The 57,671-nt window shown below is 46.8% G+C and carries 27 protein-coding genes, 1 tRNA gene and 1 pseudogene (2 of these 29 running past the window's edge); 20 read left to right on the top strand and 9 right to left on the bottom strand.

Annotation, left to right across the window (positions count from 1 at the left end; translation table 11 throughout):
- The 4 genes in view from KUA49_RS03225 to KUA49_RS03210 are tightly spaced (at most 57 nt apart) and all read left to right on the top strand, a layout consistent with a single transcriptional unit that may run on beyond the window.
- Positions 1 to 896, top strand: the 3' end of a protein-coding gene (locus KUA49_RS03225; RefSeq protein ID WP_218412048.1) for a fasciclin domain-containing protein. The gene continues 1,255 nt to the left of window position 1, outside the view; only the last 896 of its 2,151 coding nucleotides appear in the window; its start codon lies off the left edge, out of view; its stop codon occupies positions 894 to 896.
- Between the two features lie 57 nt (positions 897 to 953).
- Positions 954 to 2,816 carry a fasciclin domain-containing protein gene (locus tag KUA49_RS03220; protein WP_218412049.1) on the top strand — a complete coding sequence of 621 codons (1,863 nt, stop codon included), beginning with the start codon at positions 954 to 956 and terminating at the stop codon, positions 2,814 to 2,816.
- 28 nt (positions 2,817 to 2,844) lie between these two features.
- Entirely contained in the window at positions 2,845 to 6,135 is a 3,291-nt protein-coding gene (locus KUA49_RS03215; protein WP_218412050.1) for a SusC/RagA family TonB-linked outer membrane protein, read from the top strand.
- A gap of 31 nt (positions 6,136 to 6,166) precedes the next feature.
- Complete coding sequence (locus tag KUA49_RS03210) at positions 6,167 to 7,978, top strand: RagB/SusD family nutrient uptake outer membrane protein (protein WP_218412051.1); 1,812 nt, start codon at positions 6,167 to 6,169, stop codon at positions 7,976 to 7,978.
- Between the two features lie 206 nt (positions 7,979 to 8,184).
- On the opposite strand, the gene KUA49_RS03205 is transcribed toward KUA49_RS03210, so the two are convergent.
- The 5 genes from KUA49_RS03205 to KUA49_RS03185 all read right to left on the bottom strand — a co-directional run bounded on the left by KUA49_RS03205 (position 8,185) and on the right by KUA49_RS03185 (position 16,850).
- Positions 8,185 to 9,042 (bottom strand): DUF4923 family protein, encoded by an 858-nt coding sequence (locus KUA49_RS03205; RefSeq protein WP_218412052.1) that lies wholly within the window; start codon positions 9,040 to 9,042, stop codon positions 8,185 to 8,187.
- A gap of 708 nt (positions 9,043 to 9,750) precedes the next feature.
- On the bottom strand, positions 9,751 to 12,567 hold the full coding sequence (locus KUA49_RS03200; protein ID WP_218412053.1) for a M16 family metallopeptidase: 2,817 nt from the start codon (positions 12,565 to 12,567) through the stop codon (positions 9,751 to 9,753).
- 132 nt (positions 12,568 to 12,699) lie between these two features.
- On the bottom strand, positions 12,700 to 14,088 hold the full coding sequence (locus KUA49_RS03195; protein ID WP_218412054.1) for an MATE family efflux transporter: 1,389 nt from the start codon (positions 14,086 to 14,088) through the stop codon (positions 12,700 to 12,702).
- Between the two features lie 577 nt (positions 14,089 to 14,665).
- Positions 14,666 to 15,307: an FKBP-type peptidyl-prolyl cis-trans isomerase gene (locus tag KUA49_RS03190; protein ID WP_218412055.1), complete on the bottom strand. Its 642-nt coding sequence runs from the start codon at positions 15,305 to 15,307 to the stop codon at positions 14,666 to 14,668.
- Positions 15,288 to 16,850: a glycine--tRNA ligase gene (locus KUA49_RS03185; protein ID WP_089544934.1), complete on the bottom strand. Its 1,563-nt coding sequence runs from the start codon at positions 16,848 to 16,850 to the stop codon at positions 15,288 to 15,290. The genes KUA49_RS03190 and KUA49_RS03185 overlap by 20 nt, the downstream gene beginning before the upstream one ends.
- A gap of 155 nt (positions 16,851 to 17,005) precedes the next feature.
- On the opposite strand from KUA49_RS03185, the gene KUA49_RS03180 reads away from it, so the two are divergent.
- Together KUA49_RS03180 and KUA49_RS03175 are read left to right on the top strand one after the other, a co-directional pair.
- The gene (locus tag KUA49_RS03180; protein WP_218412056.1) at positions 17,006 to 17,233 is read left to right on the top strand and encodes a hypothetical protein; all 228 of its coding nucleotides are present in this window, start codon (positions 17,006 to 17,008) and stop codon (positions 17,231 to 17,233) included.
- A 122-nt stretch (positions 17,234 to 17,355) separates the two neighbouring features.
- A complete protein-coding gene (locus KUA49_RS03175) occupies positions 17,356 to 20,175 on the top strand; it encodes a DNA gyrase/topoisomerase IV subunit A (protein ID WP_218412057.1) in 2,820 nt (939 codons plus the stop codon).
- A 65-nt stretch (positions 20,176 to 20,240) separates the two neighbouring features.
- Here KUA49_RS03175 and KUA49_RS03170 read toward each other — a convergent pair whose 3' ends face one another.
- Complete coding sequence (locus KUA49_RS03170; RefSeq protein WP_218412058.1) at positions 20,241 to 21,527, bottom strand: histidine-type phosphatase; 1,287 nt, start codon at positions 21,525 to 21,527, stop codon at positions 20,241 to 20,243.
- A gap of 226 nt (positions 21,528 to 21,753) precedes the next feature.
- Here KUA49_RS03170 and KUA49_RS03165 point away from each other — a divergent pair.
- From KUA49_RS03165 to KUA49_RS03115, 11 genes and pseudogenes are all read left to right on the top strand, one after another.
- A tRNA-Leu gene (locus tag KUA49_RS03165) sits at positions 21,754 to 21,835 on the top strand.
- 586 nt (positions 21,836 to 22,421) lie between these two features.
- Complete coding sequence (locus KUA49_RS03160) at positions 22,422 to 22,973, top strand: REP-associated tyrosine transposase (RefSeq protein ID WP_256624779.1); 552 nt, start codon at positions 22,422 to 22,424, stop codon at positions 22,971 to 22,973.
- Between the two features lie 266 nt (positions 22,974 to 23,239).
- Positions 23,240 to 23,461, top strand: a pseudogene (locus KUA49_RS03155) (IS66 family transposase); the annotation flags it as partial.
- A 662-nt stretch (positions 23,462 to 24,123) separates the two neighbouring features.
- Complete coding sequence (locus KUA49_RS03150; protein WP_256624780.1) at positions 24,124 to 24,657, top strand: outer membrane beta-barrel protein; 534 nt, start codon at positions 24,124 to 24,126, stop codon at positions 24,655 to 24,657.
- A 443-nt stretch (positions 24,658 to 25,100) separates the two neighbouring features.
- Entirely contained in the window at positions 25,101 to 25,832 is a 732-nt protein-coding gene (locus KUA49_RS03145; RefSeq protein WP_218412062.1) for a UpxY family transcription antiterminator, read from the top strand.
- A gap of 60 nt (positions 25,833 to 25,892) precedes the next feature.
- Entirely contained in the window at positions 25,893 to 27,245 is a 1,353-nt protein-coding gene (locus KUA49_RS03140) for a DUF3575 domain-containing protein (RefSeq protein ID WP_218412063.1), read from the top strand.
- A gap of 4 nt (positions 27,246 to 27,249) precedes the next feature.
- A complete protein-coding gene (locus tag KUA49_RS03135) occupies positions 27,250 to 28,437 on the top strand; it encodes a hypothetical protein (RefSeq protein WP_218412064.1) in 1,188 nt (395 codons plus the stop codon).
- Positions 28,438 to 28,538: 101 nt separating this feature from the next.
- Positions 28,539 to 29,822 carry a hypothetical protein gene (locus KUA49_RS03130; protein ID WP_218412065.1) on the top strand — a complete coding sequence of 428 codons (1,284 nt, stop codon included), beginning with the start codon at positions 28,539 to 28,541 and terminating at the stop codon, positions 29,820 to 29,822.
- A 494-nt stretch (positions 29,823 to 30,316) separates the two neighbouring features.
- Positions 30,317 to 31,300: a hypothetical protein gene (locus tag KUA49_RS03125; protein WP_318331667.1), complete on the top strand. Its 984-nt coding sequence runs from the start codon at positions 30,317 to 30,319 to the stop codon at positions 31,298 to 31,300.
- A 113-nt stretch (positions 31,301 to 31,413) separates the two neighbouring features.
- Positions 31,414 to 32,610, top strand: a complete 1,197-nt coding sequence (locus tag KUA49_RS03120; RefSeq protein ID WP_218412067.1) for a fimbrillin family protein — start codon at positions 31,414 to 31,416, stop codon at positions 32,608 to 32,610.
- 26 nt (positions 32,611 to 32,636) lie between these two features.
- A complete protein-coding gene (locus KUA49_RS03115) occupies positions 32,637 to 37,418 on the top strand; it encodes a hypothetical protein (RefSeq protein WP_218412068.1) in 4,782 nt (1,593 codons plus the stop codon).
- Positions 37,419 to 37,551: 133 nt separating this feature from the next.
- Here KUA49_RS03115 and KUA49_RS03110 read toward each other — a convergent pair whose 3' ends face one another.
- The gene (locus KUA49_RS03110) at positions 37,552 to 39,240 is read right to left on the bottom strand and encodes a transposase (protein WP_218413636.1); all 1,689 of its coding nucleotides are present in this window, start codon (positions 39,238 to 39,240) and stop codon (positions 37,552 to 37,554) included.
- A gap of 200 nt (positions 39,241 to 39,440) precedes the next feature.
- On the opposite strand from KUA49_RS03110, the gene KUA49_RS03105 reads away from it, so the two are divergent.
- The 3 genes from KUA49_RS03105 to KUA49_RS03095 all read left to right on the top strand — a co-directional run bounded on the left by KUA49_RS03105 (position 39,441) and on the right by KUA49_RS03095 (position 56,865).
- Positions 39,441 to 40,625, top strand: coding sequence for a hypothetical protein (locus KUA49_RS03105; protein WP_318331666.1), 1,185 nt, complete (start codon positions 39,441 to 39,443; stop codon positions 40,623 to 40,625).
- Positions 40,626 to 40,699: 74 nt separating this feature from the next.
- Positions 40,700 to 49,618: a hypothetical protein gene (locus KUA49_RS03100; protein ID WP_218413371.1), complete on the top strand. Its 8,919-nt coding sequence runs from the start codon at positions 40,700 to 40,702 to the stop codon at positions 49,616 to 49,618.
- Positions 49,619 to 50,262: 644 nt separating this feature from the next.
- Positions 50,263 to 56,865 carry a pectinesterase family protein gene (locus tag KUA49_RS03095; protein WP_218413370.1) on the top strand — a complete coding sequence of 2,201 codons (6,603 nt, stop codon included), beginning with the start codon at positions 50,263 to 50,265 and terminating at the stop codon, positions 56,863 to 56,865.
- Positions 56,866 to 57,000: 135 nt separating this feature from the next.
- Here the strand turns inward: KUA49_RS03095 and KUA49_RS03090 are convergent, their stop codons facing one another.
- A complete protein-coding gene (locus tag KUA49_RS03090; RefSeq protein ID WP_217765293.1) occupies positions 57,001 to 57,267 on the bottom strand; it encodes a hypothetical protein in 267 nt (88 codons plus the stop codon).
- Between the two features lie 33 nt (positions 57,268 to 57,300).
- On the bottom strand, positions 57,301 to 57,671 hold the final stretch of the coding sequence (locus KUA49_RS03085; protein WP_218413369.1) for a Tex family protein. The gene runs 1,762 nt beyond the window's last position; the window shows 371 of its 2,133 coding nt (coding positions 1,763-2,133); the start codon falls outside the window, past its right edge; its stop codon occupies positions 57,301 to 57,303.

The raw sequence follows: 57,671 nt of genomic DNA, 5'->3' as shown, positions 1-57,671 counted from the left end.
TGGTAGGTAACACCAAGATCAACTCACGCCAGGCAAGCAACGGTTACGTTCACCCTATCAGCGGTGTACTCGCTTACAAGGAAACTGTTCCTAACAAGGTGCTCAACGAGCGTCTCCGCTTCGAGTTCATGTCACTCTTCGATGAAAGTATGACCAACCGCTACAGAGGTTACACCGGAGCCGACCTGAAGTCATTCTTCGGCCGCACCGACCGTAACATCACAGCCGTTCGTATCCCAGAGGGTTACTTCGAGAACATGGTTATCTACAACGGCGAGGCATCTCGCGTATATTATCTTACCAAAGACGAGGCAAAGGTAGGACAGGGTTCAAGCAACGACTGCTGGAACGACTACCAGGGCGATGAGCTCTACTGTAAGGGTGCATACGACTTCGCCATCAAGTTGCCTCCAGTACCAAAGGATGGAACTTACGAGTTGCGCTTCGGTTATGTGAACAACGGTGCACGTACCATCGTTCAGTTCTACCTGGGTCACTCTTCCGACCGTTCAACCATGACTCCATGCGATATTCCATTGGATCAGAACGTACAGGCAAGCTCAGTAACCGTGGGTTGGACAAACCCAAATACCGATGGTGACAATGGTGCAGCAGTGGATAAGGCGATGCACAACCGTGGATGGATGCGTGGTCCTAACTACTTCGGTAACATGAAGTATGGCGAGGGTACCCTGGCACGATTCAACGGTACAGGTGGCCAGCAGCACATCCGCCGCATCGTAACCAAGCAGTACTTCAAGCAGGGTGAAGAAAACTGGTTCCGCTGCAAGACAGCGATGCCAGAGAACACTGAGGCACAGTTTGAGCTCGACTACATCGAACTTGTACCAGTAAGCGTATATAACAACCCTTACCTCACCGAGGATGTATTCTAAACCTCACCGAGGACGTATTCTAAAAAAATAGAATCCAAATCAAGTAAAAAGAATAACATGAAAGTAAGATATATATTAATGACAGCAGCTGTAGCCTTGGGGCTCCAAGGCTGCAGCGACTGGGATGACCATTATGATGCCAACGGCAACAACATCCTGGGTTCCGACGCTACCCTCTGGGAGCAGATCAACAGCCGACAGGAGTTGAGCAACTTTGCCACCCTCCTCAAGAAAGTTGGCTACGACCAGGCGCTCAATACCAACCAGAGCTTCACCGTATGGGCACCCAACAATAATGCCTACGACTTCGAGAAATACAACGCCATGAGCGACAGCTTGCTGAAGGCAGAATTCCTCAACAACCACATCGCACGCGGCTATCACCGTGCATCGGGCGACATCGACGAGCGCATCCACTTCCTCAACAAGAAGGTGTTAGATTTCCAGGGCAGCGACAACAGCTACGTGCTCAGCGGAGAGGCAGTGGACAGCACCAATATCCTGAGCAAGAACGGCGTGATGCACCTGATGAAGGGCATGATGGATTTCCGTCCTAACTTCTATGAATATTTCGCCCGCGAGCACGAGGGTGGCGTGACCACCAACTCGTTGAAGGATATCTTCATGAGCAAGATGAAGCGCGAGATTGATAAGGACAAGAGTGTGGAAGGTCCGATGAAGGATGGTGAAGTTACCTATCTGGATACAGTTTATACAGAATACAACCAGATGTTCACCCTGCTCAATGCCCAGCTCACCAGCGAAGACAGTACCTACACGATGATTGTTCCTAGCGACAAGGCTTGGAAGAAGGCTTACAAGCACGTGGAGGCATACTTCGACTATCCTGAAAGCTTCGAGCCATTCACCCTTACCAACGATGAGAAGACAGGTAAGCTTACCTACACCATCGCATCAAAGGTAAACATCGATGCCGACAGCTTGAAGAAGGAGCATACCATCCTGAGCATCCTGATGCCATTGATATTCAGCAACACCGTGAACCCAGCACTGAAGGGTGGCAACATTCCAACCGGTGCTACCGACTCTATCCACAGTACAACCTATGTGTATTCATACAACACCTTGAACTACATGAGTCCTAACAGCAGCCGCGTGGATGATGCCGCAGAGCTGTTTAAGGGTGCTACCAAATACAACATGAGTAACGGTACTGTATGGTTAACAGGCGATTCACTCTACGCACGCCCATGGTCAAATTGGAACCCTACCATCCACCTGAAGGCTCAGTACGGTAACTATCAGGCAGGTACCAGCAACGTAACCCTGACAAAGACCGTGACCGTGGGAAGCAGCGACCGCAACCCAAGCGTAAAGGGTTCCATGCACACCCCAGCGTTCTATCAGGTATCATCAGCCATCAACGAGCGCCCAGAGGTATTCCTCTACGCTCCACAGGTTCGATCTACAGCATACGCCGTATATCTGACCATGGTTCCTGCTACCATCAACGATACCACAGCCGTACCAACCGAGCAAGCCATCGCTCTGCGTACCATCATGCACAATAGTAAGGGTGGTGCTCCTAAGGCACAAGCCAGCACCGGATATCCAACTCCAGGTGCCCTGAAAAAGGATTTCGACCACATGAACAAGAACATGGGTGCGGTGAAATTCGATTACGGAACCAAGGAAGAATCCAAGATTCTGACCAAGTACATGGGTATCTTCAAGCCAAACATGAGCTACACCGGTCTTCAGAACGACCCAGCTATTCGCCCTGTGTTCAATGTATATTGCAGCACACGTACCCAAGGTGGCAGCACTGAGCTCCGCATTGCAGGCATCGTCCTGGTTCCTCAGGAGGCAGTGGAATACTACATGAAAAATGGTATGATTAGCGACTACACGGGCGACATGCCAGAACTCTTCTGGAACCTCACCGGCTCCAGCAATTAATCAAACATGAACTCAACATTTGAAAACAATGATAAATTTCAGAATATTGGCAATCATGGGCTTGATGGCTGTGGCAGCACAGGTCAACGCCCAGGAAGCAACAGATGACGCAGCAAGTCAGAAGAAGACGGCAGCAGCTCCTAAGTTGCCTGAATACCCTATGATGGAAATCACAGGTACCATCTACGATGCTGCTACAGGAAAGCCACTCAGCGGTGTACAGGTTCAGCCATTGGGCAATGCCAACTATGCTGCCATGACCAAGGACGACGGTACCTTCACCATCAAGGTGCCTACCTTCACTACATCGCTCTATCTCTTCACTTCGCAGTATGCCAGCCAGCAGGTTTCCATCGCAGGTAAGAGTCATATCACTGCCAACATGCTCAGCGACAAGTTCAACGAGATGTACACCAACGGTACACAGCTCGGAGGCGCTGCCAGCGTAAAGACCGATAAGACAACCACACAGATTTCTGTTGAGGACCTCATCAGCGAACAGCTCGGCGGCGACGTGCGCACCATCAAGCGCTCAGGTGCTCCTGGCATCGGTTCTGCCATGTTTATCCGTGGCTTGAACTCGCTCAATGCCAACGCCCAGCCACTGGTAGTAGTGGATGGCGTGCCAATGGACATGCAGTATAACGGCACTTCGCTGCAGACAGGTATGTTCAACAACCAGTTGCTGAACATCAACCCTGCCGACATCGAGAAGATTTCTGTATTGAAGAACGGTACTGCCATCTATGGTGCCAAGGGTGCCAACGGCGTTATCGTCATCGAAACCCGCCGCGGTCACAGCATCGCTACCCGCATTGACGCCAACATCGGTGTGGGCGTGAACCTGGTACCAAAGCTTCCTAAGGTGATGGATGCCAACCAGTATATGAGCTATGCCACAGAGATGCTGGGTACTTATCCGGAAATCAGCAAGATTATGGAGAACAATAATCTCAATTTCCTGAATAACGACAAAAACAATTACTATTATAATGCATACCACAACAACACCGACTGGAGCAAGGAGGTTTATGAAGAAGCCTTGAGCCAGAACTACAGCATCAACGTGCAGGGTGGTGACGATGTGGGTATGTACAACCTCTCTCTGGGTTATACCGACGGCAAGAGCACTGCCAAGAAGAATGGCTTCAACCGCCTGAACATCCGTTTCAACAGCGACTTGAAGATTACCAAGGGCTTCGCTACTGAGTTTGACGTTGACTACGTGAAGTTGAGCCGCGACCTCTTCGATGATGGCGCTCCTAGCGACTTCAGCAAGGGTACCGTGACATCTCCTACACTCCTGGCACTGATCAAGTCGCCTATCCTCAACCCATACGTATTCAACAAGACCACAGGTCAGTTGTCTTCTACCCTCTCTGAGGCAGACGACTTCCTGAGTGCACTGGATCCCAACCTCTCGCTGGCAAACCCTACTGCCCTGCTGGCAAACGGCAGCGGCAACAACAAGAACCGCATGGAGAACTCTATGTTCCACGTGCGCATCATGCCTAAGTTCGACCTGGGCAAGGGTTTCAAGCTTTCAGAGAACATCAACTATACGTTAAACCGTAACTCCCAGCGCTACTATCGTCCGAAGGGCGGTGTGCCAACCTTCTATGTAGAGGGCTTGGGTATGGTGCAGACCTTGTCTGCTTCCATCTTCGCCAAGGAAGAGACCGTGATGAGCGATACCCGCTTCGATTTCTCACGCATCCTGGGTGCCCACACCATCGACGCCATGGCAGGATTCAGATACCTGAACTACGGTTATGAGATGAACAACCCTACAGGACAGTATCAGAGTGCCGGTAACGACCTCTTGCCAAACGTATCCAACAGCATGGACTTCAAGGATGCCAAGGGTGAGGATTACAAGAAGACCAGCCTTACCTGGTATGCACAGGCCAACTACAACTACAAGAACCGCTACTTCCTGGAGGCTCAGGCAGCCCTGGAGAGCAGCAGCAGCTTCGGCGACAAGGCCACAAGCCTGCGCATGGGCGGTGTAGCATGGGGCTTGTTCCCTAGCGTACAGGCAGGTTGGGTGATGACCAACGAAGAGTGGTTCCCACAGAACATCGGCCTCAACTATCTGCGCCTGAACGCCGGATTCGAGATAAGCGGTAACGACGATATCAACAACAAGGCGGCACACACATCGTTCGAGGTATTGAAGTTCCTGCACAACGCCATCCCTGCCGTACAGCTCAACAACATCGGTAACGAGAATGTGACCTTCGAGAAGACCCGCCGCATCAACCTGGGCTTCCAGAGCCAGTGGCTCGACAACCGCCTGGGCTTAGGCTTCAACTACTATATGAACCATACATCCGACCTCCTCACCATAAAGGATTTCACCACTCCTGTGGCAGGTGTGAAGAGCTATTGGAGCAACGAGGGTTCTATGGACAACACCGGATTTGAGGTAAGCCTCAACGGTAAGCCAGTGGTAAGCCGCAAATTCACCCTGGAACTGGGTGCCAGCTTGGGTCACTACAAGAACGAGATCAAGAGCTTGCCTAACGAGAAATACGTAGCCATCAACGGCAATGCCAAGGGTGCCAAGGGTTATACCTCTTCTATCTATGGCAGCGGCAACGTGGCAACACTCGTAGGTCAGAGTGCCGGTGTATTCTACGGATACAAGACTGCAGGCGTATTCGCAACAGATGCAGAAGCAAAGGCTGCCGGAAAGGACGGTTATCTCTACCAGCTCGACGAAACCGGTGCCAAGAAGTATTTCAAGGCTGGTGACATGCACTTCGTTGACCTGGATGGCGATGGCTGCATCGGCGAGAACGACAAGACCATCATCGGTAATCCAAACCCGGATATCTATGGTAATGCATTCATCCGCGCCTCTTACGGTAACTTCACACTCTCTGCAGTGTTCGGCTACTCTGTAGGCAACGACATCTTCAACTACCAGCGCAGCGTAATCGAGGGTGGCAAGAACTTCTACAACCAGAGCACTGCCCTGGTAAACCGCTGGAGAAGCGAAGGTCAGGTGACCAATGTTCCTCGTATATCTTACGATGACGAGATGGGCAACTCACGCTTCAGCGACCGCTGGATAGAGGATGGAAGCTATCTGAAGCTCCGCTCACTCAACCTCAACTACAAGGTGCCTGTAAGCACATCCTGGTTGCAGGGTCTTCAGGTTTGGGTAGAGGCAAACAACCTCTTCACCCTGACCAAGTATCTGGGTGGCGACCCTGAGATGTCAACCTCCAACGCCGTGCTCTATCAGGGCATCGACACGGGTAGCATCGCATCAGGACGCACCATCACAGTGGGTTTGAAGCTTAATCTCTAATAAAAAAGTACAATCACAAAGCATCAAAATAATGAAAATTAAATATTTCATAGCAGCCACCCTGGCTGCCATCACATTCAGTTCATGCAGTGATATGTTCGATGATGGATCTAATCGTTACGTCTATAATCCGGAACTCAACGAGAAGGTCGATTCTATGTTCTATATCAACGGTATCTTGAAAGGTGTTCAGCAAGCCATCGACCAGAATGTGCTTGTCAATGAGCTTCGTGGCGACCTCGTGTCGCCAACCTCTCATGCCTCTACCGACTTGCAGCGCCTGGCAGCCTTCGACTATGCCGACGGCAACAAGTATGATTCTGCGTATGTTTATTACCGCATCATCAACAACTGCAACTACTACGTGGCTCACCGCGACACCACCCTTGCCACCGGTTCAAGCCTTGTGGCAATGAAGGAGTATGCCGAGGCAAAGGCCATCCGTGCATGGGCTTACCTGCAGCTGGTTCGCAACTATGGCAACGTGCCTTTCTACACCCATCCTCTTACCGATATCTCATCGGTAGAGGGTGCTGCCAACCTGGAGAAGAAAGACCTGAACGGCATCGTGGCTGCCCTGGCTCCCGACCTGGAGCAGTATGTGAACCTGCCAGTGCCTAGCTGGAAGGAGTTTGACCTGGGTATGAGCGACGCCGGAGAGCAGAAGAAGGTAACCACATCGCAGATGATGATTCCGGTACGCCTCATCCTTGCCGACCTCTATCTGGAGTCAGGCAACTATGCCAAGGCGGCAGAGCATTACTTCAATTATCTGAAGCAGAACAAGGAGCGCCTGCGTTCTTATCTGGCTGACTGGGCGAATTATCCAACCTATTCGGATCTTCCAACCTCAATGAGAAACGGACAGAGCTGGTTTGTTTCAAACGGCGACTGGTCAACTACCTACAGCCAAGATGCGGAAACCATCACCTTCGTGGCTATGGCAACCAACAAGTTGCGTGGTGAGATTACTGCCCTGCCTGGTTTGTTTGGTTACAACTACTACACTGCGGCAGACGGTTATCGCTACAACGTTGAATCTGCCCTGGTAGCATCTGATTCATACCTCGCTCTGTCTAACAGTCAGAACTTCTATTACAGAGTGGGTAGCGGTAAGAACGCTGTTTACGCCTACGCTTCTGTGGGAGATATGCGTTATCACAGTTCTTACAACCGTGTGAGATCGGATAAGAAGACAGATTTGGTTAACATTATCATGAAATATGAGAATGCGAACATTCCGCTCTATCGCACCTCTGGTGTTTATCTGAAACTTGCCGAGGCAATCAACCGCATGGGACATCCTGACGTGGCATTCGCCTTGCTGAAGGATGGCTGGAACCACAAGTTGGAGCAGGATACCACCTATATGACCCAGGAAGGTATCGAGTTCCTGAAGACCACCGTTCCTTTCCTGACGGCTGAGAACCGAGTAGTGTTCAACGATGAGGACGAATCTAGGGAATACAGCATAGGTAGCCAGCCACTGCATGCCCGTGGTGCCGGTATGACCCAGGGTAACCAGTCGCTCTACAAGTATCGCACAGAGATTGATAAGAAGTTGGCTGAATTAGGCAAGAGTTATCCTGTGAACGCCACAGCATCAGATAGCTTGAAGATTGAGCAGGATGCCGTAGAAGACCTTCTCTGCGACGAGATGGCATTGGAGCTTGCCTTTGAGGGCAGCCGCTTCAGCGACCTTTGCCGCATCGCCCGTCACAAGAACAATGATAATCCTTGGGGCAGCAACTATGGTTCTCTCTGGCTTCGTGATAAGCTGAAGTTCAAGAACTCAGTGCTCGACTTGAGTGATCCGAACAACTGGTTCATGCCATTCAAGTAAAAAGTTGGTAATATGATTATATAAAAAAATCCCCCATACACTCATTTGCGTATGGGGGAATTTTTATATCCCGAAGCGTGTCAGCGTTTCATGACGCACCCTTTTTTAATCCGCTAGGCGCTCGCCGGATTTGAAACCCGGCGTTAAAAAATGTCCTAACCTATTTAGGCTCTGCGGATTTGAAATCCGCAGCAAGGGAGTATGCATTACTTAGTCATTTCAAAACCTACACGCATGCCATCGTAGCTGTTGGCGATGGTACCCACTGCGCTGAGAGTAGAGCTGCCCTTGAAGGCGCTGAGCATCTTGATGAGGTTGAGAAGCTTCTTCTGGTCGAAGAGAAGGCTGATGCCATTGGTGGTCTTGGTGGCATAACCCGAAGCACTCAGCAGAAGGCCCTTCAGATGGATGGCATGAGTCTTCTCATCAAAGGTATAGGTGCCCTGCCATGGCTTGCCGTCAATCTGCGCAGAGAAGTTGCCGTCGGTGGTGAAGGTGAACTGGGTGTTTGAACTGTTGAAGCCAAACTTATTATAATAGGTGCTCAACTTCTCCTCTACCTTGTTGGCAGCAATCTCGCCACCCGCCTTTGCCAGCAGGTTCTCTGAAGTGAAGGCGCATCCTGGCTTGCTGTACTTCCAGGTATGAGCGCAGAGATCTTCCTTTGAAAATGTGCCCGAACCGATTACATTGTTCAAGAGGCCACTGATGATGCTACCAATAGATGTGGTGGTAGCAGCAGTGGCAGCAGTGGCCGAAGAAGTAGCACCAGTGGTTGCATCTACAGAAGTGGATGTAGATTTCTTGGTAGAAGTCTTGGTGGTTGACTTCTTGGTAGTCTTGGTGGTTGATTTCTTTGAAGAAGATTTCTTGGTTGGTTTCTTTGAAGAAGATTTCTTGGTTGATTTCTTTGAAGAAGATTTCTTGGTTGATTTCTTTGTAGTCTTCTTCACTGGCATCAACTCCGATTTAGAGGCATTGAGCGCTGCCTCGTTCATGGCGCTAGCATTGCTGCCTACTGTGCATGCGAGCACGAGGGCAGCCGTCAGAATTACCTTTTTCATTTTATTTTCCTTTTACTTTCTATATTATCTTATTCTTATACCAAATCTTATATCGATATTCACGCTTTCGGGTGCAAAGTTCGGCATTTTTTGGGAAATAACAAAGAGAAATCCCCTTTTTTTCTCTTCCAGCTTTCCTATTTTTCCTATTCATCCTCTGTTCATCATCAGCATCCCTTCTAATTACCCTGCACGATTTATAGACGGATGGGGGTGCAGATGGTTTATTCAAATGCTGATTTTCGTGCAAAAGCTAGTGCAAATGATTCATCTTTTTGACTTAAATCAAAAAAGAATAATAATTACCCCAAAAATATCGTTTTGTGTACCGAAATGTTATCAGAATGTAATATCTTTGCAGCGTTAATAAAAATACAATAGGTTATGAATGATTTAATTAAGGTAAACACGAGTAATGAAAATCAGGCATTGAACAAGTGCCAGCAGATTCTTCAGGATCGCCGCGAGGCCCTTGCCTCTAAGGCAAAGAGAAGAGATTAAGTCCTTCACAGCAAAAAGAGAAGAGATGAATTTCTTCTAGGTTTATGAAGCAGACAAGGATTTGAATCCTTCGAAGAGAGATTTTTTCAGAATGACTCTTAATTTGAAAAGGTAGTTTTTGGGAAAAGAAAGAAAAAGTAAAAAACCCCGTTGCCGGAACGTTTCGTCTGGCAACGGGGCTTTTTCATATCTTACTTCTTATTCAAGTTACTTATTCTTCTCTGCCTTCATGATTACCTCGAAGTGGTTGCCACTCTTCAGTACCACGTTCTTCAGGAAGTCTGAAATCTGCTGGGCAGTTACCGACTTCACCATCTCACGGTAGTTGGTGTGGGTATCTACCTTACGCAAATCATACATGCTCAATACCTGCATCCAGTAGCTGTTGGTCTTCTCATCAACACCAGCCTGCTTCAGCAGAATCTCCTTCACCTTCTGCAAATCGTTGGCATCAGGAGCAGCAATCGTCTCCTCCATACCCTTGAAGAAGCAAGGAACAGCTGCATCTACCTTATCTGGGTTCAACTGAGCCGTACCGTTGATGGTAAGTGCCAACTTGCCGTCGTAATCGAAAATCAAGCCGCAAGATGCACCAGTGCTGTAAGCAGCACTCAACTCCTCACGGATGCTGCGCAGATACTTCATCTCCAACAGACGGGCAGAAATATCAGCCAATACGGCTGTCTTCTGAGTATAAGCAGGCAACTTCACGAACCACATCTCGCGTGCCTGGCTCTGTGGATTCTCCATTGCCTTGGTAAAGATGTTCTTCACCTCGCCCTTAGCGTATGGAATCTTCTGGTTCTTCAGCTTCATGCCCTTGTTTGGCAGAGAAGCGATATACTGCTCGATGAGTGGCAGGAGTACCTTCTCGTCGTAGTTACCTACAAAATAGAAGGTGAAGTCCTTGGCATTGCCATAGAGCTGCTTCTGCATGTCGAGCACACGGTCGTAGTTGATGTTCTGGATATCCTCTGCATTTGGAAGAAGAGCCAGCTTGTTGCCCAGGTAGAGAGTGCTCTGGATAGAATCCTGATATACCATGTTAGGGTTGTTGCTCTTGTTAGAGAGCACGGTAACGTAGGTATTCTTCAGGTTCTCGAATGCCTTCTCGTCCTTGGTCAGGTTGGTCATCGAGAGATAGAGAAGCTGCATCATCGTCTCCAGATCCTTAGGAGTAGAAGTACCGGCGATACCGTGACGGAAAGGACTCATGGTGAGACCTACGCTGCACTGCTTACCAGCCAGCATCTTCTGCAGGTCGTTGCCTGTGAAACCAGCCAATCCGCTTACTTCCCATACGGTAGAAGCATTGGCAGCGTTAACAGGGTCGTTCTGGAATGCAGAGTAACCCACGTTGGCACTTCCGGCAACACGAATCTCATTATCCTTATAGTCGGTCTTCTTCAATACCACCTTGGCACCGTTAGAGAGGGTGAGCTTCTTGAAGCCGAGCACCTTGTTCTCTACCACCTTCTTGATGCTGCCAGCCTTAGGAGCTGAAGCCATCAGTGGTTCCTGCTTCACGTTATCCACATAAGCCTCCAGCTTCTCGCCGCGTACCTGCTTCACGATGGCAGCAAGTTCCTGCTCTGTAGGATAGCTTACGCCCTCTGCCTCCTTCATCAGCACCATGCTCACAAAGTTGGTGTCGGTTTCTGAAATCAGATTCTTCATCGCATCGTTGATGTGTTCAACAGTAAAGCTTGGCACTATCATCTGATAAATCTTGTACTCATCTTCGAGAGATGGGATTGGCTCGTTGTCTGTGAAGTGATCCACATACTGGGTAGTAAACTGCTCGTTCTTCATCTTGTTGCGGTTCTCATACATGGTTTCCATGCCGCTCATGAAGTTCTCCTTGGCACGTGCATACTCTGTGGCTGTGAAACCGAAGTCGCGTACACGCTTTGCCTCACGCAGGAAGGCTGCATAAGCCTCCTTTACCTTGCCTGGCTTAGCCACACCCGAGATAGAGAAGGCATCCTTGGTGCCTGAAATGAGGTAAGAGCCGATGCCTGCGCTTCCCTGGAGGAATGGGCAATCTGCCTCACGTGTCTGCTCTGCCAAGCGGGCATCGAACATCGAACCTACTACGCTGCGGAGGTAACCCATGACGAGGTAGGCCATGTTGCCTTTCAAGGAATCAGGATATGCATCGGTCTTCATCATGATATTGATCATGTCGAACTTCTGCTCCTTGTTCTTGTCGATTACGTAGATGGCTGTATCGTTGTCAGCCACTGGCACTGGCACTACCTTGGCAGCATTCTTAGGCACCTTGATGCCAGAGAAGAGTTTCTTGATCTGTGCTTCTACATGATCTACATCGATATCACCCACGATGATGATTGCCTGGTTGTCCGGACGGTACCACTTGCGATAGTAAGCACGCAGGGTTTCAGGGTCGCATCCATCGACGACGCTCATCAAGCCGATAGGCATACGGTATCCGTACTTCTCGCCCTGGTAGAGCTTAGGCAGGTTGCGCTCCAACATGAGCTGCTGACCCACCATGCGCAGACGATACTCATTGTGTACCACATCGCGCTCATCGTTGATGGCCTCCTTGGTCAGCGAGATACCGTTGCTCCAATCCTTGAGGATGAGCATGCAGGAATCCACTGCTGAGGTGCGGGTAGTAGGAACATCGGTGAAATAATAAACGGTTTTGTCGATGCTGGTATAGGCATTGAGGTTGCGACCATACTCCACGCCGATGCTCTGCAGGTAATCCTGGAGGGAATTGCCCTTGAAGTGCTCGGTGCCATTGAAGGCGAGGTGCTCCAAAAGGTGAGCCAAACCGCGCTGGTCGTCATTCTCATTGATAGAACCCACTTTCTGAGCGATGTAGAAACTAGCCACATGCTCAGGGAAAGCATTATGACGAATGTAGTAGGTCAAGCCATTCTCAAGATGACCGATCTTCACATTCTTGTCCACTGGGATAGGAGGCATCTGTGCCATCGCATTTCCCACAGAGAGCAGCAGCAGTGCCGCTGCGAAAATCTTTCTTAATCTCATTTTTTCTCTGCTGAATATTAATAAATATGCAATTATTAGTTATTTCGACTGCAAAATTACTCAAAATAAAAATGATTTGCAAGTATTTGGGAGATTATCTTCCCAAATACCTGCAAATCTATCAACTTTTAACTATAAACTATCAACTCTGAAGCTCTTCAGCCATGAGCCTCTGAACAGGCGCACCAGGAAGAGGCATCCTCTCAGCGTAAGCTCCGTGGCCATGGCTATCCATACGCCCTCCAATCCGTAGCTCTTCGAAAGCCCGTAGGCAAGGGTGAGCCTCACCAGCCACATCGTTCCCAGATTGATGGCGGCAGGCTTCTTCGTATCGCCCGCTCCCACGCAGACACTATAGGTAACGATGCTCGCCGCAAAGAACGGTTCGGCGAATGCCTCGATGCGCAGGCAGATGGTGCCCAATTCGCGGATACTTTCCACCGGCGACAGCACGCCTATCATCTCGGGTGCAAAGACGAACATCACCACGCCCATCAATGCCATCACGCTCATGCCCAATCCCACGGTGAGATAGGCGAAGCTCTTGCAGAGGTCGATGCGCCCGGCTCCATGAGTCTGTCCCACCAGGGTGCTTGCCGCATCTCCGATGCCATAACCCGGCATATAGCAGAGGCTCTCGGCGGTGATGGCGAAGGAATGGGCAGCGATGGCGATATTGCCCAATGGCGCCACAATCATGGTGCTCACTATCTGCGCTCCGCTCATCAGGATATTCTGAATGGCCATCGGTATGCTGATCTGGCAGGCCTGATTCACATAACTCTTCACCCAGCGGAACGGCTCTTTATCCTGCCGCAGGTTCAGAATCCTGTTGCTGCATGCCGAAATCCAGAGATTGGGCAGCGAGATGCAGAAGTAGGCCATCGCCGTGCCGCATGCCGCCCCCACTACGCCCATCTTCAGTATATAGATGAAGAGATAGTTGAAGACCACATCGCAGAGGCATATCAATACCGCCATCACGCTGGGCGTATGCATATTGCCTGCCGACTTGAGCATCATCTCGGAGATGTGATAGAGGAACACGAAGGGCAGCACGAGGCTATATATCAGGAAATACTTCGATGAGAAAGGAGCGATGTCGTCACCGCCACCCAGCCAGTAAGGCAGATATCCATGAATGCCCACGCCCACCAGGGTAAGCATCAAGCTGAACGCCAAACCGCATATCAGGGCATGGCGATATACCTGGCGTGCCTTTCTGAAATCGTTGGCACCGATGAAATGAGCCACCTGCACCGAGAACCCCGTGGCAGCTGCCGAAAGCAAACTTCCGATGAGCCAAGTGGTTGACTCTATCAGTCCGATGCTAGCCGAGGCTTCTGCTCCCAGATGTCCCACCATCGATGCATCGATAAAGAACATCATCACGGTGGAAATCTGCGCCAGCATAGACGGCACGCTCAACCCCACGATGAGATTGAGTTTTTCCCTTCGAGTCATCGCCCTTCCCTTGCGAATCGACTCTATCAGATAATCTGTCTTATTCTTGAATAACATATTTTTCTCTTTTAATGAAATGATACAAAAAGTGGCGATCCTCAAAAGAGGAACGCCACTTTCTATTTAAATTTAAAATTTGTCGTACCTTTGTTTTTCCCAAAACTTAACTTCCGCCGTAGCAGAACAGTACTGTTTTTGTCATCCTTGAATAAATCAATCTTTCTATACCTTAACTAACACCCATTTTTGAATAAACAATCTAATTTTACCTAAACTAAAAACCTAACCTATGAACAACAATCTTAACTTATTTTTTACCTAACAACTAAAACCTAATAAAATCTATTACCTAACTAAAAACCTAAAACTTATTTTTTCTGATGCAAAGGTACAACAAATTTCTGAAACCACAATACTTTTCCCGAAAAAAATGCATGAAACTAACATTTTTTGACGTAAGTCAGCAAATTGTGTGCGAGCACAAACACTTGTTAACACTAACGAAATGCTTGTTAACACAAAGAGCGTTCCCAGGTTGCCCTGCCAGCATACCTGAGAACGCCCCATATATCTCCCCATATATAATAAGGTGGAAATCTCCCCTATATATAATAAGGTGTAATCACACAGAATATCACTTGGAGAAGTAGCTATCCAGCACTATCTCGAAGCGAAGCATCGAATAGGCAGGAATCGTAGAACTGCTGCTGGTGGCGGAACCATACCCCAACTGGTATGGAATATAAACCATCCAGTGGTCGCCCGGATGCATGCGCATCAAGGCTGTGGCAAAGCCATCCACCACATTGCTCACGGCAAAGGTAGAAAGCATGGCGGTTTGCTTGTTGTAAGTACCCTCGAAGGTCTTATCAAACACGTATCCCGCATTCACGCTACCATCCTTATCAGTAGTCTGAATCAGGCTGCCACGATAGCTCACCCTCACGGAGTCGGTGTACATCGGGCTTGTGGTGCCCTCGCCCTTTTCGAGCACATGAACGATGATGTGGTCGCAATCCTTGTAGGTCAGCGGCACATTCACGCCGTTCACATCCTTGTTAGGCGTCTGGTTCTCCAAGCTCCATTTGCGATATACATACCATCCCTGGCTCTCTCCCATCTTCTTTGCGTAAGCCAGCGTATCGGCAAAAGCCTGCTCGTTGCGCTCCTGCCAGTTGGCATACGCATCATAGGAGTCATCGTTCTCGCTGCATGATGACAGGGCGAACACTGCCATCACGAGCAAGAAGAGATATTTAGAAATTCTTAATTTCATTACCAAGTTTCTTTAATACGCTGGTGATACTTACGCGATCCTCGATGATGCCACGAAGGTCAGAGATAGCTACGCGCTCCTGCTCCATGGTATCACGATAACGCAAAGTTACCTTGTGATCCTTAGGTGTCTCGTGGTCAACGGTGATACAGAATGGAGTACCGATAGCATCCTGGCGACGGTAACGCTTACCGATGGAATCCTTAGGATCGCCATAGTGGGTATTGAAGTGGAACTTCAACTCATCCACAATCTCGTGAGCCAACTCTGGCAGGCCATCCTTCTTATCCAATGGGAACACGGCACACTTCACTGGTGCCAATGCCTCTGGCAGGCGCAAAACAACACGTGTCTCACCATTCTCCAACTTCTCCTCGCAGTAAGAGTGGCACATCACGCTGAGGAACATACGGTCAACACCGATAGAGGTCTCCACATCGTAAGGTACATAGCTCTCGTTCTTCTCTGGATCGAAATACTTGATAGAACGGCCGCTGTACTTCTCGTGCTGAGAAAGGTCGAAGTTGGTACGGCTGTGGATACCCTCCACCTCCTTGAAGCCGAATGGCATCTTGAACTCGATGTCAGTAGCAGCGTTAGCATAGTGAGCCAACTTCTCGTGGTCGTGGTAACGGTAGTTCTCGTTGCCCATGCCCAGTGCCTCGTGCCATGCCAAGCGAACCTTCTTCCAATACTCAAACCACTTCATCTCAGTGCCTGGCTGGCAGAAGAACTGCATCTCCATCTGCTCGAACTCACGCATACGGAATACGAACTGGCGGGCAACCACCTCGTTGCGGAATGCCTTACCAATCTGGCAGATACCGAATGGCAACTTCATACGACCGGTCTTCTGAACGCTCAGATAATCAACGAAGATACCCTGAGCTGTCTCAGGACGCAGATATACCTTGCTTGTAGCATCGCTGGCAGCACCCATCTGGGTAGAGAACATCAGGTTGAACTGACGAACGTCTGTCCAGTTCTTGGTACCGCTGATAGGGCAAACGATACCCTCGTCCTCGATAATCTGCTTCAGCATCTCGAGGTTAGGACCCTGCATAGCCTCAGTATAGCGGGCATGGAGGTCATCAAACTTCTTCTGGTTCTCCAGAACACGAGGATTGGTAGCGCGGAACTGAGCCTCATCGAAGCTGTCGCCGAAGCGCTTCTGAGCCTTGGCAATCTCCTTGGCAATCTTCTCCTCATACTTAGCCATGTGATCCTCGATGAGCACATCGGCACGATAACGCTTCTTAGAGTCGCGGTTATCAATCAATGGGTCATTGAAGGCATCAACGTGACCTGATGCCTTCCATACTGTAGGGTGCATGAAGATTGCAGCATCGAGACCTACAATGTTCTCGTGCAGCAATACCATGCTCTGCCACCAGTACTGCTTGATATTGTTCTTGAGCTCAACACCATTCTGACCATAGTCGTAAACGGCAGCCAAGCCATCATAAATTTCACTACTTGGGAACACGAAGCCATATTCCTTGCAATGGCTTACGATTTTCTTAAAAACATCTTCTTGTGCCATGATTAAATCTTATTTTTCTTAAATTTTCTGCAAAGATAAGCCTTTTTCTCGAAAAAATGTTGTATCTTTGCCATAAATTAGGAAAAATTATCGCTTTTCCACTTTGTTTCATTGTGGAATGCGAATAAATTCGTAACTTTGCAAAAGAAATAACAATGGTTACAACAAAAGAAGAAAAGGCAAAGCAACAGTCTGCGAGGGATAATCTTAGCAAGTTTTTCTACGACTTAGCAAAAACTACCTTCGCATCAACCGTTGTCGGCGATGTAGTCGCCATGTTTCTGAAAGAGGAAGTCAAGACTTCAGCAATAGTCTTATTCTTGGTCGGTATAGCAACTACGGCTTTACTTGCACTCTTTGGGTATAGAATTTCAAAAAAATAAAAGATATGGAAGCTTTAATTATAACACTAGCAGGAACTGGAGCTATAGCTCTTATCCTCAACATTTGGTTAGGCACAAAATCTGGAAAAAAATGGCTGCAAAGCCTTTGATAAAAATCATATATGAGCGACGAAATTAAAGATAAAAACGAGCTGGAAGGCCAAAATCCTGATGATTTGGGGAATTCTGATGCTCAGGAGAAACATTCCGACTATAAGCCGGTGAACCGATTCGATGCATCCGCCGTACACCACCTCAGCGGCATGTATCAGAACTGGTTCCTCGACTATGCGTCGTATGTAATTCTGGAGCGAGCTGTGCCGCATATCGAAGACGGACTGAAACCCGTACAGCGACGCATCCTCCACTCCATGAAGCGCATGGACGACGGAAGATACAACAAGGTGGCCAACATCGTGGGACACACGATGCAGTTCCACCCGCATGGAGACGCTTCCATCGGCGATGCCCTGGTGCAGATGGGACAGAAAGACCTGCTCATCGACACGCAGGGTAACTGGGGAAATATCCTCACGGGCGACCGTGCGGCTGCTCCCCGATATATCGAGGCAAGACTCTCGAAGTTTGCCCTCGACGTGGTATTCAACCCGAAAACCACCGACTGGCAACTCTCTTACGACGGCCGCAACAAGGAGCCTATCACCCTGCCGGCTAAATTCCCGCTGCTCCTGGCACAGGGTGCCGAGGGTATCGCCGTGGGATTGAGCAGCAAGGTATTGCCACATAACTTCAACGACCTCTGCGATGCTGCCATCCACTACCTCAGGGGAGAGGACTTTGCCATCTACCCTGACTTCCCAACGGGTGGAGCCATCGACGTGAGCAAATACAACGACGGTCAGCGTGGCGGAGCCTTGAAGGTGAGAGCCAAGATAGATAAGCTCGACAGCAAGACCCTCGTCATCACCGAAATTCCATATAGCAAAACCACGGTGAGCCTCATCGAAAGCATCACCAAGGCGGTGGAAAAGGGAAAAATCAAGGCTAGAAAGATAGAAGACGTCACCTCTGCCAACGTAGAGATTCTCGTACATCTGGCACCGGGCACATCTTCCGATAAAACCATGGATGCCCTTTATGCCTTCAGCGACTGCGAAATCAACATCTCGCCCAACTGCTGCGTCATCGAGGACAACAAGCCGAAGTTCCTCACCATCAGCGATGTTCTTCGCCACAGCGTAGATCGCACCATGGGATTGCTGCGCCGCGAACTGATGATTCGCAAGGGCGAACTGGAAGAGCAGCTCTTCTTCTCATCCTTGGAACGTATCTTCATCGAAGAGCGCATCTACAAGGAGCGCAAGTTCGAGCAGAGCAAGAACCAGGACGAGGTAGTGGCTTTCATCGATTCCAAACTGGAGCCTTTCAAGGACAAGCTCTTCACCGCCGAAGTGGATGGCAAGGGTATGGTGGAATATGCCTTCCATCGCGAGATAACCAGGGAGGATATCCTCAAGCTGTTGGAAATCAAGATGCAGCGCATCCTTAAATATAATAAGGATAAGGCAGACGAACTGCTGATGAAGATCAAGGCAGAACTTGCTGAAATCGAGAACGACCTGGCTCACATGACCGATGTCACCATCAACTGGTTTGAATATCTGAAGGGTAAATACGGAAAACAGCATCCTAGAAAGACGGAAATCCGCAACTTCGATACCATCGAGGTAACCAAGGTGGTGGAGGCTAACCAGAAACTCTACATCAACCGACAGGAAGGTTTCGTGGGAATGGGATTGAAGAAAGACGAGTTCGTATGCAACTGCTCCGACCTCGACGACATCATCATCTTCTACAAGGACGGAAAATTCAAGGTTACCAAGGTGGCCGACAAGATATTCGTGGGCAAGAACATCCTCCACGTGCAGGTGTTCAAGAAGAACGACAAGCGAACCATCTACAACTGCGTATATCGCGACGGCAAGCAGGGCGACTACTTCATCAAGCGATTCAACGTAACCGCCATGACGCGCGACAAGCTCTACGACATTACCCAGGGCACAGCCGGAAGCCGCATCATCTATTTCACAGCCAATCCTAACGGCGAGGCAGAAATCATCAAGGTGACGCTGGAACCAGACCTGAGCCGCAAGCGCCAGAGCATTTTCCTGGAGAAGGATTTCTCGGATATCCTCATCAAGGGCAGAGCTGCCAAGGGCAATCTGCTTACCAAGCGCACCATCCGCCGCATCGGCTTGAAGAGCCACGGCCACAGTACGCTGGGCGGAAGAAAGGTTTGGTTCGACCCGGATGTAAACCGTATCAATTACGATGAAAACGGAAGATTCCTGGGTGAATTCAACGACGATGATGCCATCCTGGTGGTATTGGACAACGGAGAGTTCTACATCACCAACTTTGATGTGAACAACCACTACGAGGACAACATTCTGAAGTTGGAAAAATGGGACGAGCACAAGGTATGGACGGCGATTCTCTATGATGCCGACAACGAGGGTTATCCATACATCAAGCGATTTACGATGGACGCCACCAAGCGCCATCAGAACTGCCTGGGAGAGAACCCTAACAGTCAGCTCATCCTGCTCACCGACACGCCATTCCCTCGTATCAAGGTAACCTATGGCGGAGCAGATGCCATGCGTCCTGCCGAGGAAATCGATGCCGAGCAGTTTATCGCCCAGAAGAGCTTCAAGGCAAAAGGCAAGCGTCTCACCACCTGGAAGATAGAAAGCATCGAGGAACTGGAACCAACAAGATTCCCTGACCCAGAAGAGCCATCCAACGATGATGCCTCAGATGAGCAGGAAGGTCCAGAAGAGCCAAGAGAGAACCTGGATCCAGATGCCGGAAAGAGCGAGCAGCAAGTCATCGACGAGCTAACTGGCCAAACCAACCTCTTCTCCGATAAGGATTTCACAGAAGACGACAAGGATAGAGAATGGCTTTCAAAGCAATAATAAAAAAGGAGCTAAAGCATCGCTGCTTTAGCCCCTTTTTTATTTAAAGGCTTCTTTTTACCTTTTTACTTTTTTACCTTTTTTGCTTCATCCAGTTTTTTCAAGCAATACTCCTTGAAATCCTTCCAGTGGTAATAAGGCGCCATGTCGCTCTTGATAGGAAGCGTAGCCTCATCCTCGCAGAGCAGCACCTTCACCAGCACATCATTCGCCTTGTTTCTATAAAAAACAAACTGCAAATTCGTAGCCATCGGTGTAATCTTATAATCCCACCATTGAGAAGCAATCTTCTCCGGGTCCTTAATCTCCTCGCCATATCCATTCAAATCCAGCAGACAGGTGAGCGGAGTAACCATCGTATCATGGCCATATCTCAAGGTAGCACCCGGATGTGGCAAAGCGATGCAGCTATCCGCCTTCTGAATAATATCCCTCAGCAGATTGCGCTGCGAGAACGGCTGCACATTGCCCGTATAAGGCGAATTGCCGTAAGCCATCTGCCACCAGATGTTGGCATTCAGCCAATTCTGATACAGTTCCTCCTCTGTAAAGAGATCGTAGAGCGAAACCTTGCCCCTCAATTCCGTGCCCTGGATAGAGCTCGCCATCTCATAAAGCTTTCTGTTCAAGTCGCTCTGGTTGATATTCTGCTTCACCCAGGCAGGGTCGTTGAAAAGCTCCTTCATCAGGCGACTGCAGTTAATGTGCTTCTGAGCAAACTCCTGCTGCACCACCTTGATGCCCACGCTATTCTTCAGGCTATCCAGGTGTCTGTCGCCCAGGTTCATATAATACATATCATGCTCGCTGGCATCGTGGAAGATATGAAGCTTAGGATTCATGCGGAGCATCTGCTGCAAACCGTTCTCCATAGAGAGAATGCATCGGATCACCGTTGTGCTTCGAGCCTCGATATTCGTATTACCGGCAAAGATCTCAGGAAATCTCTCCATCATTCTTCGGGTAATGCCCTGATGCTGCAGGGCGCCGAGCGGAGTCAGTTCGCCATCACGTCCCCTCGCCTCCTCACGAATCATCTTCACTTTCTCCAGCGTCTCCTCGCCCTTGGCAGTCAGTTTTCCCTTCTGCTTCGCCTTGAGCAGAGAGAAATAAGGCACATCATACGCCTGCTTGCCAATCATATAGCGGGAGCCATGACGGCCATAGTGGCTCAGATAAAAAGGCTTGTATCCCTTAGGAGCAGGAGTCAACTGCTTCTGAGGTCCACGGTAAGCCACATAGTTGCTACCCGAAAGGGTAATGTCGCGCTTGAAATCCTCCTGAGGAGTCTGCGCGGCGAGAGGCATCGTCAAAGCAAGAGATGCCCACAATAATAGATGTCTTGTGTTCATTGTTATGTTATCTAAAGTTTACCTGCTTATTATAGCATATTATTGCTTGTCTGCATATCATAGCTTGTCTGCATATATAGCTTGTCATAACTTGCCTGCATATATAGCTTGTCATAACTTGCCTGCAAAAGTACCATTATTTCTCGTAAAAAACAAGCGAATCCGCTTTTTTTTGCATATTTCTTCTTTTTATTCAGAAAAATATTGTATCTTTGCACTCGCAAATGCGCTTGTGGCGAAATTGGTAGACGCGCTAGACTTAGGATCTAGTGGTTCAGGCCGTGTAGGTTCGAGTCCTATCAGGCGCACCGAAGAAAATCCTAACTGCTTGATAATAAGCGGTTAGGATTTTTCGTTTCTAGAAATTGCCAACATTTTGGCAACATATTTCCCCGCTAGGTGCTTCAAACCCGCAGAAAACTCAACCCCGCTAGGCGCTCAACCCCGCCAGGCGCTCGGCGGATTTGAAATCCGCCGTCAAAAAAAGGTCATAACCTATTGAGAATCTGCGGATTTGGAATCCGCAGCAAGCAAGAATGGAATGCAAGATAAAGGGATGGGGATTGCAAATCCCTAGGTGTAAGTGGTCGAACATTTTTTTACAGCGGATTGCAAATCCGCTGGGACGCCTAGCGGAAGACTTTCTATTAGGAACGCCTGGCGAAAACTTTATTTGGCTATTCTTGGTTGTTTTGATATCATTATTAGGCTATTATTTGACTATTTCTCCCAAAAACCAAAGAAAATCCTCAAAAGACTTGGCGGAATAAAATTATTATCGTATTTTTGCAGCAACAGTTTCCACCTCTACGCTTTTACCTAAGCACCAAATTACAATGTGGAACTTTTGCTATTCATAGTTTATAGGATGTATCGTATAAAATTGGTAAGATTATGGCACCAAAGAATACAACAACCAAGAATTTATACTTTGTGACAACAACCGTTGTCAACTGGGTTGACATCTTCAATCGTCCCAAGTATAAACATATCATTATTGAATCCCTTCAGTTTTGCCAGAAGAACAAGGGATTGGAAATCTATGCCTGGGTCTTAATGCCCAATCATCTTCATTTCATTATCGGAGCGCAAGACCTTGACCAAGTTCATTCAATTCTTCGCGATTTCAAGAAGTTTACAAGCAAGAAAATACTTGCAGAACTCCAGAATGATGTTCAAGAAAGCAGAAGAGAATGGATGCTAAACCTATTTGCTCAGGCAGGAGAAAAGGATAAGAAGATTGCGCAATATCGCTTTTGGCAAGAAGGTTGCTATTCGGAAGTTATCTCTTCGCTAGAATTCTACAAGCAAAAACTCAATTACATCCATCAGAATCCTGTTAGGGCTGAATTTGTGAGATATCCTCAGGATTACCTTTATAGTTCTGCGATAGATTATGCTGGAGAGAAAGGTTTGATAGAAGTGATTGTTGTGAGAGGATCATGATTAACAGATACCACAAGACGGATTCCGCAAAGAGCTCAACCCCGCTAGAAACTCAAGCCCGCCAGGCGCTCAACCCCGCCAGGCGCTCGGCGGATTTGAAATCCGCCGTTAAAAAAAGGTCATAACCTATTGAGGATCTGCGGATTTGAAATCCGCAGCAAGCAAGAATGAATGCAAGATAAAGGAATGGGGATTGCAAATCCCCAGGTGTAAGTGGTCGAACATTTTTTAACAGCGGATTGCAAATCCGCTGGGACGCCTGGCGGAGGTACATATCACTATCAAGAAGAAACTCTATGTTCTTTGGCTCGCACGAAGGAGCAAGACGGGGAGCTATCCTATATTCTATAGCTATTTCATGCAAGTTGAATGGCATCAATCTGTTTGAATACATTAGCGATGTCATAGAAAAGACCATTGAATGGCAACCGAATACCCCACTGGAGAAATATAGAGACTTACTTCCTGACCGATGGAAAAAGCAGTAACAGCATTTGTTTAATCAGCTGTTACTGTTTTTTTTGAATTATGCAAGGTATAAACGCGGAGCCGCTTACCAAGAAGTATCATTGAAGTATCATAAAAGCAGCATGAAGTATCATAAAAGCAGCATGAAGTATCATAAAAACAGCTTACTCACGATATTGCCCAGAAACCGTCCCAAACTTTGGGCACTCAATGCCCGCAGTACGGGCAACAGATGCCCAACACATGGGCTATCGATGCCCATCACGTGGGCTCTGAGTGCCCACCTAATGGGCATCGGCAGACCAACTAATGAGCATAGACAGACCAACTAATGGGCTGATTTCCAAGAGATATCAGTAGTAACTTCTAACGATATCAGCTGACTTTTCCTGATTTCAGTTGACACTTTTTTACTTTATCAACTAGAAAAGGTAGACACTATCAATTTCATAAAACTGAAATAGTAGACACCTGCCTATCTGATAAAACTAAAATCGCAGACACCTGCCATTATCTTGATTTAAGTCAACAATCCAACACTATTAACAATAAAACAAAGAAAAAATTTCCTGTATTCGCATATTTCCTATACCTTTGCCACCGAATTCCAAGCATAAAGAAGACGGATTCCAATAAAAGAAGATAGAAAACAACGTATAATTTTTAAGAAAAAAGATTGATTATGAAGAAAATTATGTTGAGCCTCGCTATGGCTCTCGTTTCTGTTTGCGCTAGCGCACAGGTTTACATCGGTGGTACTGCTGGTATCTCTAGCAACAAAATCGGTGATGATGACAGCAAGACTGCTTACAAGCTCATCCCTGAGATTGGTTACCAGTTCAACAACAAGTGGGATGCCGGTATCGAGGTAGGTATCCAGAAGGGCGAAGTTTGCAAGCTTTCTCGTGTAGGCGATGCTACAACCTTCACTATTGCTCCTTACGTACGCTATACAGCAGTAGAGACCAAGGTAGTAGATCTCTTCTTCGAGGGTACTATCGGTTATAGTAGCGTAAGCAAGGGCGGTGGCGACTTCTACGAGGTAGGCATCAAGCCAGGTTTGGCAGTTAAGCTTTCGAAGCATGTTGACTTCATCTCTAAGATTGGCTTCCTCGGATACAAAGGCTATTCTCCTGAGCACGGAGATAACTCTTCTACATTCGGAGTTGATGTAGATGCTAGCAACATTTCTTTTGGTGCTATCTATAAGTTCTAATATCTATTATCTATGCCGGATGTCTATCCGCCGTTGGCGAATGGGCATCCGGCATTGCCGTACAAGCATCCGACACTGCCGTACGTGCATCCGCCAATGGCGGATAGAAATTTCCATGAAACCAACAATCATTTAATGCCAACCGGAAGAACACAAGAAACAAACATAAAACTCAGCAAACAAGCATAAAACTCAGCAAACAAACATAAAACTCAGCAAACAAACATAAAACACATATTTCAGACTTCCGTATGCAAAACTATAAAATAACAAAATAGTTAAAATATCTTTCCTTTGAAATTATTTCAGAAAAACAGAAAGTAGTTAAGCTAAAAAACACTATCTTTGCAGCATGATTTCTGCAGTCTACTGAAAGTAGAAAAGAAAAGAGCAGAATCAAATTCAATTAACTGGGTTCTGACTAGAATAAGTTAAAATAGAATATGAAAGTAGAAATATGTACATCTTATGATGCACATTCTTCAGGAGATCAGAAAAAATCTCCCAGCGCTGGACTTACCTCCAGTGCCACCCCCGAAACAGAGACTCCTCAGAAAGAGGAGAATCAGCAAGTAGGGGTGTCCACCCATTATACCCTTTCGGAAACTAACCGAAAACCGGAAAACAAGCATCCAGAGGCTCATTGGTATGCACTCAGAACCACCTACGGAAGAGAGAAGAAGGCATACGACTATCTGGTGAGCAAGGGCGTAAAGGCTTTCTGCCCTACCCTTCACGTAACCAAGGAAGTGAAAGGCGAACGCAGAGTGGTCGTGGAATCACGACTGCCCAACATCTTCTTCGCCCACGGCACGGAGGAGGAACTGAAACAGTTTGTCTACGACAACGTGAATCTTCCCTTTCTCCGCTTCTACTACCGCCACTTCCATCAGGGTTCCAAAATCCAGAAGACACCGCTCATCGTGCCCGACTATCAGATAGAGAGTCTCCGAATCATCTGCGAATCAGAAGCCAACGATGTGCTGCTGGTACCGGAAAACGAGCAGAAGTTCAAGAGCGGGCAGCGGGTAAGGGTGATAGACGGCAAGTTCAAGGGGGTGGAAGGAAGAGTGGCACGATATCATGGCCAGCAGCGAGTGGCCGTCATCATCGACGACATCGCCACCATCGCCACAGCCTATCTACCTAGCGCCTTCCTGGAATTCATCGACTAAAGTTTGGTATTGATTCAAATGCTATAGATAAAATTCATTTAAATTGTCTAAACGTGCGATATGCGATATACGAGAACATTACTTTCCATGATATTCGGCTTCAGCATGAATGCGGCAGCGCAGGTGGCTACCACCGATTCTGCATTCATTCACGACTCGCGCCCTATCATCCCGTTTGTTGTCGGAAAAAAAGACATTGAGCAGCAAGACAGGAAATGGATTACCAACAATCTCATTCCCAAATTGAAGGCATTGGGCGACAGCGGCATCATCATCGGTCGCGCCTCAGCATCTCCAGAAGGTTCCCTCCATATCAATACTCAACTCGCCAACGCACGCAAGGCTTCCATGAATGCTTTGCTCAGCAGCTACGGCATCAACACGAATCTCATCCGCTACGATGTGGCGCCGATGGATTTCCCCCTGATGCGGTCTCTGATGAAACTCAGGAAGGATGATTACCTCCCGGTGGTGGATTCGCTGATGAACCAATATGCTGCCGACGTGATACTGCTCAAGGAGGCGATGATAAGACAAGACAGGGGAAAGTTGTGGCAGCACCTCTATCACAACTATTTCCCAAGCCTGCGATCCGTAAGAATCATGGCTATCAACCGGAATCTCACCGCTGCCGCAAATTCCCAGGAAAGCATCAAGCCTCAGCCTTCGGAAGCGGAAACCGTGCAGAAGGACTCACTCCTTCATACAGAAAAGGAAGAGATTGAGATAGAAAAGATAGAAAAGAAAGAAAAGGAAGAGACGGAAGGCAATGATCGCCGCGAGCTGATGAGCGTAAAGACCAATCTGCTCTTCGACCTGGCTTACATGCCGGGATACAACCGCTTCTGCCCCATCCCCAACGTGGCGATAGAGTTCTATCCGCTTCGTGGTCATTTCACCTACGGAGCCAGTTTCGACGGTCCCTGGTGGAAACACTACAGCAAGCACAAGTACTTCCAGCTGCGCAACTACCAGGTTCACACCCGCTACTATCTGCGCCGGGGCGACATAGAAGAGCGGAAACCGGGAAAAGGGGCAGCTTTCAAGGGATTCTTCTTCAGTGCCTACGCGCACGCGTACCTATATAATATATGCTTCTCTGAAAAGAGGGGATGGGAAGGAGAAGGATGGGGAGCCGGAATGGGAGTAGGATATGTGATGCCGATAGACCGGAAAGAGCACTGGCGACTGGAGTTCGGGCTGCAGCTTGGCTATCTGAATACACTCTACGACCCCTACCAGTGGCGATGCCCCGTGGATCCCGACACCGACGCCAACCGCTACTACTACAAGTGGTATGGCAATGCCAAGGATTTCAAGAAACGCCAGCATAGCTATTCGTGGATAGGTCCTACCAGGGTGGAAATCACGCTGAGCTACGACCTGATTTACCGACACAAGGAAAGGAAATAAGACGATGCGATACTTACAATTGTTCTTTGTACTCTGCTGTGTGGCAATGATCAGCTGCCAGCGCGACCCGATGCTCTATCTGCACGAGGACGGCAAGGATGCCACCATGGACCTGCCCAACATCGACGTGGAGCTGCAGGCCATCTGGAACTACCAGCTCGAGTACGACGTAACGTACGACTGGAAGGCAGAATGGAAATACAAATGGGATGCCACCGACGTGGAACTCTTCGGCAAGTTGGGCTATACCGAGCCTGATGCCTTTGAGATTCGCCGCTACTACACGGGCTTCACGCCCAACGGTCCACACGACGCTCCCTATAAGCATACCATCACAGGCAAAGACCTCACGGCCAACTACGACTATGGCTACTGGGACATCCTGGCATGGAACTACATCGATCCACCCGACGGCATACAGAGCATTCGCATCGACGAATCCACCTCCTACGACGAGGTGACTGCCAACACAGGTGAGACAATGATGTCAGCTCCCCATTACAGCACCCGCTTCTCTCACTCCTTCTATCAGCCAGAGGAACTGTTTGCCGGATACGAGAGTGCCATCGAGATCAACAAGAACCTCGACGGATTTGACTTCGATGCCGACCGTAACGTGTGGGTGAAGAAGCTCGACATGAAGCTGCAACCCATGACATATATCTACCTGGTGCAGGTGATATTGCGCCACAACAACCGCAATGGTCGCATCATCACCTCCATCGACGGCAACGCAAACCTCAGCGGCATGGCTCGTTCGGTAACGCTCAACACGGGCGTGACGGGTTCCGATGCCATCACGGTGAACTTCAGTATGCGAATGAAGAAGGATCTAGCCCTTCAGGATGGCACCCAGGTAGATATCATCGGAGGCAAGGTGCTCACCTTCGGCATCCCGAAAGTCAACCCGAGCCGCCTCGACACCCGAGCCTACAAGGAGTCACTCAAGCAGGTGGGTACTGCCGACCTGAACAACCGTCATTATTTCGATCTGTCGATGCAGTTCAACAATGGCAAGGACTCAACGTTTGTCTTCGACGTAACCGACCAGGTAAGAAAGCTGTTCCGTGGCGGAGTCATCACCATCGACCTCGATATGGACACGATTCCAGTACCCAACCGCCCCGGCGGTTCCGGCTTCGATGCCGTGGTAAAGGATTTCGAGGAGAAGCAATGGGAGTTTGACATGTAGGAATGATTTTGATATGTAATAATGAAGCGTAACAAGCTTTTCAGGATATAATACGAGAATATAAATTATACGAGAATATAAAATTAAAAAATTACATGAATATGAAGAAATATTATTTTGTTTCAGCGATTGCAGCCTTGGCATTAGCCAGCTGCGCAAATGATGATTTCCTTGGCGAAGTTCCAGGAAACAACCCTAGTGCCGTAAATAGCAAGGAGATTAGCTTCAGTGGTGAAGCGGGAAAAATGAGTCGTGCAAATAAGGAGAACGCAGATGCAGCTTCTGCCCTTGGCAGTCGCTTTTGGGTATATGGAACCAAGAATATAAATAGCGAGAACAAATTGGTGTATAATAACTATTTGGTGAAATATATTGATCAAACAGGAACTACTCCGAATACAAAAGCATGGCAATATTCTGATTTGAATAACTCTAACGATGCAGGTGATGGAAATACCACCTATAACTATACAACAGCCATTAAAGATGCCTATAATACAAAACAGGGCCTTAAGTTCTGGGATTATAGTGCAAAAAGCTACACTTTTACTGCATTTTCTGCACCTTCAACAGATTTAAATGGTACTGATCCTAAAATCCAAATTGAGAAGAAGAATGATACCTACAAAATCACATTAAAGGAAGGAGCCGATGTAGATAAATTGTATTTCTCTGACAAAAAGGAAGTATCCACATCAGATTATCAGAAAGCTGTTAAGTTTACCTTCCGTAACATCATTGCAAAGGTACGTGTAGGTATGTATACCACCATCCCTGGATATAATGTAAAAATCACAAAGTTCTATACAGGTGATGATCAGAAAACAGAACATACCGATAAATTCGCAGCCAATGCAGAGAATACTGCATTAGCAATAGATGGTCAAGAATATACAGTATCTTACGATAATACAGGAACTCCAAAATTGGAAATTCCAACAACTGGTCGTGCTGCAACAAAAGCAACAACGCTTGTACTTGGCAGCAACTTGCTTAACAATAACCTTGGCACAACAAAAGAGACCGCTACCTACGACAAGAGCGATAAGGCTTTTACATGTTTCTTACCTCAGGAAGCAACCAAAGATATGCAAATCAAGGTAGACTATCAGCTGACCTCAACAGATGGTTCAAATGAAACGATTGATGTGAAAGGCGCAACTGTATCTGTAGGAAAAGACAAAATTAATTGGGAGATTAATCATTCTTACACCTACATCTTTAAGATTTCGGTAAATACAAATGGTACTACCGGAGGAGAAGGTTCTACAGTTGGTCTCTACCCTATTACTTTCGATGCGGTTGTAGAAGACTTCACAGAATCTAAAGATTTTGATGAAGAAGAATTTAAGAAGCCAGATAGCACCACCGCCGGCCAGCAATAACATATCAATTACTGAAGTTTCGCAAGTAGCATTCTACCGTCCCCGAAGGGGGCGAATGTGAATAACCGCGGGTGGAATGACCGAAGGGAATGGAACCTGCGGATAGTCACAGATACTCTCTTATCGTCCCCAAAGGGGGCGAACAGGAGCAAGACTGGATGTGGTTCGCCCCCTTTGGGGACGCTTTCTCCCTACTATTAGTTTGTCCGCAGGTTCCATGACCTTCGGTCATTCCACCAGCGGTTATTGAAAGTTGGCCCCCTTCGGGGACCGGAGGTTACTTGCGAAACTTGAATCAATTAGAATTTATCATTCAATGAATGTTTAAACACATTATATTCATATTCTTTATGGCTTTATGCCTGTTGTCCTGCTCCTCTTCGGGGCAGGACGACCCGTTTATACCAGAGCCTCAGCAAGTGGGGATTTCTTTTGGCGGAAATAGCGGATCGTGGCAGGATGCGAGTTCTCGTGCAGGAGAAGGGGAAACGGGATTGGAAAGTCTTTTTTCTTCCTTTAAAGTTTGGGGATACAAGGCCAAAAACATAGATGGAGGTTCAAATGAAAATGGAGGTTCAAACAACGATGGAAGCACCAATTCTTCTATCCAAAAAGTGATGGACGGGTATTTGGTTGATTGGAATACTTCATCCAATGACTGGGAGTATATCGGGAAATATAACGTTTCCCTCAATCTCAAACAAACCATCAAATACTGGGATTATTCCGCCCTTCAATATCGCTTCTGGGCTTATGCTCCTGCTACTGCCCACGACGTAACCGCCAGCGAGAACACGAATACCAATTCGCATTCCATCACCATCCCTTACGAATTCAACTCCAACGCCACCCTTACCTCTACCCCTTATATCTCGAATCTCTGTATCCCGAAAATCGGAGACCAGGTGAAACTTACTTTCGTACCCCTTATCGCCAAGGTAAGATTCAAATTCAAATACAACGATAAACAGATTGCTTCCATCACAGAAATCTCCTTCCGGGATGAACGATGGAAACCAACTGGCAATGGCAATTTCCAATGGTCAGGTTCAGCAGAAGCTAAAACCCCTGTTGCAGGAAATATCATTGCCACCTATCCCCTTTCAGAAACCAGCACTGATGTTTCCAAAACCTGGAAAACAACCCAATCTGGCATTATCGAACTCACCATCCCTTACGAGGAAGATACCGACAAGAACCATCAAACCGAGATTCGCCAGAAATGGTATTTCATGCCACCCATGGATATCGCCCATTACCAACAAGGCAATTATATCCTCTCCGCCAAAATAGAAGGAAATCAAGTCTCCGCCACAGTCGGCAGCGAATACATGCAATGGAAGGCAGGCTTTCAATATACCTACATCTTTAAGGTTTCGGAAACCACTTCCAGCATCACCTTCGCCGAAGTAGAGGTGGAGCAATGGAACAAAAATTCCAATATCGACAACAACGGCACTGGTACCGGCGACTGGTAAAAGCCGCTAGTAAATGCGCCTAAAACAGCATCAGCAAAGCAGGTCACAGCAAAGCCAGCCTCAGCAAAGCAGGCTTCTACTAATTCCTCAACAAAACGAAGAAATAGAAATATATGAAGAAACTGAAATATATCCTCAGCCAGTTTGCCATTCTCGCAAGCCTCAGCGCCTGCGACAGCAGCAATATGTCCGTACAGCATTCCGACCAGTACGATGAAATCACCTTCACCGTAGAAACCCAGAAAGTAGAAAACCAAAAGGCAAAAAGCCAGAATGCAGAAACCCGTGCCAACGAGTACGAGAAATACGACCCTACCCTACACCCCGGACAGATGGGCGTATGGGGATATCACTATGTTACCAAACAGCTGGGAGATGCAGGAACTTCTATCTTCAATAACCTGTTGGTAAGCTACGACAGCAGTCAGAATGCCTGGGGATATAGCGATCCGAAGAAATGGGAAGACTTCACGGATGCCCGCCATTTCGATTTCTTCGCCTACATGCCTTATCAGGAGGGAACAGGAAGCAGCATTGCTATCAGCACCGATGCCGATAGCAATACCGACACCTATACCCTCTCCGTTCCTTACGCCCCATCAACCTCTTCATCCAATTCCCCTTTCCTCATCGATGCTAAAAATGCGCCTATCATCTGTGCCCTTCCTGAGCATAGAACAGTGAAATCGGATCAGGATGAAAAACTCTCGTTTGAACATACCGTGAAGTTCAAGTTTGACCAGACGCTGATTGGCTATAAACTTCTCTTTAAACTCGACCCTACGATGGGAGCCATCCGCCAGTTTCATATCAAAAGCGTGAATATCACGGGCGAGATTCCTATCAGCGGCACCATCACCCGAGCGTTCACCTACAGTACCAACACAAAGAAATGGACAGCCGGCAAGATAATATGGAAGGACATCGCCACAAGAACCTATACGAAGGATGCTCCCGTCAGCATCCCTTATCAAAATACATCATCTTCTGAAAACCAATCATCTCCGTCTCTGGAAATCTCATCTACGGAATATCAGTCATGGGGCGACATCTTCTACACCATCCCCCTTGCCACCTTCCAGCCATCCATCAACGTAACCTACGATGTAAAGATGACGACGCAGGATGGCAAAACCCTTATCACCCGAGAGAATGTGACATCCTCCATTCTCCTGAACAAGGACAATTTCAGCAATATCAATACTGGCTCTACTGCCACCATCAATTCCATCCGCATCCTTATCCAACCCCGTTATCTCTACGTGATGAGCGACCAGGATGCCTACACGGGATATCTGCTGATAGATTAACGGACAAGAAAATATTACAGAAAAAAATGATCATACATTCTACAAATATCATACGCAGAAACCTGATGATGCTCCTCGCCTTCTGGCTGATGAGCATCCAGGCAGTATGGGCACAGAGCCTCAGCAAGAAAGATATTCAGGAAACTTGCAATTTTAAGGAAGGAACCATCTCGTTTACCATCCCTCAGGATAAGATACCGGAGGGCATAACGTGTACCTGGACGGTTAAGGTTAAGGCAGATGAAAAGGAAAATGTGAAGGAAGTGACTGATGCTGATGGTAAAAAGGTATCAGCAGACAGCAGAATGTTGACCCTGAACCTGAGTCAGGAAACCCTAAAGATAGAAGTATCGTATACCGATGCAGATAATACCACACAAACCGTAAGCCTCGACGATGTGGAGCCGAAGGTTTACGGCAAGGAATACAACGGCGAGAACAATACCAAAGTGAAATTCTATTCCGAAGAAGATTTTAAAGGAAAGGGTTCAAAAGAAGACCCTTACATCATCAGCACTGACCTGGAACTGGCGAAGCTGGCACATGATGTGACCAACGGAAAATCCCAAACTATGTATTCCGGCAATTACTTCCTGTTATCCTCAGATATCAACCTGAACAAAGGTATCTGGATGCCTATCGGAACCTTGAACGATACCAATGCCGGCTTCTTTGGAGGAACATTTGATGGCGACGGAAAGACCATCAGCAACATGAAGATATACTGGACCACCAATGGTACTAAAGAGGCATCGTGGGGTCTTTTCTCAAGATTGAAGGGAAAAGACGAGAACCACTATGCCACGGTTACCAACCTGATTATCGAGAATGCAAGTCTGGAAACCCAAAAGGATAAACTTCCTACCGGAACGGGTACGGTAAAAATCGGTATCGTAGCCAGCGACCTGGTTGATTATGCAGAAGTGAGCAACATCATCATCCGAAAATCAAAAATAACCGACCACGAAGAAAAATACACAGCAGCCAATGTCTGTCGAATTGGCGGAATCATCGGTTATCTGAACAATCAAAATTATAGAATCTTCAATCTTTCTTCTGATACGGAAATCAATATACATAAGAATGCCACGCTTAAGAAACCGGGAAGTGTAACGGTTGCCGGTGCCATCGGTTGTGCAACTCGTTGGGGTAATAGCAAGAAGAACATCATGCCTACCAACATCTATGTACATGGTAAGAATATGGTTACCAATAAGACAGGCAGCACGGGTAGCGTTGTAGCTTTTTATGGTCCAACCTATCAGAAAACATACCAGACCCAATATGGTGCTACCATCAATACCTGGTTCTACACTTCTGCAGTAGGAACAAACACCTACTCAGATGGTAACAGCAAGGAAACAGCTGACTTTGGCAAAGATTTTACGGATATCAACAATAATTTCATCAATACCTATCAACTGGAAAAGAAAACCTGGACGTATTCTTCTACTCCATCACAGTTTTCTTTCAGTTCCGTCCATCTGAGTTTCAAACGTGCAGAAACAGACGAGCTGACCGTATTGACTGAAGCAGGAGTAGAATCAAAAGAGACATACGACTGGTATGCTACTGATGAGAAAGGAGAATGGAAGAAAGTGAATACAGAAACCAGCAATACATTCATCTTGCCTCGTCAGGATTACGACCAGAGTGTTTATGCCATTGGAGGTGGTGCACGCACCAATGCCGTGCTGGTGAAGGCGATTCACGTAAATGCATCTCTCGCAACCAGCGGAAATACCTATACCGTGACTGTAACCAACGATACAGAAGAGAAATACAGCAATAAAGAGTTGGGATTGAATATCACTTACAAGTGGTATAATGGCGATACCGAGCTATCATCAGAAACCTCCTCCAGCTTTAAACGTCCATCTACTGCATCTTATAACGATAAATACAGCTGCCATATTCTCGTTACTTCGGGCGGAAAGACTTTTCTCGATACCAGGGTAAGTGCCACAACCGTGGTTTATCTGAGCCCAACATCGGGTGATGACAACAATAATTCCGGCTACACGAAAGAAGAACCTATGAAGACCTGGAAGGGAGCTTACAGCAAGCTTTCGAAAGCTGGTTCATGGGACGAGAACATCATCGTATTGATGGGTGAAAGTAGCAAAGAAGTTACCAATAACACGATAAATGGTTTCAATATTACCAACAATAATACAGGAGGTAATATTCTTACCAAAGAAAAATGGGATAATGCCCAAAAGAATTCTCCACTCTTCCGCAACGTGACTATTACCGGCGAATATGGCGATTATAAAGGTGGCGGTTCCATCGAGATTACCAGTCTCGACAAGGGTCTTCCTCTTTGGGGAGATACCCGCTTTGAGAATATCACCTTCAAAAATACCAGTCCAGGCGGTTCTTCCTATAAAAACATCTTCTGCCAATACAATAACCTGGAGATGGGTAAAGGCATCAAGATGGAAGGTTTCAAAGATAACGCCATCAATTATGGTACCATTGATGGTGCCGTAACAACCCCTATGCAGATATTCGGCGGTTTCAGCAACGATGGTCGTTTCTATCCGCTGAACAACAAGAAAAACATTGAAGCCTTCGAAACATCCATGCCGCATGGCAAGGAGGGTTTCAGCATCACCATCAAGTCGGGCTTCTATTCTGCCATCTGTGTGGGTGGTCGACAGACTATCGCCCAAGACACCATTGGTAATCAGCTGAATGGTGTGATGGGAACGCCTAACCTGCCAATCAAGTGTACCATCACGATGGATATTGACAGAGAATGGAATGATAAATACAATGATAATCAAAAACTAAAGAGCGATTACGATGCCGGTATCATTCTTGCCGGAAACCACGAGGGTGCCATGTATGCCGATGTGGATATCATCATCAAGAGTGGTAAGGTGGCTCGTATCGTTAACGGAACCCTGGGTGCCGAGCGTCCATTCACGTTGAAATACGGAAACAAGACCTACAATGTTCCTATGAATACCTTTATGGGGAGAGCCAATATCCTGCTCGACCCAGCCAGTTCAGAATATAAGGACAAAGATAAGTTCAAGGATAACGACCGCGTGGTTGTTACCGAACTTTATGGCGGTAGTATGGGTCGTGGTCATGCTGGCAATATAACAATCAACAACCCATTCTATGGCTACAGCGCCATCACCATCAATGGCGGAACCTTCAAGATCCTGCCTGAAAGCAACACCGAGAAGGAAAAAATCCTCTGCGGTATCTTTGGTGCAGGAGCAGGTGGTATGAACGGTATCGGTTATGGTAAAGACGATGCCAAGACCCATACACCGGATCAAAGCATCGCCTACTGGAATGATACTAAAGACGTGATGCTTTATGGTCCTTACTCAGTTGCCAAGAGCAATTTGGTTTCCTACCGTTGCTATAACGCAGGAGATTATACTTATGCCTATGTAGATCCTCTCAAAACCAACACCCAAATCATCATCAATGATGGTATCTTTGGCTCTAAAGATAAAGATGGGGAGATTGACGGTATCTATGCCGGAGGTAGCGGATATATGAGTCCGGGACTGTGGACTTCTTCCAGCGCCATCCCAAGTAAGACGGGTGGTAATGTATATGGAAGCGAGGGAGAAACAGCCGCTGTATCTCTTACCATCAATGGCGGCACCTTCTATTGCAAGAACGGTATCTTTGCGGGAGGACGAGGCACCTACTGGTATTACTCCAAAAATCCTTACGGAGCCAAGGAAGGAAAGGGACAAGCCAGCGACTATACTGCCCTCGGTCAGACCTACGGCAACGTAGCACTCAATATCTATGGCGGAACCTTCCATTGCCCTATCTTCGGAGGCGGATATGGTGTGGCAGATGCAAGATTGTATGGTACAGTCAATGATATCTCTACCCTCTTGGAGATGGCTCGCATCTACGGCAAATCCAACGTTACCATCTATGGCGGAACCTTCTATCAGAACATCTATGGAGGTGGCGATATGGCAGTGGTAGAAAACATAAAAAAATATGCAAACAACACGATTATAAGAAAAGATGCCACCAACGTGATTATCGGCGATAAAGCCAATATCCTCGGTTCTGTCTTTGCAGGCGGAAAAGGAAGAAAGAGACGTCTTACCAGTCCTATAGCTACAACCCCGGTATCAACAGATGGCTTTACCCAACTCCCAGATTCTGTGGGAAAGGTAATCGGCAATACCAACGTCACCTTCACCGGAAGCAGCCAGCAGGCACCTTCCATCTATGGCGATATCTATGGCGGCGGAAACTATGCACAGGTAGATGGCAGCACCAACGTTAACATCTTCGCAGCCAACTTCGCCGGACAGATATTCGGTGGCGGTATGGGTAATATCAAGGATGAATCGGGCACAGAACTGACCGATACGAAGAAGTTCACTTCTGCCGATATTTCAGGCGATACCAACGTGAATCTGGCACAGGATATGGGTGGACAGGAAGAAGGCGACGACGGAAAGCCAAAAGACAGCTTCTCCATCAATGTCATCTGGAATAAGATATGGGATGAAAAGAAAGGTATCATTAAATGGACCAAAGAAAACGATACTCTTTTCTATGGCAGCGATACGCCAGACGGCGATCCTCATTTCCTGAATCCTCATAATATCTATGGTGGCGGTAATCTTGCCTGCAACGTAAAAGGTGTTGCTACTGTAGAGGTGCTGAAGGGTATGACTCCATTCGATCTTCTGAACACAAAAGAATGGAAGGAATCGTATGACGACAACAACTTCCCCAGCCCGTCCGAGAACGGCCGTTTTGGGGTGTATCATAGAGGGCAGAACCGCTATCACGACTCCACCTAAGCCCCTCTAAGGGCATATCTTTTTTCATCTTAAAATTTTAGTTTATGTTAAACAATTCGTCATAAGGGCTTAAAATGGCCGATATGAACACTAATAGAGCGTGTTTTTCGATGGTATTGATCCCTACAGGTCATTATCCAAGAGAAGCAATCAAAGCAGGTACACCTTTGAGAGATATGGCACGACGAAGGTTATAAGATAGGCAAAAGAGACCCATCTCAGCAGTTACTTTCAGTTTGCCTTTCAGTAAAAAGTAGTATTGCCCAAGTGCTCGCTTCATGGTTCCAAAAGGATGCTCGGAGAGGCATTTGCGATTGTCCATCTTGTTCTGATCTAGATGTAAAACGTAACGGACACCCTTCTTCACGATCTTCATTCTTGGAGGTTTTGGCTTGTCCTTATTCTCTTCTTTGAGTTGCTTGCGTTTTGCTTCGGTTGCCTTTATCAAGGTGTCTTTGTTGAAGTCTGCCTCCTTGAACTTCTGGATGGTACACTTGCACTTGCATTTTTTACATGCAAGCTTGTTGCAGTAGCGGATCATACCGTTTCTTTTGATAGACTTTTGCCTCAGGATTTCTCCTTGCGGACAATAGACAAGATTGCGTTCGGCATCCCTCACGAAGTATCCTTCAAGAGCCTTGGCACGCATCTGCCCGGGAGTCATCTTCAGTACAGCAGACTCTGCTACATCAGAAGTGTACTCCTTGACCTCTACAATCTGTGCATCGGTTAAAAAATCCTTGTAGGCTTCCGGTATGACTGCAGCTTCAAGACATGCCTTCAAATCTTCTGGATTAGTACTTGACTTTTGTTCGTCAGTTATGGTAGCTTCGTTATAGTCAAACTGAACCTGCTCCGTGCAGCTGCCATCACGTTGGATGACATTTGGTACGATACCATTAGCCAATGCATCTGCATGATCCTCGGGACACTCGTACCCCTTGTCTGCAGTTGATTCAAGAACGTCAACACCATAATCGGCTTTCACCTCAGATGCTACGCTTGTAAGCTGACCATGGTCTGTTGGACTGTTGGTTACCAGGAAGCCTGCTATCATATGGCTCTCCGCATCAACTGCAGTTTGCACATTATAACCGACACAAAAGCCTTCGTTGGCTTTCATTAGTCGGGAATCAGGATCGGTTAAGGAAATCTGGCTTTCACCACTTTTCTCAAGTGTATCACGGTATCCCTCATAGCGTTCCTTGCGCTCCTTGCAAACATCAAGCTTACGTTGCAACTCATCTTTAGAGAGCCTGCGTCCTTCCTCATGATCGTATGCTTCAAGTTCTTCCATATAGATTGAAATATGTTCATCAAGACGCTTGATTCGGTCATCGAGTTTGCTTAGAGTAAGGTTGTTGTCTTTAGCATTTACAGCCTTAAACTTGCTTCCATCAATAGAGATGTACGACTTGGAAAAGAGCTTCAGTCCCATACAAAACTTGTTGAACTCTTTAAAAACTTTAGTAATAGCCTTCTTGTTGTCCTTGCGGAAATCGGAGATTGTACGAAAGTCAGGAGTCAGCTTGTTGAGCAGCCACATTACCTCTACGTTACACTTGCACTCACGAGCAAGTTTGCGAGAGGAACGTACCTGATAGAAGTAACCATAAATATAGAGTTTGAGGAGATCGCGAGGATCATATCCAGGAGTACCTGTCTCTGCAGGAGTACTGCGGACGAATCCCAGTTCATCCATTTTGAGATTATCGACAAAAGCATCAAACAAGCGAACAGGGGCGTCAGCCTCTACATACTCGTCAATGCAATCAGGGAAAAGAACCCTCTGTCGTCTATCTTGTCCTTTTTTATATGCCATATCTTTCTTGTTTTTTACTACAAAAATACATAAAATAATTGAGAATCAAGAAGATACGAAGTTAATTAACTATAAAGAGCAAAAGAAAAATGCCCAATTCAGTTGTTTGCTTCCCTAATTAAGTTTTCGGACGGCCTCTCCCTCACTTCTCGGTATTCGGTGGCGGATATGGTGAGCACACTTCCGTTGCCTATACCGATGTGACAGTGAATGTGGAAGGAGATTATAGCGATTATGATGCCGAGGTGGATGACGAAGACAATACCGAGCAAATGGCTCGTCCTCACAACCGCAGAAACGCCTCAAAGACAACCATCCCGGTTTTCGACAACTCCAAGGGTATTCCTAACTTCACCATCCTGGGCGTATTGGGTGGCGGATATGCCGGCACCGTAACCAGAAGTACCAAGGTAACCGTAGATGGAAACACCTTCCTGCACCGTGTATATGGCGGAGGATTCGGTGATCCTTACAAGGATAAAGACAACACGACGGGACAGATAGGAGATATTGCTTACGAAGATTCACGTACAGAGGTTTTTGTGAAAGGCGGAAACATCTATGGCGATGTTTTCGGCGGTGGTGCAGGTGTGGCGCCAAAGACTGCTACAGGCACCCACTTCATCGACGTGGCTCGTGTCATCGGCAAGACCATAGTTGAGATTTCTGACAATGCCAAAATCTATGGTAAGGTTTATGGCGGTGGAGATATGGCGAATGTAGGACCTAAAGATTATACTCCTAATTACAAGATAAAGCCACAAAGCTATTCAAACATTAACAAAGAAAAAGGCGATATCATCTATGATGATGAAATCAATCCGTCATACATATCAAAAGACTTCCGCACCCTGGTGAATATCATCGGCGGCGACATCTTCGGTTCCGTATTCGGTGGCGGCAAGGGTCTTCGCAGAAATGCGGCACAGCAGTATGACCAGATAGGTCGCATCAATGGTAACACCATCGTTCACGTAGCCAACACGGCAGCTACGTCCATCAATTCCGTCGCACTCGATTATTACGGCAATACCGTGCCATACGTATGGTACAACATCTATGGCGGTTGTGCCTATGGTACGGTAGATGGCAACACCCTGGTGCATATCGAGGGTGGTATGCTGGGTCGTGACATCTTCGGTGGAGGCTACGGCGATATTGAAATCTCTGAAGAGAACCAGGATACCCAGGAAGTGCCCGGAGAAAAGGATTCAGCCCATAAGGCTACCTACGCCAACATTCTCGGCAACACCAAGGTACAGATGGATGGCGGAACCTGGATATGGAACCAGAATGCCGATATCAACGGCAATATCACCACCTGGCTGGCAGCACAAGGCAACGGTAAGAAGATCTGCAACTCTATCACAGATTCAGGGAGATAACAGAAGATATTCTGAAGGCTGAAACCAAAGACCAGCTTACCAATGCCCAGGCAAAGGCGGCTATAGAAAGCATCTTGAACGATGAGGACAGCCAGCAGTTCTTCAGCTTTACGAACGAAAAACTCCTCTCGGGATGTTTCAAGAAGAATAACAATATCTATGGCGGCGGCAACCGTGCCTGCTTCGTGGGTACCTATACCGACAACAACGCAACAACAGCAGAAAAAGAAACCGGAGAGGCTATCGTAATCATCAACCACTCGCCTCTGGATGATATCATCGACAAGAACGGCGAACCGCTCAGTATGTTCGACTTCACCACCCTTCCGGGGCTTTGCTGGTATATCAGCAGCAAGAATGTTGCCGACCCTCAGTTCTCCGTTTTCGGTGCCGGATATGGTGCCAATACCAAGGTGGCTAAGGCGACGGTGTATGCACAACCGGGTAGCCATATAGATGACGATGGTGTCATCGAAGTAGATGGAGCGAAATACCGCTATCTCAGTCAGAAAGAAGACTTCAAAACATACACCGATTTCGAGAAAAGCCTCTATGAGGAATTCAAGAAAGTTTCCAAGGAAGAAAAGAAAAAATATTATGGCAGTGTGGATGGCGGCAATAACGATGGTACGGACAACGACCCGGCAACCTTCCGTCGCTATCGCGTAAGTCGTCTGGCGTGGACGCTCGGTGTACCGGGCTTCTCTTTCCAGACCATCCATGGTGGCGGTTTCTCAGGATATGTAACAGGCAATACCTACGTGGAAACCGACTGCCAGCTTTTCTGCGAAAACATCTATGGTGCAGGTCTCGGTGCTGTGCCTTTCGGAGAATATACCACGGGCAAAGACTATGACTTCGGAAAGGTAGGTGGCAACTCCAAGATATTCATCAAGTCGGGCTTCGTCGGACAGAACGTATATGGCGGCGGTGCCGGAGTGGAGTCGGTCAAGAACAAGGATGGAAAATACATCGACTTCCCTGATATGGCAAACGTGCAGAAGACAGAGGTACATGTATATGGTAGAAAGCTGCATTTGAAAGATACCAATATCGAGATAGACCGTACCCTGGTTATCGGAAGCGTATATGGTGGAGGCGATGTGGCAAACGTTGGAAACAAGGATACCAGCAACAAAGACGATGCCAGCAACAAAGACGATACCAGCAACAAAGACGATGCCTCCCATCGCACCACGTTGGTCAACATCCGAGGTGCCGGCATCTATTCGCAGGTGTTCGCCGGAGGCAAGGGCCGTCTTGCCACCCAATGCGGCGACGTCACACACTTGGGTGCCATCTACGGCAATACCAGTTTGCTGATAGACCGACCAGTCATCACCTATCCATACAGGACAGAAACTGGCGTTCCCGAAGATCCTTCTTCAGATAAGAACATGGCGCATCCTGCTGACAACATCAACGCAACCATGCTGCCATTGCTGATGGAAAAAATCTATGGTGGTTGCCAGAACGGAACGGTATATGGTAACACCTTCGTCACCATCTACGATGGAAGAATAGGTCATGGCATCTATGGCGGAGGTTTGGGCAGCTGCGATACCCTCAGCGTAGATAAAGAGGAAAAAGTAGCCATCACCTCGGCAGACGTAAAGGGTAACACCAATGTATATATCAAGGGCGGCCAGGCAATGCTCACCTCCTACTGGCTGGCAGATACCCGTTTCTGGGAACCGGCATTCATCGATGAAAAAACCAGTATCACCTACTCTCCACAATACAACCACCAGGCTTTGAAGTTCAAAATCAACCACAACATCTATGCCGGTGGAAACATAGCATGCGTGGTAGGCAAAGATGCTCATCTCACCATGGAAAAGGGATTGCTGCATGATGATACCCAGGTGGTTTATGGAGTAAAAGTGAAATTCTTCGATACCATGGTATGGAAGGAGATATATAATAAGGTGGGATCACCTCACTTCTGCGTATTCGGTGGCGGCTATGGCGAACATACTGTCATCAAGGGCAACACCCATGTGAACATCGCCATGACTGGAAGAGGAAGCAAGATTGACCCATCCATCGATTTGAAGAAAGGCGAAGAATACAAGCACTTCTGGAGCGGATATTCCGTGATGGACTTCGTGGGTGGCGGCTACTCAGGTAAGGTAGAAGGTGAAACCTACGTAACAGGAGATGGTGGTGCCTTCTGCCGCCGACTCTTCGGTGGCGGATTCTACAACTCCGTCAAGGCCACCCATGTGTATATCCATGCGATGGACTGCCGTGACATCTTCGGCGGCGGTATGATGGGTGATGTGGAAAAGAGTACCACGGTAAATATCGGAACCCAAAATCCTTCTGCCGCATCATCAGAAAGCACTTTCAGCAACAAGGACATCTTCATCCATGGCAATGTGTACGGCGGTAACGACGTATCGGGCTATGTAAACGTAGTTGAGAAGAATGGTAACTTCACGGATAATGAAGGCACTGGTACACATATTAATATATATGGCGGTAAGATTGACGGCGATGTATATGGTGCCGGCAACGGTGACTACCTCTATGCCTTGGACAGAAAGGGCAACACCCAGATTACCGTGAACGAAAACTATCCACTCAACCTGAACGACCCAAATTCGGAAACCACGCCATTGGTATTCACCGTACCGATGAGAGAGAACATGCCTTCTCACAAGGCAGCCAGCGATGCAGCCAAAATGGTGAACATCAACTCGTGGAGACCGATGACCAACAAGGTGAATATCAATATCATGGGCAACAGCAACGAGGATTACGTTCTTATCAAGGGCGATGTATATGGTGGAGGTAACTCAGCCACCGTGCTCAAGGCACAGAAAGCCGATGCGCAGGCAAGTGCGCAGGCTAGCTCTCAATCAGGTAGCCAGACCGTTGCCCAAACCATCAAAACCGTGGGTAGCGTGGATATCAAGATTGGCAGTAATGTCAACATCCGAAGCGTATTCATGGGCTGCAACGGCGATGCACTCTTCACGGCATCCGAAGACAATAACTTCATGAACAAGTTCCAGAAACTGAATGGCGACTACTATGACACCAGCAAGGAACTGGACTTCGCAGATTCTATCGACTGGGAGAACGACCCTTCCAACAAGGGTATCAATACCCTGTATCTGCCAACAGAAAATGCCCAGCGCCCACTTGTCTATCCTCATCTGCTCGACCTCTACTTCCAGCCAGTAGAGATGAACATCCAGGGAAAATTGGACTGGGATAAGAACTTGAAGAATTGTACCATCGGTTCCTTCTACTGTGGCGGTAACCGTGGTAACATGAACATCTATCCGGATGAAAAGGGCAAGGTGGTAGATTATTCCTTCCCAGAAGGTCTCACCATCACCAGCAAGATTGTGGGTGGCTGCAACAATGCCAACTACGACTATAAGGGTAAGGTAACCCACGAAGGCGGTTATCTGCTCGGTCAGGCTCATTCAACAGACCCTTTCATCAAGCTGACCATCAAGAATAAGTTTAAACCAACCATCGTAAACAATGAAGCTTATCAGGGCGGATGCGTTTATGGCGGCTGCTTCAAGACGGGAACGGTGAGAGGTGACGTAACCATCGACCTTCAGAGCGATATGCTTGCCGGTAAGGAAAAGGCGAAACTGGAGAAATCGAACGATTATCTTGCCAGCAATCCAGACTACTCCAGCCTCAACGTTTATGGTGCAGGCTATGGTATGGAGAGTTATGTATACGGCAATACCAATATCATCATGGGTAAGGATATGAAATGTTCTGAACCTAAGACAGAAGGTGGTAAGTTCCAGCCTTGCGGTGTAAACGGAGCTACAGGTGTATCAGCCAACTTCATCTATGGTGGCGGTCAGCAGGGTAATGTCATCGGTCTTACCAATGTGGATATCCTCAATGGTCACGTCTTCCGTTCGGTAACCGGAGGTTCCTATTCTGGCTATGTCTATGGTTCAACACAGGTAAAGGTGGGTTATCCAACCTATTACAAGGTGAAATCATTGAAGAACGGCAGATATATCCTAAACCGTACCGACAAGAAGAATATCGGTCTGATGAACAAGGATGGAAACACAGAGACTCCAACCATCAAGCAGGAGATTCATCTGCTTGCCGGTGAGTTGGTATCGAAAGGTGTATATGATGATATTGTTGCCATAAACAACGGGAAAGAGATTGACATAACCCAGCAGAAGACTAACTATTTCGAAGAAGTAACACCCGAAAACGCTTCATGGGATGGCGTAAATATTCATATCGATGAAGCAATTTATGGCGGAGGTTATTCCCTCGCTCAGGGTACATCCGTGCTGGCAAATAATACCACCGTACTGAAGCTGACGAAGGAATTCAATGTAGATGAAACCTTCTCTAGCAGCGACGAAAATCTGGAAGCTCTCAAGAATCTGCCGGGCGGAACCACTGCCGGTTTTGGAGGTAACACCCTGATTCTGGTAGGTGACAGCAAAGAGGCTGAGCATATCACCATCTCACAGCAGGATATGAAGGAAATCAACCTGCCAGCAGGAACCGATCTCTATGGTTACTACTACCGCTATTTTAAAGACGATGAGGCTTACAAGAACCAGAAATATACCTATCGATTTATCTCAGAACCAGAGAAATATACCAAAGGCAATACGGCTCCATCAGACTTGGGAGGCATCAGAGAGAATAAATTCTATGAGTATGACAGCGAAGGCGGTATCTTCGGCGACGGCCACCTGTCATACGCTCAGGGATTCCGCAGTGCCGATATCACAGGATATGGTTTTGCGGAGCATACCATCGAAGACCCGAAGATTATCAATACCTTCCAACGACTGGACATTCTCCGACTCGAAGACAACTGTTTCTCTCTGCTCGGAGCACGCGACTATACGGTCAATGAAATCAACAAGACACCTTACTCCATTGCCCGTGTGGGTGAAATCAAGATGGAGGCTACAGATAAGATAGCATTGACTGACGATAAGAAGCTGCAGACCCGACCAGAGAATACTTCGGTTTATCAGGTAAAGGCAAGAAACTATATGGGTTTGGTGAACAACATCCATTATGTGGGTGCGGTTCTTTCAAACACTAAGTTTACAGATATCTGGTATGACGAAAATGGTGCAGCAAGGGATAAGTCTTATCTGAAAAATAAGCAAGAATTCATTCAGAAGTTTAACGATTCGGAAAAGAAGGATGTAACCACATTCCAGAACCGCAACAATGGTACCGCCAAGAACATGGTAGGTATCGCATCGGGTTATGCACTGAAGATTCAGAACGTACAGGAAATCATCAATCAGGGCACGCAGAAGATGCAGGAAATCATCTACTATGGTCCTATTCATGGCGTCATAGAGATGAACCTTGTCTATGCCCGCGATGGTGAAGGTGGTGGATATGTATATGCCGACAATATACACGAGAACAAAGACTTCCTCGAAACGACAGGTAACTTCGTATTCCCAACGAATATGAACAATAATAAGAACAACCGTTATATCATCGACGACTGTTCGCCTACAGGTTTCTATGCCATGAATGAAGAAGTTCCTGACACTAAATCAGAAATCCACTACTGGTATGTTACCGGATACCACTATTATTATAATGCCCACATCACAGGTTATACCTATAAGAAACATATCGTCTTCTATAACGACAACTCAGATGGACTGACCGCTCTTGCCGGTTTGAAAGCCGGTCAGACTGTTACAATCAAGAGTTGGAAGATGAGAAGCGGACATGAAGATGATTATAAATGTGATTTGGAAAAGAATGCTCCAAATAATTACCGACTCTATGTGGGAGCATCTTCGGAGAAAAAGTACAAGGGACCTACCGAAGAAAGTACAGACAAAACCACAAATGGTTTTGCTGCCTGGCTCTTTATGACCCCACCTACAGAAGGAACCAATAATTATAATGTATACAATAGCAAGCTTCCAGCAGACATGACAGGAGATGCCAAGATTACATTCCGACTAGACGACCTTGGAGATAATTCCGACCCAGACTATTACCAGAAGCATCTCTCCAAAAAATGTCTGGCTACACTCGAACTGGAAGCTGATGCACCGAACGAAGTTGGGAAAAAATACCTCTACACCATATTCCTTACCATCGAGTACATACAGGGACCAACCTTCAAGGGTAATATCACCATCGACAACTGTGCCTTGCCGGGAGAGATGATCCGACTCAAGAAAGACCAGGTGAAGATTGCTGCCGACCAGGCTTTTGCTGCCAGCGGCTATTTCTGGCACATCGGTAAGTTGGAGAAAGATGAAACCGGAAAGACAACAACCGAGTTTGATGAAACGGAATCCTGGCTGCAGAATACCAAGGATTCGGAGAATACCTACAAGCAGGGAGATAAGATAGACGAGAACAGAACAGACCTCTTTGCAGGTAGCGTTTATGACAAGACACAGGATTATCTGGACATCCCAGCCTACTACTTTATGAACGGCTACGGCGTACAGTTGGGTATTACCATCAAAGGTTTCAATGATGAAAGTGATAACGAAACGGTATTCCCGGTTACCATGACAGCAGGCGATACACTCACCGTACACAACTATCACAGAATGTATCCGCAGATGTCGGGCATCGACCTTCATCTCCCTGACGCTATCAAGCGAGCAAAAGAAGACAAATACTTTGCTCAACCTCGCATCTACATCAACGAGCAGAGCGACCTGACAGCCTTTGGCAAGTTTATTCAGGAAGAATCCAACGATGGAGGCGCTGGTGCACAGTTCGTACTTCAGAAGGATCTTGACATTCCAGCCGACTATACCGGAAACAACAGCATCTTCAAAGGTATCTTCCATGGAAACGGTCATGTGATACGAGGATTGCATAACGATAAATGGCTCTTCACAGAAAACCAGGGCAACATCTATAACCTGGGACTGGAGAGTGGAAACATCACCCAAAAGGGAATGAATGATGCAAATGCTACAAAGGGATACCACTGCTGTTTCGAGAAAGAGCCAGCATCTATCTCCCCTATCGTATATGATATGAATGGAAAGAAGATGACCTATACCATCGCAGGAAAAGAGCTGAACTATACATTGGATGACTTCAAGTATGGTCGTGTTACCTATGATCTGAACGGATATTATCTCCGGGCTTTACAAGGCAATACCAGCCCAGAAGACAAGGCGGCATTGAAGTATATCTACGATTATTATGCCAACGGCGACTATCAGTATGCTCACCGTTCGGATGCCATTACGGGTAATAACACGGGTATCACCTATCTCCGTACCAGCGCGGATAGCGACCTGCCTAACTATGGTCAGACCGAAACCCGTCATGACAAGACCCACAAGATAGATGAGGCTCGTGCTATCTATACCGAAGCAACAGCAGAAAAGCCAGCTACCTTTACGGGCACATACCGTCCGCTGCTGAACGAGAATGATATGAACGACTTCCTCTTCTGGGGACAGAGTCTGCAGACTACTCCAGCAGATTATCCTGCCAAGATAGCATCGCAGCAGAATAAATACATGACCAACCGGGTATACCGGACAGATGCATATTACGGAAATACCAAAAAAGACTATTTCCACTACAATGCCTACAAACTGGACACCAAGAGCATGGGTACCTATGTTCATATCCCGACAACGACAGCTATCAACTTTGCTGCAACCGACAGGGATGAACCGGAGGTCTACGACAACCTTACCATAAAAGATGGAGTTACCCAGAACCTCCTGGTTTATACCGCAGCCAATGATACAAGCAAAGATAATGAGGCATACGATATCGTTGATAAGGCTTTGAATTATGACGAAAAGACAGCAGAGAGCAGCATCCAGGGACATCACATCGTGAAAACAGGAGAAACAACCTACACTACCCCATTCCTCCATCTCGTAGAGCGCACAGCTAATAACGAGAACAGCGAGGGCGAAACCTGCTATAACAACGACTTCTGCGTGCCTCTTGAATTCTCGGTAACCAACCATGCCTGGTATGTTCGCAAGCCGATGCTTTATGCTGAAAACACAACAGGAGCATGGGAAGGTATCAGTCTGCCGTTCACCGTACAGAAAGCTGTAGCATCGCTCAATGGTGAGATTACCCATTTTTATGGAACGAAAGATCTGCACCATGAGTACTGGTTGCGTGGTTTGACCGGTGTGAATGAAACAGAGAAGACTGCCACCTTCCAGCGACCGGGTACAGGTACTGGTCTGTTTAATTACGCCGGAAATACCACAGGTATGGATTATACATTCCATAATACCTTCTTCGTAGACACCTACGGAAACTGGCTATATAATAATGTGGAAAATCCATATTACGGAGAAACGCAGACCCTCAAAGGTTATCTGCCTCTCATGGCAGGAGTACCTTATATCGTCCGTTTCCCAGGTGAGCGTTATTATGAGTTCGACCTTTCCAGCAAGTTCTACAACAGTATTCTGAACAAGAAGGAAGATCCTCAGACTATCACTTTCCATGCTTATGCGAACATGGAACCTCAGAAGAAAGCCATCGTGATTCCTATCACGACAGACATGCAGACCATAAGCAATGGCTATGCCCACCGGGGAACCTTCGCTGCTAAGAAAGTGGCGAATGGAGGCATCTATGCGCTCAATACAGAGGGAACAGCATTCTGCAATACGGCAATCTCACAGACCGTGATGCCTTTCCGTACCTATCTGACTAAAGAAAGTACGAATGCCGGAGCCCGTTCTTCAGCAGTTCCTTCTGTAATTCGCATCAGCGAGACCACGGGCATCGACAGGATTGAGCCAGAGGCGAATGGAAACGATGAGGATACTCCAGCAGGAGAATACCTCCTCATCCGCCCTATCGGTGCTCATCGTGTAAGCATCGAGAGCACCTACGCCACCCAGCTCAAGGTATTCTCAACCACCGGTCAGCTTCACCGCATCCTGGATGTGCAGCCAGGCACCGCCACCTACAGCGGTTTCCCTGATGGAATCTACATCTTTGGAAAGGCTAAGGTTTTAGTGAAATAACAACAATTCGAAATAAGAAACAATAAAGATATATGACACTAAAGAATAAAATAAAGAAATTTCGCATGTGCCTACAGTATGCCCTAAATGGGCAAAGTCACAGAGCGCAATATGTCCTACTTCTGTTATTCATGATATTACCGGGAACTGGCACCAGGGCTCAGAGTACCTATGAGGAAAAACTGCTGTATTCCACGGATTTCCAAGACTGGGAAAATGTGAATACGTCAAATTCTGAAACTGAAGTAAAGACGAACAACAGCAATGTTCCTATCAAAACAACAGATGGTCAAGCATTAAGTTTTTTCTTAACGAATACAAGTGTTGACAATAGCGCAAAACAAGAAGATAAGAGGGGATGGGATTATACAAACTTAGTAACAATAGGCTGGATGAGAGCTGGAAAAACTGTTCAAGCTCAAGTTAGAACATCTAAGCTTAAACATGTTAGTAAAGTTACATTTGTACAAGCGTCAACAAGTACGCCAAGCGGTTGGGGATTAAAAGTTATTGGTGATAAAGGAGAAGAAATTATCAGCAGCACCGCTTTAAAACAAAAAACCGGAGAGAAAATAACAATTGATGTCAATCGGAACAATGTCCAACTCGTTTTCTATAATATAACAGATAAAAATTACTGTTTTATGACCTCTTTAGAAATCTATGGCAATGTAGAGGTAAAAACCAATTATACCGTAACCTATTATGATACAGATGGAACAACAAGTTTGGGTTCAGAAAGTATAACAGCTAATTCTAATCTGAAATACAATACAGAATATACAAATCAAGTCAAGCAAAACGTTCCATCAGGAAGTGCTTTCCGTGGCTGGTTTAATGAAACTGGCCCTTCTGCAGAAAAAGTTGCAGAAGGTACAACGGTAGATATGGACCTTAACCTGTACGCCAAAGTTACCCCTATAGAAACTGCAACGGATGGCAGCGAATATACCTACAACCTTACCAAAAACAATTTCTATCAGGAAGACCATGAACTGATTGAAATTAATGGAGGTCAATATCATAATGATGGCTGGTTATTCGAAAACGAAGGTACCATCCTGCTACAAGTGGCAAAGAATGCTCACATTGAAATGACCACAAGCACAGGAACTACTACCAGAGACTATACGGCTGGTGTACCTACTACCCTAACACTCGACATACCAGCAGGAACTGTAGTGAAAAACTTACAGGTTAAAAACTACATCCCTGTCTATGTATCATTTGATTTGAAGAACAATCAGGGTCAATGCCCTGAACAGATTTTATGTGAGCCATTGACAGGTAAGGCTACGTTGCCAAGCAACAATCTGATTTATCGTGAAGGCTATACCTTTACCGGATGGACGGATGCCAACGAAACGAAGATTTACCAAGCAGGAGAAGAAGTTGTCTTCACCGAGAGCACAACCCTCCATCCTAAAATGGTACAAAATACGATTGACATCACAGATACCAATACCCCACTAGCGGTATCATGGGATTTCGATCATACCAAGGCACCAGCTCTCAGTTCCGGAAAATGGTCGTCAAAGACTATTCCATATACCCATACCGTAACTATCGAAAATGAAAAACGAGATATAACGCTGATGATGGATGTCACCACCAGCGGTGCCAAGATTGAAAATACAGACTCGGATATCAATGGCTTTCCTGGCGAAGGCGGTCAGTTTAACAATGGCACCCAATTCTCTTTGCCTGCTGTTTATGGCATGACACTCACCATCAATGCATCTACAAAAGTGGATAGCCGTTTCAATATTTCTACAAACTTTGGTACTGCCGATGACGATGCTAAGGTTACGGTAAGCGATGGTACAAATAATATCGATGGCGTAATCTCTCAAGATAAGAAATCAATTACATTTACCTATAACGGAGATGCGAAGAATATAAATATACATATTGTACAGGCTGGTATCAAAGACAAGACATGGGGCTTCTTCAAGAACATCAGCGTTACTTATCCTGTATTGCCAAATATTGTTCTATCGAAAACCATTTCAAATGTAGACAAGGACAAATTTCCAAATGAAAAGACCGAAAATGCAGGTACTGTTGAAATAACAAAGAAAACTGTTGAAGGCAATATTGGAAACCGATATAAAGTAGGTGATGTAGTAACCATTTCTGCCACTCCAGATTATGGCTACGATTTTCAGGAATTCAAAATCGGCGAAACAACAAAAGCAACTTCTTTCGATTATACCGTAAAGGATGGCATCAATAACATAGAAGCCATCTTCCTGCGCAAAGAACTGCACAAGGTAACAATCAAGCCATCAGATGCCAAGCTGGGTTCTGTATCCCTCACTCCTCATTATGATAATTTCTATCAGGAAATATGCGAAGAAGGAAGCAATGGAAAACCGGGAAAGATGATTCAGATAGAAAGCTGGTACACTCCCGGTACAGAAGTAACGGCTAAAGCTGAAGCTGCAGCCAATTACCGTCTGGAGTATTGGAAGAAAGATGGCGATGAAACACAGTACAAAGGTGATAACCTGAAATTCACCATAGAAAATCAAGACGAAACTATCACCGCCCATTTTGCCATAGGTCACAAGGGAAAAGTTATTTTTGACTACGGCGGCACCCGAGTGAACGGAGAACCGGAAAAGGCTGGTTACAAGAATGCCGTCAGCCTGCCGCTTCCTGAAATCAAAGATGTTCTCTCCTTCACCATCCCAACCAACTACACCTTCTTCAAAAGTGTAGATGAACAGGGAAAGCAGAACGAGAAACAATACACCCTCGACCACTGGGTAAATAAAGCCAATCCTTCCCAGCATCCTTATGAACCGGGCAATACCTATTCATTTGAGGAAGAAAACGAAGTCCTGACCCTCGTCCCTGTTTTCAAGGAAAATCCTACCACACAAGACAACCGCATCAACAAACCGGTAATCCGCTACGACTTCAGTAGAAAGGTGAAGGAATATGAAGACCCTACTTCAGGAACCACCCGAAAAGTTTGTGCTCCCTATGTGGATATCAAAAAGAACCAGAACATCTTCTGGACGACAAAAGCATATACCAACGTTCGCAAAGGTGGTGAGGACCATCCCCACTGGCTCGACGTTGCTCTATGGTGCAACACGGGCAAAAATGGCTATATCCGAAACGAAGACTTCGACGACTGGTGTGCCTTCGGTCCTGGTACTACATTCTGGACGGCAGCAGGAACAGGAACCCAAATATCAATCCTGTCGTACTCCAAAATCACATCAACCACCATTGATGGCGTAGTGCCGACACTCAACAGAGAACGTACCAACCTAGAACGCCAAAAAGCCGGACTTCCGACGCTCGAAGAAGAGGAACAGGGCAAAAGCGTTAAAGCCTACATGTATGTATACAGTTACACCACCATCAATTCTGATGTACGCGTACCTATTATTATAGGGGATGACTACTCTTACTACCAGTGGATGGAAATAGAGATGCAGGCTGCCAACTGGGTGACTCTTCATACCAAAATAGATAATGAAGCACACGGCAGGCTCGAGCAACCAGAACTTGTCATCACAGGAGAAGGACATGAAATCTCGAATATGGAAGATGGCGGCTATGCCTTCCACAGAGGAGAACGCATCAAACTGACTTTCGACCGAAAAAAAGGTTATGAACTGGATAAGATTGTTAACTTAGATGACCTGGATGAAGACGGGGAACCTGTTGCCGTACTGAAAAAGACGGAGAATGGCTATTGGAGTATCACCGAAGATAACAAAGATGTCTTCACGGTAACAACTTCCGAGAACTATCCGGATAAAAGAAATGCTTATTGGGCAGAAGACAACATCCGTACAAAATACGAAGTGGAATTCGACATCACTGCCCATCATAACCTGCAGGTTTGTTTCAAGGAAAAGGACAAAACCTACCACATTACTTACAATGCAGGAGATTACGCTTCAGGTACATCACCCGAAGCTACCTGGGTGGAAGAAGGCGACTTGTTTGAAATTCCAAGAAACACCACCCTTTATTACGAGGGAAATACGCTGGCTCATTGGGAAGACAGCAAGAGAGACGTATACCAGATTGGCGAACGTTATCCTGCCAAGGCAAGCAACCTGAGAATGTTCCCGGTATTCGAACCAAACAAGTTTAGTCTTCTCCATCTCAACAGGGAAGCTACGGCAACCTGGTATTTCACCCAAGACGATGATGCCCCAACCATCAACTACCAGAAAACATCGGGCTTTCTCGTTACACAACTTAAGATGACTGCAGCCGAAATGGAAGAGACTGCCTGGATTGATGTGAAAATCGACCTCGATGCAACTAAAGGTAAATTTGACAATACCACAGACAGAACCGAACGAATACAGATTAATGAAGGTTCTGTCATCGCATTTACTGCTACCAAAAAATGCAAAGCTGTATTGCAAACTACCGAAAGCAATAAGAAGGTAAAGATTGCGGGAGAGGAAAAGACGCTTGTCAATAATCAAGCAGAAGTAGTATGGAAAGGTGAAACGTCGGAACAGAAAGTGGAATTCCTGGAAGAAAAAACCTATAGCAAGAGTTTCAGCGTAACCTATTTTCCACAAGAAGAAGGAACACTGGCAGAAATCAGCTCTTTAACTTGCAATGGAAAAAAATATGAAAACAAACAGCAAATAGAGGAAGAGATTGGCAAAAATGGCTACCTCACCTTCTACGCCTCTCCTTGGGAAAACGATGAAAAGATGCCTGTCATCACGGGTACGGCTACTCTGGAAGGAACGGTGGAAGCCACTGAAGCAACCGTGCTCACGAAGGAATGCATCGTAACGGTGAAAAATAAAAACGGAGTAACCGTGGAGACTTATCCGGTGAAATTCGAATTCGATGGTAAGCCAAAGGATTATCCTTTGTGCGAATCGATTACCATCAACGGAAAGACATATAACGAAACCACCATCAGCCTGGACAATGTTGCCAAAAGCGGTGTCATCAGTTTTAAGTTCAACCGCACGATGAAGGCAGTTGGAAGTTCTACCCAAGCCGGCAAGGAACAGCAATTCAAATACTGGAACCATCCTGCCGGAGAAACCATTCAGATAGCATTCAAGCCTGAAGATGGTATATTCAAGGACATCTATGGCATGATCTGCCAGCAACCGATATCCATTACGCTCCATATCACCAAGGAAGAAAACAGTTATGAACATCATACTTTCGACTTCATCGTTGGTGCAGAAGGCTACGGCGATATGGACGAAGCCATCAGAGCTGCCAATGGAAAGGCGGAAGGAATGAGCTATAACAATACAAAGGCAGACGGACAGCGTTACTATATCTTCGTTCCGGATGGTGACTATCCGCTGACAGGAAATACCACCATTTCATGCAGTACTGACCCAAAGGATGCACCTAAAGATGAAAAGGGTGAGCCAAAGACCGACATGAACGGACAGAACAATGGTATGACGGAAATCGTAAAGTCAAATATCTCGCTGATCGGACAAAGCAAGGAAGGGGTAAGGATATGGAACCATCCTATCGTGGAAGGCATCGGATATACCGCCACCATCAACCTGCCAAAACTGGAAGGTAAGACGATTGAAGATTTCTACGTACAAGACCTCACCCTGGAAAATAAATTCAACTATTGGGGGTCTATGTCAGAACAAGATGCCAGCGGTGCCGGACGTGCTGTCGTCTTCTGCGACCGAGGCAACAGAACGGTGATGAAGAATGTGGCACTCCTCAGTTGGCAGGATACTTATTACTCCAATAACTCAAATGCCAACTATCGTGGCTACTTCGAGGGTTGCGACCTGGCAGGTGTGGTTGACTGGATTTGCGGCAACGGCGACATCTGGTTTGAAAGATGCAACCTGATTCATCGCGACCGTACAGGAAACAATATAGCTGCACCTAGCACCGAAGTAGGTCAGGAATGGGGATATGTATTCAACAACTGCAATATCAAGGTAGAAAATGAAGATCCCCTCAAGTTCAAGGACCAGGATTGGACGCTTGCCCGCCCATGGAACAATTCACCGGCATGTACATTCATCAATACCAAGATGTATACCCAGCCACGCAAATATGGCTGGACCAAGATGACTGCCGGTCTCAAGCTCCGATTCCATGAATTCAAGAGCATGGATGGCTATGGTAATCCGATTCCATTGGAAACCCGTTCGCTTGCCGCCTGCACTCCTGCCCCAGGTTCCGACGACTGTATCCTCACTGATACAACCGGCTATAATATCCGCAATGTGATGAGTGGTACGGATGCCTTCGAACCTCAAATTCTCTGCCGACAGATTGATGCCCAATCCGGCTTGCAATCAAATAAAAGCAGCGAAGAAGAGGTAGAAAAAGAAAAGACCGAACCGAAGAACCATATCGTGTGGGAAGATAAAATCACCATCAACGACAACCTCCTGCAATGGGAACCGATGCCTGAGGCGCTCTGCTACTTCCTTTTCAAAAAGAATGAGGAAACAGGCAAATGGATCTACAAGGAGAATACGATAGAGAACCAGATCAATCTCAACGACTATGGCAATGGCTACTACTGTATACGTGCAGCCAACCAGCGTGGTGGATTGGGAGCAGCCACCAAGGAGATGCAATATGTGATAACAGACCCTTATAAACTGGAAATCAAAAAGGTGGGAGAATTTAAGGAAAATGGTGTTGACTATGGTTGGTCTACCATCTGCCTGCCATTCAATGCCAAGGTTCCTGAGGAAGTAACGGCGTATGCTGCTACAGCTAACAATTCCCAGGACGAGACGACCAAGGTTTCTGACCTCACCATGACGCTCACGCCAGTAGAGGTCATCAATGCCGGCAAGGGATATGTGGTTTACGGACCAGTAGATAAGCATTCCTTCCATCCTACTTCGATGGAAAGTAGTAATGCAACTATCCTGAAGGGTAACCCAACCTCAACGGATATCCCTGTAGAAAACAACAAGGGTTACGTCTTGTCATACAAGAGCACCTGGGGCATCGGCTTCTACAAATATGCCGGTTCCACCCTAGCCGCTTACCGTGCCTGGTTGCCAAAAGAAATGGTAACAAGCAGCAACCAGGATAATCTGGCACTTGGCAAGCAAAACATCCACTTCGTCTTTGCCAAGGGCGAGGATACTGCCATCCACAACCCTATCATCTGGCAGAATGATCAGGAAGATGACAAGTACTATAATCTCTCAGGACAACGGGTAGAGACGCCATCAAAGCCAGGCATCTATATCTCGAAGAAAAAGGGAAAAAAGATTATCAGATAATCTCTTATTAAAAAAGAGAGATGAAAACTACATCGTAGAAATAAGATAAAATGCAAAGAGGCACGCTTCGTTTTTTTGAAGCGTGCCTCTTTTTTATATTCTTATAGGATAAATCTATAAATTATAAACTATAAACTATAAACTATGCATCATCCCCTCCAGCTTCTCCTGCGCCTCCCGCATATCTCTTTCGAAATTCACATGGTCGAGAAGGAATTCCTTCCTGCCTTGCGAAAGAAGCTGATAAAGCTGGGGATTCATCCCCTCTACATATTGCGAGATGGCATACTCGATGTCATCCCGCTGCGTAGGATTAGTAGAATATTCAAACACCCGAAGTTTCTGGTGGATGAAGCAATAGGCCGACTCGATGCAATCGGCAGTAATCTGATGATTATCCATATTCCCTCCTGTTACTTCCTGTCATTCTTCCTATCACTTCACACCTTTCATCGACAAGGCGATGCGCTTGCGCTTCAAATCAACCTCTGCCACACGAACCATCACATGCTCATGGAGTTTTACCACTTCGCTCGGATCCTTGATGTATCGGTTGGACATCTGAGAAACATGAACCAAACCATCGTTGTGAACACCTATATCAACAAAGGCACCAAACTTGGTAATGTTGGTAACGATGCCTGGCACCACCATGCCCACCTGCAAATCCTCGATGGTCTTGATGCTCGCATCAAACTCAAACTTCTCTACCTCACCACGAGGGTCCAGACCTGGCTTGTCAAGCTCTGCCATGATATCTGTCAAGGTAGGCATACCCACCTCGGCAGTTACATATTTCTTAATGT

The organism is Segatella copri, assembly GCF_019249655.2.
GTDB lineage: Bacteria > Bacteroidota > Bacteroidia > Bacteroidales > Bacteroidaceae > Prevotella.
The sequence above is the reverse complement of the archived record's forward strand: the minus strand, read 5'-3'. Positions and strand labels throughout refer to the sequence as shown.

Bases quoted from the DNA above. Each gene is read 5' to 3' on its own strand.
- KUA49_RS03220 (WP_218412049.1), top strand. From the start codon at position 954: ATGAAAGTAAGATATATATTAATGACAGCAGCTGTAGCCTTGGGGCTC.
- KUA49_RS03215 (WP_218412050.1), top strand. From the start codon at position 2,845: ATGATAAATTTCAGAATATTGGCAATCATGGGCTTGATGGCTGTGGCA.
- KUA49_RS03210 (WP_218412051.1), top strand. From the start codon at position 6,167: ATGAAAATTAAATATTTCATAGCAGCCACCCTGGCTGCCATCACATTC.
- KUA49_RS03205 (WP_218412052.1), bottom strand. From the start codon at position 9,042: ATGAAAAAGGTAATTCTGACGGCTGCCCTCGTGCTCGCATGCACAGTA.
- KUA49_RS03200 (WP_218412053.1), bottom strand. From the start codon at position 12,567: ATGAGATTAAGAAAGATTTTCGCAGCGGCACTGCTGCTGCTCTCTGTG.
- KUA49_RS03195 (WP_218412054.1), bottom strand. From the start codon at position 14,088: ATGTTATTCAAGAATAAGACAGATTATCTGATAGAGTCGATTCGCAAG.
- KUA49_RS03190 (WP_218412055.1), bottom strand. From the start codon at position 15,307: ATGAAATTAAGAATTTCTAAATATCTCTTCTTGCTCGTGATGGCAGTG.
- KUA49_RS03185 (WP_089544934.1), bottom strand. From the start codon at position 16,850: ATGGCACAAGAAGATGTTTTTAAGAAAATCGTAAGCCATTGCAAGGAA.
- KUA49_RS03180 (WP_218412056.1), top strand. From the start codon at position 17,006: ATGGTTACAACAAAAGAAGAAAAGGCAAAGCAACAGTCTGCGAGGGAT.
- KUA49_RS03175 (WP_218412057.1), top strand. From the start codon at position 17,356: ATGAGCGACGAAATTAAAGATAAAAACGAGCTGGAAGGCCAAAATCCT.
- KUA49_RS03170 (WP_218412058.1), bottom strand. From the start codon at position 21,527: ATGAACACAAGACATCTATTATTGTGGGCATCTCTTGCTTTGACGATG.
- KUA49_RS03160 (WP_256624779.1), top strand. From the start codon at position 22,422: ATGGCACCAAAGAATACAACAACCAAGAATTTATACTTTGTGACAACA.
- KUA49_RS03150 (WP_256624780.1), top strand. From the start codon at position 24,124: ATGAAGAAAATTATGTTGAGCCTCGCTATGGCTCTCGTTTCTGTTTGC.
- KUA49_RS03145 (WP_218412062.1), top strand. From the start codon at position 25,101: ATGAAAGTAGAAATATGTACATCTTATGATGCACATTCTTCAGGAGAT.
- KUA49_RS03140 (WP_218412063.1), top strand. From the start codon at position 25,893: ATGCGATATACGAGAACATTACTTTCCATGATATTCGGCTTCAGCATG.
- KUA49_RS03135 (WP_218412064.1), top strand. From the start codon at position 27,250: ATGCGATACTTACAATTGTTCTTTGTACTCTGCTGTGTGGCAATGATC.
- KUA49_RS03130 (WP_218412065.1), top strand. From the start codon at position 28,539: ATGAAGAAATATTATTTTGTTTCAGCGATTGCAGCCTTGGCATTAGCC.
- KUA49_RS03120 (WP_218412067.1), top strand. From the start codon at position 31,414: ATGAAGAAACTGAAATATATCCTCAGCCAGTTTGCCATTCTCGCAAGC.
- KUA49_RS03115 (WP_218412068.1), top strand. From the start codon at position 32,637: ATGATCATACATTCTACAAATATCATACGCAGAAACCTGATGATGCTC.
- KUA49_RS03110 (WP_218413636.1), bottom strand. From the start codon at position 39,240: ATGGCATATAAAAAAGGACAAGATAGACGACAGAGGGTTCTTTTCCCT.
- KUA49_RS03095 (WP_218413370.1), top strand. From the start codon at position 50,263: ATGACCTCTTTAGAAATCTATGGCAATGTAGAGGTAAAAACCAATTAT.
- KUA49_RS03090 (WP_217765293.1), bottom strand. From the start codon at position 57,267: ATGGATAATCATCAGATTACTGCCGATTGCATCGAGTCGGCCTATTGC.